48 protein-coding genes and 1 tRNA gene are annotated in these 46,257 nt (G+C 42.2%); 28 read left to right on the top strand and 21 right to left on the bottom strand.

Features of this window, described 5'->3' with window-relative positions:
• Positions 1-80 precede the first annotated feature (80 nt).
• Positions 81-1,526, top strand: coding sequence for an RtcB family protein (locus V7P40_RS06100; RefSeq protein WP_333785091.1), 1,446 nt, complete (start codon positions 81-83; stop codon positions 1,524-1,526).
• A gap of 1 nt (position 1,527) precedes the next feature.
• Positions 1,528-2,277, top strand: a complete 750-nt coding sequence (gene moaC, locus V7P40_RS06095; protein WP_333785090.1) for a cyclic pyranopterin monophosphate synthase MoaC — start codon at positions 1,528-1,530, stop codon at positions 2,275-2,277.
• Position 2,278: 1 nt separating this feature from the next.
• Here moaC and V7P40_RS06090 read toward each other — a convergent pair.
• Positions 2,279-2,351: transfer RNA gene (locus tag V7P40_RS06090), tRNA-Val, on the bottom strand.
• Between the two features lie 24 nt (positions 2,352-2,375).
• Here V7P40_RS06090 and lipA point away from each other — a divergent pair.
• From lipA to pheA, 3 genes are read left to right on the top strand one after another with little or no spacing between them, the layout of a single operon-like run.
• Positions 2,376-3,212 (top strand): lipoyl synthase, encoded by an 837-nt coding sequence (gene lipA, locus V7P40_RS06085; RefSeq protein WP_333785089.1) that lies wholly within the window; start codon positions 2,376-2,378, stop codon positions 3,210-3,212.
• Positions 3,209-3,646: a hypothetical protein gene (locus V7P40_RS06080; RefSeq protein WP_333785088.1), complete on the top strand. Its 438-nt coding sequence runs from the start codon at positions 3,209-3,211 to the stop codon at positions 3,644-3,646. The genes lipA and V7P40_RS06080 overlap by 4 nt, the downstream gene beginning before the upstream one ends.
• The gene (pheA, locus tag V7P40_RS06075) at positions 3,634-4,725 is read left to right on the top strand and encodes a prephenate dehydratase (RefSeq protein WP_333785087.1); all 1,092 of its coding nucleotides are present in this window, start codon (positions 3,634-3,636) and stop codon (positions 4,723-4,725) included. Before V7P40_RS06080 ends, pheA begins: the two co-directional genes overlap by 13 nt.
• Here the strand turns inward: pheA and V7P40_RS06070 are convergent.
• The 5 genes from V7P40_RS06070 to V7P40_RS06050 are packed head-to-tail and all read right to left on the bottom strand — an operon-like array spanning position 4,687 to position 10,117.
• Positions 4,687-5,574: a DUF58 domain-containing protein gene (locus V7P40_RS06070; RefSeq protein WP_333785086.1), complete on the bottom strand. Its 888-nt coding sequence runs from the start codon at positions 5,572-5,574 to the stop codon at positions 4,687-4,689. The two genes, pheA and V7P40_RS06070, sit on opposite strands and share 39 nt — an antisense overlap.
• On the bottom strand, positions 5,549-6,421 hold the full coding sequence (locus V7P40_RS06065; RefSeq protein ID WP_333785085.1) for a slipin family protein: 873 nt from the start codon (positions 6,419-6,421) through the stop codon (positions 5,549-5,551). The genes V7P40_RS06070 and V7P40_RS06065 overlap by 26 nt, the downstream gene beginning before the upstream one ends.
• Positions 6,422-6,423: 2 nt before the next feature.
• Complete coding sequence (locus V7P40_RS06060; RefSeq protein WP_333785084.1) at positions 6,424-7,809, bottom strand: TldD/PmbA family protein; 1,386 nt, start codon at positions 7,807-7,809, stop codon at positions 6,424-6,426.
• Positions 7,806-8,810 (bottom strand): tRNA (adenosine(37)-N6)-threonylcarbamoyltransferase complex transferase subunit TsaD, encoded by a 1,005-nt coding sequence (gene tsaD, locus V7P40_RS06055; RefSeq protein WP_333785083.1) that lies wholly within the window; start codon positions 8,808-8,810, stop codon positions 7,806-7,808. Before tsaD ends, V7P40_RS06060 begins: the two co-directional genes overlap by 4 nt.
• Complete coding sequence (locus tag V7P40_RS06050; RefSeq protein WP_333785082.1) at positions 8,807-10,117, bottom strand: S41 family peptidase; 1,311 nt, start codon at positions 10,115-10,117, stop codon at positions 8,807-8,809. Before V7P40_RS06050 ends, tsaD begins: the two co-directional genes overlap by 4 nt.
• Positions 10,118-10,294: 177 nt before the next feature.
• On the opposite strand from V7P40_RS06050, the gene V7P40_RS06045 reads away from it, so the two are divergent.
• The 5 genes from V7P40_RS06045 (at position 10,295) to V7P40_RS06025 (ending at position 14,950) form a co-directional block, all read left to right on the top strand.
• Positions 10,295-11,551, top strand: coding sequence for an NADP-dependent isocitrate dehydrogenase (locus V7P40_RS06045; RefSeq protein WP_333785081.1), 1,257 nt, complete (start codon positions 10,295-10,297; stop codon positions 11,549-11,551).
• Positions 11,548-12,456, top strand: a complete 909-nt coding sequence (gene era, locus V7P40_RS06040) for a GTPase Era (protein WP_333785080.1) — start codon at positions 11,548-11,550, stop codon at positions 12,454-12,456. Before V7P40_RS06045 ends, era begins: the two co-directional genes overlap by 4 nt.
• A 205-nt stretch (positions 12,457-12,661) precedes the next feature.
• A complete protein-coding gene (locus tag V7P40_RS06035; RefSeq protein ID WP_333785079.1) occupies positions 12,662-13,489 on the top strand; it encodes a metal ABC transporter substrate-binding protein in 828 nt (275 codons plus the stop codon).
• On the top strand, positions 13,477-14,148 hold the full coding sequence (locus V7P40_RS06030; protein ID WP_333785078.1) for an ATP-binding cassette domain-containing protein: 672 nt from the start codon (positions 13,477-13,479) through the stop codon (positions 14,146-14,148). The genes V7P40_RS06035 and V7P40_RS06030 overlap by 13 nt, the downstream gene beginning before the upstream one ends.
• Positions 14,135-14,950: a metal ABC transporter permease gene (locus tag V7P40_RS06025; protein WP_333785077.1), complete on the top strand. Its 816-nt coding sequence runs from the start codon at positions 14,135-14,137 to the stop codon at positions 14,948-14,950. The genes V7P40_RS06030 and V7P40_RS06025 overlap by 14 nt, the downstream gene beginning before the upstream one ends.
• Here V7P40_RS06025 and folK read toward each other — a convergent pair.
• Positions 14,906-15,406, bottom strand: coding sequence for a 2-amino-4-hydroxy-6-hydroxymethyldihydropteridine diphosphokinase (gene folK / locus V7P40_RS06020; RefSeq protein ID WP_333785076.1), 501 nt, complete (start codon positions 15,404-15,406; stop codon positions 14,906-14,908). The genes V7P40_RS06025 and folK overlap by 45 nt on opposite strands.
• A gap of 37 nt (positions 15,407-15,443) precedes the next feature.
• Here folK and V7P40_RS06015 point away from each other — a divergent pair, with 37 nt between their 5' ends.
• From V7P40_RS06015 to hemL, 5 genes are read left to right on the top strand one after another with little or no spacing between them, the layout of a single operon-like run.
• Positions 15,444-15,686, top strand: coding sequence for a hypothetical protein (locus V7P40_RS06015; RefSeq protein ID WP_333785075.1), 243 nt, complete (start codon positions 15,444-15,446; stop codon positions 15,684-15,686).
• Positions 15,679-16,890 carry a bifunctional 3,4-dihydroxy-2-butanone-4-phosphate synthase/GTP cyclohydrolase II gene (locus V7P40_RS06010; RefSeq protein WP_333785074.1) on the top strand — a complete coding sequence of 404 codons (1,212 nt, stop codon included), beginning with the start codon at positions 15,679-15,681 and terminating at the stop codon, positions 16,888-16,890. Before V7P40_RS06015 ends, V7P40_RS06010 begins: the two co-directional genes overlap by 8 nt.
• 3 nt (positions 16,891-16,893) lie before the next feature.
• Complete coding sequence (gene obgE, locus V7P40_RS06005) at positions 16,894-17,901, top strand: GTPase ObgE (protein ID WP_333785073.1); 1,008 nt, start codon at positions 16,894-16,896, stop codon at positions 17,899-17,901.
• Between the two features lie 10 nt (positions 17,902-17,911).
• Positions 17,912-18,601: an alpha/beta hydrolase gene (locus tag V7P40_RS06000; RefSeq protein WP_333785072.1), complete on the top strand. Its 690-nt coding sequence runs from the start codon at positions 17,912-17,914 to the stop codon at positions 18,599-18,601.
• Positions 18,598-19,872, top strand: a complete 1,275-nt coding sequence (gene hemL, locus V7P40_RS05995) for a glutamate-1-semialdehyde 2,1-aminomutase (RefSeq protein ID WP_333785071.1) — start codon at positions 18,598-18,600, stop codon at positions 19,870-19,872. The genes V7P40_RS06000 and hemL overlap by 4 nt, the downstream gene beginning before the upstream one ends.
• A gap of 65 nt (positions 19,873-19,937) precedes the next feature.
• Here the strand turns inward: hemL and V7P40_RS05990 are convergent, their stop codons facing one another.
• The 6 genes from V7P40_RS05990 to gmk all read right to left on the bottom strand — a co-directional run bounded on the left by V7P40_RS05990 (position 19,938) and on the right by gmk (position 25,684).
• A complete protein-coding gene (locus V7P40_RS05990; protein WP_333785070.1) occupies positions 19,938-21,257 on the bottom strand; it encodes a hypothetical protein in 1,320 nt (439 codons plus the stop codon).
• A 12-nt stretch (positions 21,258-21,269) separates the two neighbouring features.
• On the bottom strand, positions 21,270-22,691 hold the full coding sequence (locus tag V7P40_RS05985; RefSeq protein ID WP_333785069.1) for a cytochrome c: 1,422 nt from the start codon (positions 22,689-22,691) through the stop codon (positions 21,270-21,272).
• Between the two features lie 96 nt (positions 22,692-22,787).
• On the bottom strand, positions 22,788-24,437 hold the full coding sequence (locus tag V7P40_RS05980) for a transglycosylase SLT domain-containing protein (RefSeq protein ID WP_333785068.1): 1,650 nt from the start codon (positions 24,435-24,437) through the stop codon (positions 22,788-22,790).
• Positions 24,425-24,829 carry a hypothetical protein gene (locus V7P40_RS05975; protein WP_333785067.1) on the bottom strand — a complete coding sequence of 135 codons (405 nt, stop codon included), beginning with the start codon at positions 24,827-24,829 and terminating at the stop codon, positions 24,425-24,427. Before V7P40_RS05975 ends, V7P40_RS05980 begins: the two co-directional genes overlap by 13 nt.
• The gene (gene rpoZ, locus V7P40_RS05970) at positions 24,826-25,047 is read right to left on the bottom strand and encodes a DNA-directed RNA polymerase subunit omega (RefSeq protein WP_333785066.1); all 222 of its coding nucleotides are present in this window, start codon (positions 25,045-25,047) and stop codon (positions 24,826-24,828) included. Before rpoZ ends, V7P40_RS05975 begins: the two co-directional genes overlap by 4 nt.
• A 4-nt stretch (positions 25,048-25,051) precedes the next feature.
• Complete coding sequence (gene gmk / locus V7P40_RS05965; protein ID WP_333785065.1) at positions 25,052-25,684, bottom strand: guanylate kinase; 633 nt, start codon at positions 25,682-25,684, stop codon at positions 25,052-25,054.
• 56 nt (positions 25,685-25,740) lie between these two features.
• Here gmk and infB point away from each other — a divergent pair, with 56 nt between their 5' ends.
• Together infB and V7P40_RS05955 are read left to right on the top strand one after the other, a co-directional pair.
• Positions 25,741-28,005, top strand: a complete 2,265-nt coding sequence (infB, locus tag V7P40_RS05960; RefSeq protein WP_333785064.1) for a translation initiation factor IF-2 — start codon at positions 25,741-25,743, stop codon at positions 28,003-28,005.
• Entirely contained in the window at positions 27,969-28,628 is a 660-nt protein-coding gene (locus V7P40_RS05955) for a 7-carboxy-7-deazaguanine synthase QueE (protein WP_333785063.1), read from the top strand. Before infB ends, V7P40_RS05955 begins: the two co-directional genes overlap by 37 nt.
• Here V7P40_RS05955 and V7P40_RS05950 read toward each other — a convergent pair.
• From V7P40_RS05950 to V7P40_RS05920, 7 genes are all read right to left on the bottom strand, one after another.
• Positions 28,579-29,778, bottom strand: a complete 1,200-nt coding sequence (locus V7P40_RS05950) for an N-acetylmuramoyl-L-alanine amidase (protein ID WP_333785062.1) — start codon at positions 29,776-29,778, stop codon at positions 28,579-28,581. The genes V7P40_RS05955 and V7P40_RS05950 overlap by 50 nt on opposite strands.
• Entirely contained in the window at positions 29,750-31,396 is a 1,647-nt protein-coding gene (locus V7P40_RS05945) for an ATP-binding protein (protein ID WP_333785061.1), read from the bottom strand. The genes V7P40_RS05950 and V7P40_RS05945 overlap by 29 nt, the downstream gene beginning before the upstream one ends.
• The gene (locus V7P40_RS05940) at positions 31,393-31,971 is read right to left on the bottom strand and encodes a tRNA (adenosine(37)-N6)-threonylcarbamoyltransferase complex dimerization subunit type 1 TsaB (RefSeq protein WP_333785060.1); all 579 of its coding nucleotides are present in this window, start codon (positions 31,969-31,971) and stop codon (positions 31,393-31,395) included. Before V7P40_RS05940 ends, V7P40_RS05945 begins: the two co-directional genes overlap by 4 nt.
• Positions 31,968-33,407, bottom strand: coding sequence for an Asp-tRNA(Asn)/Glu-tRNA(Gln) amidotransferase subunit GatA (gene gatA, locus V7P40_RS05935; protein ID WP_333785059.1), 1,440 nt, complete (start codon positions 33,405-33,407; stop codon positions 31,968-31,970). The genes V7P40_RS05940 and gatA overlap by 4 nt, the downstream gene beginning before the upstream one ends.
• 17 nt (positions 33,408-33,424) lie before the next feature.
• A complete protein-coding gene (gene fabD, locus V7P40_RS05930) occupies positions 33,425-34,357 on the bottom strand; it encodes an ACP S-malonyltransferase (protein ID WP_333785058.1) in 933 nt (310 codons plus the stop codon).
• An 83-nt stretch (positions 34,358-34,440) separates the two neighbouring features.
• Positions 34,441-36,774 carry an ATP-binding protein gene (locus V7P40_RS05925; protein ID WP_333785057.1) on the bottom strand — a complete coding sequence of 778 codons (2,334 nt, stop codon included), beginning with the start codon at positions 36,772-36,774 and terminating at the stop codon, positions 34,441-34,443.
• Positions 36,771-37,088, bottom strand: a complete 318-nt coding sequence (locus V7P40_RS05920) for an MTH1187 family thiamine-binding protein (protein WP_333785056.1) — start codon at positions 37,086-37,088, stop codon at positions 36,771-36,773. The genes V7P40_RS05925 and V7P40_RS05920 overlap by 4 nt, the downstream gene beginning before the upstream one ends.
• A gap of 44 nt (positions 37,089-37,132) precedes the next feature.
• On the opposite strand from V7P40_RS05920, the gene atpD reads away from it, so the two are divergent.
• From atpD to V7P40_RS05895, 5 genes are all read left to right on the top strand, one after another.
• Positions 37,133-38,554, top strand: coding sequence for a F0F1 ATP synthase subunit beta (gene atpD, locus V7P40_RS05915; RefSeq protein WP_333785055.1), 1,422 nt, complete (start codon positions 37,133-37,135; stop codon positions 38,552-38,554).
• Positions 38,551-39,315 carry a ribonuclease PH gene (gene rph, locus V7P40_RS05910; RefSeq protein WP_333785054.1) on the top strand — a complete coding sequence of 255 codons (765 nt, stop codon included), beginning with the start codon at positions 38,551-38,553 and terminating at the stop codon, positions 39,313-39,315. Before atpD ends, rph begins: the two co-directional genes overlap by 4 nt.
• A gap of 67 nt (positions 39,316-39,382) precedes the next feature.
• Positions 39,383-39,526 carry a hypothetical protein gene (locus V7P40_RS05905; protein ID WP_333785053.1) on the top strand — a complete coding sequence of 48 codons (144 nt, stop codon included), beginning with the start codon at positions 39,383-39,385 and terminating at the stop codon, positions 39,524-39,526.
• Between the two features lie 94 nt (positions 39,527-39,620).
• Positions 39,621-40,370 carry a DsbC family protein gene (locus V7P40_RS05900; RefSeq protein WP_333785052.1) on the top strand — a complete coding sequence of 250 codons (750 nt, stop codon included), beginning with the start codon at positions 39,621-39,623 and terminating at the stop codon, positions 40,368-40,370.
• 3 nt (positions 40,371-40,373) lie between these two features.
• Positions 40,374-41,876, top strand: coding sequence for a sodium-dependent transporter (locus tag V7P40_RS05895; RefSeq protein WP_333785051.1), 1,503 nt, complete (start codon positions 40,374-40,376; stop codon positions 41,874-41,876).
• A 2-nt stretch (positions 41,877-41,878) separates the two neighbouring features.
• Here the strand turns inward: V7P40_RS05895 and thiS are convergent, their stop codons facing one another.
• A complete protein-coding gene (gene thiS / locus V7P40_RS05890; protein WP_333785050.1) occupies positions 41,879-42,085 on the bottom strand; it encodes a sulfur carrier protein ThiS in 207 nt (68 codons plus the stop codon).
• A 215-nt stretch (positions 42,086-42,300) separates the two neighbouring features.
• Between thiS and V7P40_RS05885 the strand changes: the two genes are divergently transcribed.
• The 6 genes from V7P40_RS05885 to atpH are packed head-to-tail and all read left to right on the top strand — an operon-like array spanning position 42,301 to position 46,245.
• On the top strand, positions 42,301-42,891 hold the full coding sequence (locus V7P40_RS05885; protein ID WP_333785049.1) for a hypothetical protein: 591 nt from the start codon (positions 42,301-42,303) through the stop codon (positions 42,889-42,891).
• 10 nt (positions 42,892-42,901) lie between these two features.
• Complete coding sequence (gene gatB, locus V7P40_RS05880) at positions 42,902-44,317, top strand: Asp-tRNA(Asn)/Glu-tRNA(Gln) amidotransferase subunit GatB (RefSeq protein WP_333785048.1); 1,416 nt, start codon at positions 42,902-42,904, stop codon at positions 44,315-44,317.
• On the top strand, positions 44,314-44,757 hold the full coding sequence (gene rpiB / locus V7P40_RS05875) for a ribose 5-phosphate isomerase B (RefSeq protein WP_333785047.1): 444 nt from the start codon (positions 44,314-44,316) through the stop codon (positions 44,755-44,757). Before gatB ends, rpiB begins: the two co-directional genes overlap by 4 nt.
• 24 nt (positions 44,758-44,781) lie before the next feature.
• Positions 44,782-45,222, top strand: coding sequence for an ATP synthase F0 subunit B (locus tag V7P40_RS05870; RefSeq protein ID WP_333785046.1), 441 nt, complete (start codon positions 44,782-44,784; stop codon positions 45,220-45,222).
• A gap of 1 nt (position 45,223) precedes the next feature.
• Positions 45,224-45,724, top strand: a complete 501-nt coding sequence (locus tag V7P40_RS05865; protein WP_333785045.1) for an ATP synthase F0 subunit B — start codon at positions 45,224-45,226, stop codon at positions 45,722-45,724.
• A complete protein-coding gene (gene atpH / locus V7P40_RS05860; RefSeq protein ID WP_333785044.1) occupies positions 45,721-46,245 on the top strand; it encodes an ATP synthase F1 subunit delta in 525 nt (174 codons plus the stop codon). Before V7P40_RS05865 ends, atpH begins: the two co-directional genes overlap by 4 nt.
• The last annotated feature ends 12 nt before the right edge of the window (positions 46,246-46,257 follow it).

Genomic DNA, 46,257 nt, shown 5'->3' with positions numbered 1-46,257 from the left:
TTCAGTTGCCAATTTAACAAGGGCTACATCAGAACCCTCAAGCTTTCCCAAAGGGGATTGAAGTATATTATATAGAAAGTATGGGACTCAAAGAGGAGTTAGTTAAAGTTGGACCTTACACCTACGAACTAAAAGAAAACACCATTCAAGGGCAAAGGGTGCCTGTGTATTTTTACCTGAGCGATAGGCTCTTTGAAATCTTAGAGGAGGATGCTATAAGGCAGGCGGCGAATGCCGCAACTTTGCCGGGAGTAAAGAAAGCTATATATGTTATGCCTGACGTTCATGTGGGCTATGGCTTTCCTGTGGGTGGTGTGATGGCAACGGATCCAGAAGAAGGAGGGATAATAAGCCCAGGGTCTGTGGGTTATGACATAAACTGCGGGGTAAGGCTTATAGCTACCAACCTCACGGCAGATAGGGTGTATCCCGAAAGAAAAAAGCTTATGGAAGAGATCCTAAAGGCAGTGCCCGCAGGGGTTGGTTCTACGGGAAAGATAAAGCTTACAAAGTCCCAAATGGAAGAGGTGGCTATAAAAGGAGCCAAGTGGGCTGTTGAGCAAGGTTTTGGCTTTAAAGAAGACCTTGAGCATATAGAAAGCTTTGGAGCTCTTCCGAATGCAGACCCGTCAAAAGTTTCAAAAGAAGCTTACGAAAGGGGTTCAGACGAGCTTGGCACGGTTGGCTCTGGCAATCACTTTGTAGAAGTTCAAACCATAGACGAGATTTATGATGAGGAAGTTGCAGAACAGCTTGGGCTTAGCCTTGGTCAAGTGTGCATTATGGTTCATTCTGGTTCAAGGGGTTTTGGCCATCAGGTGTGTGTAGATTACCTAAAGACGGCAAAGGATGCGCTGAAGAAATACGATATAGACATTCCGGACATGCAACTGGCGTGCATGCCCTTTAATTCTCCGGAAGGGCAGGCCTACTTTAAGGCTATGAACAGTGCAGCAAACTATGCCTTTGCAAACAGGCAGATCCTTGGGTTTTTAACAGCGGATACGATAAGGAGGTTTTTTGGACTATCTTGGGCTGAGTTGGGCTACAGGCTAATATACGATTTGGCCCACAACATAGCAAAAATAGAGGAGCATAGAATAGATGGAAAGGCCCAAAAAATATTGGTTCACAGAAAGGGTGCCACCAGAGCCTTTCCACCTTTAAACCCTGAAGTGCCTCCCGCCTACAGGAAAGTGGGTCAGCCAGTTATAATACCGGGGGACGTGGGAAGGTATTCTTTCCTTTTGGTTGGACAAAGCAAAAGCATGGACGTTAGCTTTGGGACCGCATGCCACGGTGCAGGTAGATTAATGTCCAGAACTAAAGCCAAGGAATTTGTAAAAAAAGAGGGATTGGAGAAGATTCTTGGAGACCTTGTAGTGGTAGCAAGGGGCAAAGGCACTGTTGCGGAAGAGATCCCTCAAGCTTACAAAGACGTATCGGAAGTAGTAAAGGTGGTGGATGCTTTAGGAATAGCAAAGCTTGTGCTAAGGCTCAGACCTTTAGGAACTCTAAAAGGCTAACATGCGAACCGTAGATGTATCTACAAAACCCATAACCCTTAGGTTTGCCAAGGCTTATGGCAAGATCTCCCTTAAAGAAGATACTGTGCAAAGGATCCTAAGTAGGCAAATTCCGAAAGGGGATGTGCTGTCTGCGTGCAGGTTAGCCGGCATAATGGCAAGCAAGAAAACTGCAGAACTCCTACCCTTCTGCCATCCCATTCCCTTAGAACACGTTGAAGTGGAAGTAAAAGTTGGGAAAAATTACTTGGAAATTTTTTCTACAGTCCTTGGAACGTCTAAAACGGGCTACGAAATGGAAGCTTTAACGGCGGTGTCTGTAGCTCTGCTAACGGTCTATGATATGTGTAAGGGCTTAGACAGTAGTATGTTTATCCAAGAGATAAAACTTTTGGAAAAATCGGGTGGAAAGTCCCAGTGGGGGAAGTCTTTGGAAGGTAAAAGAGTTTTTATAAGGACAGACGAACGCTTTAAAAAACTGATTGAGGAATACCTGAAAAACCTGCACGCTCAAGTTGCTCAAGACGGGAATTTTGACCTGCTTATAAGCACAGAAAAAGAGGAGTTTGAAGAGTATTTGGGTATAAGCTCAGTTATAAACAATCACCTTTTCTGTGTACTGCCAACAGAGTTAAAGAGCGGCGTAGTGGTGGGCAAAAGGGGTAATATAATAGTGGTTCAACTTGAACCTTCAGAGAAGCTAATAAAGGCTTTTTTTGAAAGCTTTGGAGAATGGTTAGGTAATCTTTAAATAGGCGCAGGCGGACTTGAACCGCCGACCTCTGGCGTGTCGGGCCAGCGCTCTGCCAGCTGAGCTATGCGCCTTTAGATTTAAAATTATAATCCAAAATGACCAAACCCGTGCTTATTCTCAGTAAAACCCACCAACTAAAAAAGCTCTTAAGAAATGCAAAACTTCACACTGTTTGCGAAGAGTCAAGATGTCCAAACATATCCGAATGCTTTAGTTCAGGAACTGCCACCTTTATGATTTTGGGAGATACTTGCACCAGAGGGTGTAGCTTTTGCAACCTCAAAAGGGGCAAAAGCCTTCCCGTAGATGAAGAGGAACCTTACAGGCTTTTGGAAACGGTTAAGCTTTTAAACCTAAAATACGTGGTCATTACTTCTCCTACAAGGGATGACCTAAAAGATGGTGGCGCTTCACACTTTGCCAAGTGCATAAGACTTTTGAAGGAAAACATAGAAGGCATTAAAGTTGAAGTGCTTATTCCAGACTTTGGAGGCTCTTACGATTCGCTAAAAGTTGTTTTGGATGCAAAACCGGACGTGTTAAATCACAACGTGGAAACCGTGCCAAGACTGTATGCCCAAGTAAGAAAAGGTGCGGATTACAAAAGGAGTTTAGAGATCCTCAAAAGTGCCAAAGAACTTAAAAGCGACATACACACCAAATCTGCGCTAATACTGGGCTTTGGTGAAAGAGAAGATGAAATAATCAAGGTTATGCAAGACCTGCGGAGCGTGGATTGTGATATTCTGACGATTGGACAGTATTACCAACCCTCTGTAAAGCATCATCCAGTGGTAAAGTATTACACTCCAGAAGAGTTTGAAAAACTAAAAGAGATTGCTTTAAGTTTAGGTTTTAAGTATGTGGTTAGTGGTCCAAACGTAAGAAGCTCTTACAAAGCTTACCACGTGGTATATAATTATTCATTATGATATTGATCAGGGATAACTTAGAAATTGACTACGTGTATTACGCTGAGTTGGAAATGTTGATGAATTATGGAGTGGGTTATCCAAATTTAATAATTACCCTTAGGGAAAGGATCCATCGGGAAGGTTTGGAGGAAAGCCCTTACGTGATAAAGGCAGATAGAAAGCTTTTCCAAAACGTGCACAGGTTTATAGAACTTATGGAGTCAAGCGACGAACCATTAGAAGATGACCAAAGCCAGCCCATAGAAAAGTGGTGGTGGCATCTGCACAAAGTAGCCAAAGGCAAGTATCCCAGCCTTAAGCTAAAGGAATACCTAAGAGAAATTTACAGAAAGAGGAGAAAACACTGGAAAGAGAAAAGCAAAGAAAACCACCTTTTGCTTGAAAGCTTAAAGGAAAAACCAAAGTATCTTTTACCATTATGGAAGAGCTGAGCAAACTAAGGAGAGAGATAGACCTTATAGACAAGGAAATCATAAAGCTTCTCAACAAAAGGGCTGAGGTAGCAAAGGCTATAGGGGAAATAAAGAAACAGCTAAAGCTGGAAATTTACTCTCCTGAGAGGGAGAGGGAAGTTATAGAAAAGGCTATAAAAATCAACAGGGAAGTTTATGGTGAGGTGTTCCCTTCGGAAGCCATAAGACACGTCTTTAGGGAAATAATGTCTGCCTGTCTCTCTTTAGAAAAGGAGCTAAAGGTTGCCTACCTTGGTCCAAAGGCTACCTTTACCCATCAGGCTTCCTTAGAGCACTTTGGTTTATCCGCATACTACATACCAGTTCCTACCATAAGGGATGTATTTTTGGAAGTTGAAACAGGAAGGGCAGACTACGGAGTGGTGCCTGTAGAAAACACCACAGAGGGGGTTGTAAATTATACCTTGGACATGTTCTTAGAGTTTGACGTGAGAATTGTGGGGGAGGTGGTAATACCCATAAAGCTCCATCTTCTTTCCAATGCATCAAGCTTGGAAGAAATAAGGGAAGTCTATTCCCACAGGCAAGCGTTAGCTCAGTGTAGAAACTGGTTGGAGAAAAACCTCAGTCATGCCAAGCTTTTTGAAACTGACAGCACTGCCAAGGCTTGCGAGATAGTTTTAGAAAAAGAAGGAGCAGCAGCCATTGCCAGTGAAGTGGCAGCTTACACCTACCACCTTAACATACTGGCGGAGAACATCCAGGATAACTTAAACAACTACACTCGTTTTTTGGTGCTTGGTAAAAGAGACGTTAAAAGAACAGGAAAAGATAAAACAAGTTTGATATTTGCGGTCAAAGATGAAGCAGGCGCACTATACAAAGCTTTGGAGAGCTTTTATAAATACGGAGTAAACCTAACAAAGATTGAATCAAGGCCATCGAAGAAAAAGGCTTGGGATTACGTGTTTTTTGTAGATTTAGAAGGGCACGCAGAGGATGAAAACGTAAAACTGGCTATGGAAAGTCTAAAGGAAAGGACCCAAATGGTAAAGGTTTTAGGTTCCTACCCCAGGGCTATTACCGAAGAGGGCTAATTCCCTTAAAAGCTTTCTTTTGTGTTCCTCTCCGATGAATGGTTCTAGGTAAATGTCTCCAAGTCTTAGACCCACTGGCAATCCTTTTTTTAAAAACTCTAAAGTAAGGTAAGTTAATTTTGAAATCCTCTCTTCTAAGTTTCCTTCTACGTTGTCTAAACTAAGGATAACAGGAGGGCTCTCTTCCGCAACAAAATCCTTTACAAGCAATTTATCGAGCTTTGCAGACAGCTTCCAGTGTATGAGTTTCATAGGCTCCCCGCCATACTCTTTAACACTCTGAAGTTGGTCATAACCTGACTTTTTGCTTATTTTCAATAACTCTCCTTTGTATATACCCTCTACCGTAGGCTTTTCCTGTGCTACCATTGGCTTTGGGAAAACCACTAACCTTAATGGAATTTCTTCATAGGAATATCTTTCAAAGAGGCCTACAGGAAAAGAAGAGGAGATTTTTAAGGTTATCTTATCATAAAAACCTCTTTTTGGAAATTTTAGAGTCAGACTTTCCTCTTGCTCCTTTTTCACCAATGTAAAGAATGCAAAGGAAGCTTTGTTCTGAACTTGCTCAACTTTTATAGCAAAAGATGGAACCCTTTTCTTGTTCTTCACAATTATTCTAAAACTTTCTGCTTTTTCTGCATACACTTCCTTCGGCGGTATTATCTCAATCTCCAAACCTTTGAGATTATACAAAGAAAGAAGACCGGAAAGGAGCATAAAGGATAATAAAAAAGACACCACTAAGTAAAGAAGATTGTTAGAAGTATTTACCGCCGATACACCCAAAAATATGCTTATACCTATGAAAAATACACCAGCTCTATTGACCTTTACCTTGTATTTCACTGGTAGCCTTTGTAATGTAAGATAGCATCTCTATAGGTAAGGGCACAAGCACCGTGTTGCCAGGTTTAGTTACTGTGTTCTGTATAGTTTCTAAGTATCTGAGCTGTAACGCCAATGGTTCTGAAGCTAAGATTTTTGCGGCGTCCGCCAGTTTCTGCGCTGCTTGGTATTCCGCCTCTGCGCTGATTATCTTTGCCCTTCTTTCCCTTTCTGCCTCAGCCTGCCTTGCCATGGCTTTTCTTAGCTCTTCCGGAAGGTCTATCTTCTTTAGCTCCACAGCTACCACTTTTACACCCCACGGGTCAGTCTGTCTGTCTATTATCTCCTGAAGCTGAATGTTTAGCTTTTCCCTCTCTGCCAAAAGCTCGTCCAACTCTACCGAACCGCACACGCTTCTAAGAGTGGTCTGAGCTATCTGAGAAGTAGCATACAGGTAGTTTTCTACTTCCACTATTGCTTTGACAGGATCCACCACCCTAAAATACACCACCGCATCCACACTAACGGAGACGTTGTCCTTTGTGATAATGTCTTGTGTGGGCACGTCTAAAGTGACCGTCCTTAAATCCACCTTTACCATCCTGTCTATGATGGGGATGAGTATGAACAGACCAGGACCTTTTGCTCCTATCACCCTCCCCAACCTGAAGATGACAGCCCTCTGATATTCAGGAACTATCTTTAAAGCTGCGGCTAAGAACACAACAACCAAAATAGCTATAACTATCAGTGGAGAAAAACCCATAACTATACCTCCCAAGATTTTTAATATATCTACCTCAAAAACAGATAGCAAAACTACCGCAAAGAAAAGTAAGAAAGGAAGTAAGTCAAGGATACCTTTCATAATTAAACCTCCGTGCCCCCTAAAATTAAGGACCTTATCCTTAAGGTTGGCTGGGCGTCAGACACTGGCACTCCCTGTCCGTCTTTACCACACGTGCCTATACTCCAACCAAGATCCCAACCTACCGCATCCACGTCCTGCAATACCTTTGGACCATTGCCTATGAGAGTGGCAGACCTGATAGGATAGGTTATTTGACCATTTTCTATCATATAGCCCTCCATTATTTCAAAGACAAAGTCTCCAGTTACTGTATTGACTTCTCCTCCTCCCATTTTAACAACAAACACTCCTTTTTTAGTATCTCTTATTATATCCTCTGGATTGTCCTTACCGCTGGCTATGAAAGTGTTGGTCATCCTAACCATTGGAATGTGAGCATAACTTTGCCTTCTTCCGTTTCCGGTGGATTGTTTTCCCTCTTTCATGGCAGACAGCCTATCGTACATATAGCCCACTAAATAACCATTCTCTATAAGCACTGTCCTTTGGGAAGGGACACCTTCGTCATCTACCACAAAGTAGCCGTTTTTACCCTGAAGGGACCCATCATCTATTACAGTTATGAGCTCGCTGGCAACCTTTTGTCCCAATTTACCCTTATAGACAGAAAGCCCTTTTTGGACCAAGTCCGCCTCAAACCCGTGTCCAACTGCTTCGTGTATCATAGTCCCTCCAGCTTCTCCAGAAAGGACCACCGTAAATTGTCCTGCAGGTGCTGGTTTTGCAGAAAGCATGAGCAGAGCTCGCTTTGCAGCCTTTTCCGCCACAAGCTCAGGAGGACTTTCCTCAAAGATCTCAAAGCCCTTAGCCCCACCCAAAGATTCGTAACCCCTCTGCAAGTTTATACCGTCGCTTGCCACCACTTCTGTGAAGAACACTACTCTCTTTTGCAGATCTTCCGCACTTTCCCCCAAAGAGTTTATCACCATAATATCCCTTGTTTTGTCCATGAGAACCACCAAAACCTGTTTTATTTTGTCCCCATAACTTCTGGCTTTTGCATTTGCCCTATGAAGTATTTCTGCCCTGTAATTTAAGTCCTTTTCTTCTGGGTCTATTATTACCTCAGTCCATCCTACAATGCGCTTTTTTCCAATTGCTACTGGACCATGACCGCTACCCTTAGCCAAAGTCCTCGCTATCTCAAGAAGGTTTTCGTAGGTTATATCGGTGATGTATCCATAATAGGTTTTTCCATCCTTTATTAGCCTTATGCCCACACCTTCATCAATTCCCCACTGAACTTTGTCTATTTTGTTGTCTTCCAACTGCATCCTGCTTGTGATGGATTTTTCGTAAAAGATCTCTCCGTATTCTCCTCCGTTGCAAAGCAGGTTGGAAAGTATGTATCCAGCCTTTTCTTTTATTAAATCTTTTGCATTCATGACCACAACCTCCCAAAGGTTTCAAGTAGCATGTTTGGCTCTGGATTTATATCATCGGGAGCGGTTATACCTTTTTTGAACCTCTCTAAACCTGCATAAGCTATCATGACTGCATTGTCAGTAGATAGCTTAGGATGGGGTATGTAAAGCTCTATGCCGAGTTTGTCCGCAAGCATGCTAAACCTCTGGCGAAGCCCACTGTTAGCAGATACCCCACCAACTACGATCAACCTTTTTATCCTAGTTAGTTCAATGGCTTTCAGTGTTTTAGCTTCCAACACGTCCAAAACCGCATTTTGAAACGAAGAAGCCAAATCTTCTTTTGAATACTCACAAGATTCTACAATGCGTCTTACTGCAGTCTTTAACCCACTAAAAGACATATTAAGCGTTGGCTCTTCTATCATAGGTCTGGGTAAATTGTAAGATGGTTTTCCTTCCTTTGCCAGCCTATCCAGTATGGGACCTCCGGGATAGCCAAACCCCATAAGCCTTGCGGTTTTATCATAGCTTTCTCCTACTGCGTCGTCTAAGGTTCCACCCAAAAACGTATATTTTCCAAAGCCTTCAACTAAGTATAGGTCCGTATGACCTCCAGAAACAATTAAAGCCAAAAAGGGATAAGAAATAGGTTTTTCTACAAAGACAGAATATATGTGTCCTTCTAAGTGATGCACGGGCACTAAGGGTTTCCTTAAGGCATAGGCAACGGATTTGGCAAAGGATGCACCAACCACTAAGGAAAGTATAAGACCGGGAGTTAAAGTAAAGGAAACGAAGTCAATCTTACTTAGGTCAAAATTTGTCTTTTTAAGAAGAAGATCAAGAAGGGGTAAAAGATTTTTGGTGTGCTCCCTTGCGGAAAGCTCGGGAACCACCCCGCCAAACTCTTGGTGAATTTTAGTCTGAGAAAGAAGCACATCCCCTATTAGTCCATGCTCCTGAGAATATAAAGCTAAAGCGGTTTCGTCGCAGGAGGTCTCAATGGCTAAGGTTATCATAGATTTGCCACTCTCTTCAGCCTCTGCCCCTTTATTATTTCTAAAGCTTTGCTAAGTTGAGGATCCATTTCTGGTATAACTATCAGGCTATTTTCACCTTGCAATCTCCTTTGCCTTATAGCCTCTTGCAAAGCCTCTTCTTGCTTTTCGCTCATAACAACCTCAACGTCTGGATTTATACCCCTTTTGTGTATGAGCTTGCCAAGGGGAGTGTAATAGTAGGCAACTGTCAGTTTTAAGGCGGAACCATCTTCCATAGGTATTATGTTCTGCACAGAGGCTTTACCGTAAGATTTCTCTCCCAAAATGATGGCTCTTTTGTGATCTTGCAGGGCACCGGCCACAATCTCTGACGCACTGGCAGAACCTTTGTTTATCAACACAACTAAAGGAGTATTATCAGGGATTATCGGCTTTCTTCTGGAAAAGTATCTTTGGGTTTCCCCATTCCTGCTTTTTGTGTAAACTATGAGTTTTCCTTCGGGCAAGAACAGGTCGCAGACATTCACAGCCTCACTCAAAAGTCCTCCCGGGTCGTTCCTCAAGTCAAGAATAAAGCCACTAACTCCCTTGGCAAGCAATTCTTTAACAGCCTTTTCTATTTGTACACTTACATTTTCGTTAAACTGAGAAAGCTTTATGTATCCCACATCCCCTATCTTCGTCCATTTTACGCTTTCTATCTTTATTAAAGCTCTTTCTAACTCTATCTTTATAGGTTTGTCCATACCCTTTCTGTATATAGAAAGCTCCACTTTTGTCCCTACTTTACCCCTGATCCTCTGCACCACGTCCATGAGGCTCATGTTTGATGTATCTTCCCCGTTTATTTCAATTATCACATCACCTGACCTAATTCCCGCTCTGTGGGCAGGCGTTCCTTCTATGGGAGATATAACTATGGGTCTTCCTTTTTCCATGCCTATTTCTATACCTATTCCCCCAAATTCACCTTCTGTTTCTTGCTTGAAGCTTTCGTACTGCTTAGGATCGAAAAAGCTGGAGAATGGATCCAGAGCTTTTGTCATACCGTTTAGAGCCCCGTAGATAAGGTCTTTTGTGCTAACTGGCTCTACGTAATTATCCTTTACTATCTTTAGAGCATCGGTGAAAATTCTTAAATACTTGTATTCGTCCTCTGTCTGCCTGCCTTGAGAAGCAAAACCCAATATAAAGCCCAAACTAAAAGTTATTATTACTATTCCAATACTTCCTAATCTATTCAACTTCCTCATGATGATAAGTATAATATAATGCACAGTGGGTTGTTTAGATAGGTATGCTTTTACCTTTACAAACTCACTCATTAAACTTAGTTTTTCTACCTTCTGTCTATTTTATTAGTGTTTTTGCTATGAAGTATACCGGCAACTAATTCCATTTCTATTCCCTCCTTATTTTCTAATTATAATCCTGTTCAGTCTTCAGTCATTTAGGGCTAACTTATTTATAATACTGTTTTAAAAAATTTAGGAGGCAATTTAATGGAAAGAGTTTATTATTGGTCTGGTAAAGCGGTCATACCCCAAGAGGGTCAGTTTATAAGACTTAAAGAAGACAAGAACTTGGAGGTCCCAAACAATCCTATCATTCCCTACATAGAGGGAGATGGAATAGGTCCAGAGATTGCTCCGGCGATGATAATGGTTGTAAATAAGGCAGTTGAAAAGGCTTACGGTGGTTCAAGGGCTATATATTGGGTGGAACTTTTAGCTGGAGACAAGGCAGAGGAAAAAACAGGTCAAAGAATGCCCCAAGAAACCCTTGAGGTTTTAAAAACCGCCATAGTGTCCATAAAAGGACCATTGGGCACCCCCGTAGGAAAGGGAGGAAAATCTTTAAACGCCATACTAAGGCAGTCTATGGATTTTTATTCCGCCATAAGACCGGTTTATTGGCTTGGACAGCCTTCACCCATACCAAACCCAGAGAGGGTAAATGTAGCTGTCTTTAGGGAAAACTCCGATGATGTTTATATGTCCATAGAATTCATGCCAAGGGATGAGAAAACTCAGAAGGTGAGGAAGTTTTTCATAGAAGAGATGGGAGTTTCCGAGTATGCGCTGCCAGAAGACTGTGGAATAACCGTAAAGCCCATGAGCGAGTGGAAGACCAAAAGGCACGTAAGAAAAGCCCTAAGGTATGCACTGCAGAACAACAAAAGAGTGGTGGCGGTTGTAGGAAAAGGAAACATCATGAAGGCAACAGAAGGTGCCTTTATGAACTGGGCCTTTGAGGTGGCAAAGGAGCCAGAGTTTGAAGGAAAGATTATAACAGAAGGAGAACCAAAGGAAGGGCAAGTGCTTATGGTAAAGGTGATCACAGACCAGATGCTCATGCAGTTGGTTTTAAAGCCAGAAGCTTACGATGTGATAATCACCCAAAATCTGAATGGTGATTACATATCTGACCTGGCTTCCGCCTTGGTAGGAGGACCCGGTTTTGTGCCAAGCGGAAACATAGGAGACGGTTATGCGTTGTTTGAAAGCACCCACGGAACTGCATACGACATAGCAGGAAAGGGTATAGCCAATCCACTTTCTTTGACACTTTCGGGAGCTATGATGCTTGAATACATAGGTTGGAAAGAAGCATCTGAACTTATATACACCGCAGTGAAGGAAACTATAAAGGATAGGTTAGGAACACCAGACATAGCCAATGGCTTTAAGAAGATGGGCATAGATGCTAAAGCCCTATCTACAGAAGAATTTGCAAAGGCTATAGCGGAAAGGATATGAAGGTTGGTTATGTTGCAATAGTTGGCAAGCCGAACGTGGGTAAATCTACTCTTTTAAACAATCTAATAGGAACAAAGTTATCCATAGTCTCTCCAAAGCCAGGTACCACAAGGATAAGGGTCCTTGGCGTTAAGAATATACCCGATAAAGCCCAGATAATATTCTTAGACACGCCCGGCATATACAAACCAAGGGATGCCTTAGGTGAAGCTATGGTGGGAATAGCCGGAGCTTCTCTGCAGGATGCGGATTTGATACTTTTTATCATAGACGCAGAGGACGGTTGGAAGGAAGACGATCAAACAGTTTTTGAAACCTACATAAAACCCTATTCGAAGGAAAAGCCCATCCTTTTGGTGATAAACAAGGTAGACAGGATCGGCCCGCTGGAAAATTTGCTGCCTTTTGTGGAAGAAATTTCCAAAAAGTATCCAGAGTTTAAAGAGATAATTCCCATAAGTGCCCTAAAAGGCTTTAACATAGACAGACTATTAAAGGTCATAGTTGATTACTTACCAGAAGGAGAGCCCCTTTTTCCTGAAGAGATGACCACAGACATTCCTTTTAGACTTTTGGTAGCAGAGATTATAAGGGAAAAAGTTTTGCTAAAGGTTCATCAAGAAATACCACAAGGAGTGGCTGTGGTGGTAAATGAGGTCTCAGATGGAAGGCACGATCCACGGGTTTTGGTTATAAAGGCGGACATAATAGTTGATAGGGACAACTACAAGCCTATAATTATAGGTAAGGACGGTCAGAGGTTGAAGAGTATAGGTAAGATGGCAAGGGAAGAATTGGAGGTTATAACTGGCAGAAAGGTTTATTTGGAATTATTTGTCAGAGTGAAGCCCGATTGGAGGAAGAGACCAGAACTTGTAAAGAGCTTTGGATATAGGATAGAATGAGCATTGATAAGATTGAGCAGTTGATAAGGGAATGAGAGTTTTACTCTGCACTTCCCGAAGTTTTGAAGCTGCTATGCATTGAAACGTCAGCCAACAGATGCAACTTCTGGCGGATAGAATAGTGTTAAATTCTCCGGACACACCTTTGAAGGAAGAAGAATTAGTTGGTAAATTTCTCAACCCTAAAGCTTAAAATGTATAAACTATGAGGTTTGTTTTGGCTTTCTTTATTTTGATAAGCTTGAGTTTTTCCAAGGAATCTCTGGTAGCCACCACCTACCCAATTTACTATCCTTTGGCATATATGGCTGGAGATATTTACAACGTCCGTATCTTGATATCTACGAAGGCAGATGTTCATCACTATGAGTTAAGACCAACTGATCGTAAGATCTTAAAAGATGCGAAAGCTGTGTTTACTCTTGGATTGGAAAGTTGGGAAAAAAAACTGCCCGTAGAGAAAAACAAACTCTATCTTTTACATCAAAACATAGACTTTATGATTATAGGCAAACACAAAGACCCCCATCTGTGGGTGTCCCCTAGGTCCTACCAAAAGCTTGTGGATAATATCTTCAAAGCACTGATGAATATGGACCCAAACAACAGAGAGCTTTATCAAAAAAGGTATGAGGAATTTTCTAAAAGACTTAAAGAGCTGGACAATGAATTTAGCAAAAGGCTTTCTACCTGCAAGAGCAGATGGCTTGTTTCCACGCACCATTCTTTAAACTACCTTGCCAAGGACTACGATCTTAAAGCGGTAGGCATCAAAGGGATCCATGCGGAAGAAGAACCCAAACCTTCCGAAATACTCAATCTCATCAAACTGATGAAAAAAGAATCTATAAAGGCAATCTTTGTAGAAGAGGGCTACAGCGATAAAGTGGCAAGAAAACTTTCCCAGGAGACTGGAGCGAAAATATACAGGATAAACACCTCCTTATATCTCACTAACCAAAATGATGACTACTTCTCTATAATGGATAGAAACCTACGGTCTTTGGCAGAGGGTTTAGATTGCAAGAGGTAATAAGGGTAGAGAAACTAAGGTTTAGATACAAAAAGGAAGAGCCTCTTATAGAAGACCTTAGCTTTTCTGTTTACAAAGGGGAATTTTTTTGTGTAGTTGGTCCCAATGGTTCTGGTAAAACTACCCTTCTTAAGCTTCTCTTGGGCTTTCTAAAGCCTCATCAGGGAAGGATTTACATCTTTGGAGAAGACCTCAAAAGCTTTAATCGTTGGGAGAAGGTAGGTTATGTGCCTCAGAGGTTTAGCGTGGAGAGGTTCTGGACTGGAACGGTGGAGGAGCTTTTTAGAAAAGTAGCAAAGAAGGAAAAGGTTGGTTGGATAATAGCCTTTTTGCACCTTGAGGGCCTGTTAAAGAAGCAGTTTGTTAAGCTTTCTGGCGGAGAACAGCAGAAAGTGCTTTTGGCTTTGGCTCTTACCAAAAACCCAGACCTTCTGATTTTGGATGAGCCTCTAACAGGTTTGGACATACACGCCCAAGAGCATATAGAGAGTACCCTTAGAGAGATTGCCAAAGATAGGACGGTTGTGGTGGTATCCCATGACATTGGGTTTGTTTTGCGAAACGCCACGCGGATGCTCTGCCTTGGTATGCAGGAGTGTAAAATAACTTACCCTGAGCAGTTTACCAAGCTTATAAGGGAGCTTTATGGACTTCATTGAAAACCTTTTACTTGTCTATCAAGGCGTCTTAGCGGGTATCTTTATAGCCCTGTCCTGCTCTGTATTAGGTGTGTATCTTCTTATGAGAAGACTCTCTATGCTCGGAGCTGGTATATCCCATTCGGCCTTTGGCGGTATAGCGTTGTCTTTTCTATTCGGAGTAGAACCCACTATCTTTACTCTGATTTACACCGCTTTCGTGTCTTTTTTCATTCAATTCTTGATGGAGAGGAAAAATCTGCCCTCAGACACTATTTTGTCCCTCTTCTTTTCCTTTGGCACAGCCCTCGCGGTAATAATCCTGTCCTTAAGCGGTAGTTTGGGTCAGGAGATATACTCTTACCTTTTTGGAAGTATCCTAACAGTTTCAGAAATGGAGTTATACCTAAGCTTTGCAATCTTTGTTCTGTCTTTGCTTATCTTTAAACTAAAGTACGATGACCTATTTTTGGTTCTATTTAATGAGGAGATAGCAAGGTTAAGGGGTATAAACACCAGCTTTTTGAACTATATGTTCGTATTGCTAGCGGGTATAAACATCGTCCTTTCAATAAAGGTAGCTGGGCTTTTACTCTCTGCATCTTTTGTAGCTCTTCCTTCTATGACCGCACTGCTGATAGCGAACTCCTTCTTTCAAACTTTTTTGCTTTCCGCTTTATTTGCAGTTTTGTCCGTAACCTTAGGCATTTTTCTTTCTTTGTTATACAACATACCCCCCAGTGGGTCCATAGTCCTGCTTATGGTTCTTCTTTTCCTGTTATCCTTTGCTATCTATACCGTAAAGGCACGCAAAGGGCTTTAAGGACACGCTAATTTGATTAGCGTATTGGGAAAGGGGCTTTTTGTAGAGTGGGTGAATCAGGGCAGGAGCTATTTCTAAGAGAGGTATTAAAACAAAATCCCTTTCTAAGATGTAAGGATGGGGAATTTTCAAAAAGCTAAGCATTATTATGTGGTCTTCGTAAAGCAGGATGTCTATGTCTATTTCCCGAGGTCCCCATCTTCCTCGATCTCTCCTTCCGATGAGCATTTCCGATTCTTTTACTCGGTATAGCAAATCTACGGGCCTTAGGTTTGTTTCTACCATTATCACGCTGTTTAAAAAGCTTGGTTGGTCTTTAACACCCCAAGGTGCGCTCTCATATACCGTGGAAGATTTGAGAATTTTTGCGTAGTTTTTTATGTGGTCCAGAGCTTTTAAAATGTAGCCCATCCTGTCTTCCACGTTGCTCCCCAATCCAAGAAAGCACAAAGCCAAGCTACAATTCCTCCTCCTGAGAATATATTATTCTTTTATGGTTAGGTGGATACTCTATCTTTTGGTAGGCTTTCTTATAATAGACCACCTTTGGATTCACTACGGAGGACCTTTTATAGAGAAAATGAGGGGTGAATATAGAGAAGGACTAAAGAAAGCTAGTTCTGATTGGCAAGTAGTACAGACACAACAGGCATACAAACAGAGTATATTGGATAAAATCTGGGAAAGAATTAAAAACTTAGCTAAAAAGGATGAAGGAGGTAAGAAGAATGAGTGAATTTGTTTTCTCTTCTATTGAAGAAGTTCTTGAAGACATAAGGCAAGGAAAGATGGTTATAGTGGTGGATGATCCAGACAGGGAGAACGAAGGGGATTTGGTTATGGCTGCAGAAAAGGTCACCCCAGAGGCCATAAACTTTATGGCAAAGTATGGAAGGGGGCTTATATGCCTTAGTCTTACTCCAGAAAGGTGTGAGGAGCTTGACCTATACCCTATGGCGGTTAGAAACACAGACCCTAAGGGAACCTACTTTTGCGTTTCTATAGACGCCCATCCAAAGTATGGAACTACCACCGGCATATCTGCCTTTGACAGAGCTATCACCATAAAGTTGGCGGTCAGTCCGGATGCAAAACCCTCTGACTTTATAAGACCAGGGCACGTTTTTCCTCTGAAGGCTAAACCCGGGGGGGTTTTGGAAAGGGCTGGGCATACAGAAGCTTCTGTAGATTTGGCAAGGCTGGCTGGACTTTACCCAGCGGGTGTAATATGTGAGATATTGAAAGAAGATGGAACTATGGCAAGGCTTCCCGATCTTGTGGAATTTGCCAAGCGGTTTAACCTCAAGATAATAACCATAGCAGACCTTATAAGATACAGACTTAAAAAAGAAAGACTTGTGGTAAGAGAAGCAACTGCAAACTTGCCTACCCGCTATGGATTCTTTAAGATCCACGCTTACAGGCATGTTCTTACCGGTGAAGAACAGGTAGCTCTTACTATGGGTGAGTGGAAAGAGGATGAACCTGTGCTTGTGAGAGTTCATTCTGAGTGCTTGACAGGAGACGTGTTTAAGTCTCTCAGATGTGACTGTAGAGATCAGCTTGAAGCAGCGCTGATGCAAATAGCAGAGGAAGGAAAGGGAGTTCTCGTGTATATAATGGGACACGAAGGCAGAGGCATTGGGATAGTAAATAAGATAAAGGCTTACGATCTGCAGGATAAGGGATATGATACGGTGGAAGCTAACGAAAAGCTTGGATACTCGGCGGACCTAAGAGATTACGGCGTAGGCGTGCAGATCCTTTTGGATCTTGGAGTTAGAAAGATGAGATTGCTAACCAACAATCCAAGAAAAATAGTAGCGCTGGAAGGTTATGGTTTAGAGGTAGTAGAAAGGGTCCCACTTAAGGTGCAAGCTTGCGAATACAACGAAAAATATCTAAACACTAAAAAACACAAGCTAGGACATATACTCTAAAGGATGTTTGTAGATCTGGCAAAGATCTATGTTAAAGCGGGGGATGGAGGAAACGGTGCGATAGCCTTTTTGAGGGAAAAGTACAGACCTTTTGGTGGTCCAGCGGGTGGGGACGGTGGTAAAGGTGGAGATGTAATTCTTGTAGCTACTTCTCGTAAGCATACTCTTTTGGACTTTGAATACAGGACCAAATTTAAAGCTCAGAACGGAGAGCATGGAAAAGGCAAAAATCAAGCTGGAAGGGACGGAGAGGACCTAATCATAGAGGTGCCCGTAGGAACTGTGGTAAAGGACGCCCAAACGGGGGAGGTCATCTGCGATCTGGTGGAGGATGGCCAAAGGTGTGTGGTAGCAAAGGGAGGAAAAGGTGGAAGGGGAAACGCAAGGTTCGCCTCACCAACTAACCAAGCACCAAAGTATGCGGAGAAAGGTCAAAAGGGCGAAGAAAGATGGCTGATCTTAGAGCTAAAGCTCATTGCGGACGTGGGACTTATTGGACTTCCCAACGCAGGAAAATCAACCCTTATATCAAAGCTGACTAAAGCTAAGCCGAAAATAGCGGACTATCCCTTTACCACTCTATCACCCGTGCTTGGAGTTCTGGAACTGAGCGAAGAGCACAGGCTTGTTTTGGCAGACATTCCAGGACTGATAGAAGGGGCAAGTCAAGGAAAGGGCTTAGGCCTTGACTTTTTAAGACACATAGAAAGAACAAAGCTTTTGTTGCACCTTTTGGACGTATCCGACGGAAGAGAAAAGGACCCTATTGAAGCGTTTCATACAGTAAATAAGGAGCTTGAACAGTACAGTCCAAGGCTTTTGGAAAAAGAGCATATAGTGGTTGCTACAAAGATTGACGCGCTGTCTGACAGGAGTTTTTTAGATTATCTGGAAAATTACTTCAAAGAAAGGGGATATGAATTTTGTAGCATATCAGCTATAACGGGCGAAGGCTTGGAAAACTTAAGAAAGCTTCTATTTGAAAGGTTTTTTCAACGCACTATGGTTTAAACTATAATTTATGTTCATCTACGAAAAGACCAACCAAGAGGTCTTGCTCATTCACCTTCATGGCTTTGCGTCCAGCGTCAAAAGTTCTAAGGTTTCAATCATAAGGGACTTTGCCATAACCACTGGCAAGTTTTCCTTCTTTGCTATGGATATGGACTATCAGAGCACCACCACCAGCAGAGTTTTGGAAGTGCTGGACGCCTTAGTTAAAGGTTTTTGTAAAAAATTTAAAAAACTCATACTTTCGGGAAGTTCTCATGGTGGATACGTAAGCTTGAATTATCTGAGATTCTATAGCCCTGAGTGTATAGAAAGAGTTCTTCTATTTGCTCCGTCTTACAGTAGTCTAAAACTTACCTTAGAAGAGGTAGAATACAAGGACGTGCAGGATTGGCTTGAGGGAAAGAGAGAGCTGAGCTTTGTGGAATGCGAAACCGGGCTTGAGATAACTATGCACAGGGAATTTGCGGTGGATATTCTGCAAAGGGGATACGAAATATTAGAAGAAGACAGAATAAACTTTCCGAAAACTCCGCCAGTGGATATCTACATTGCCCATGGAACAAAGGACGAAGTAGTTCCTGTAGAACACTCAAGAAAATTTGTTTCTAACGTGAAGGTAAAGCTCTACAAGGAGGTAGAAGACGACCATAGACTTACAAACACTTTTAAAAACCTGCTGGAGGAGTTTATTCTATGACAAACAGGGAGCTTTTTGAAAAGGCAAAAGAGCTGATGCCCGGGGGTGTAAGCTCTCCAGTTAGAGCCTTTAAGGCGGTTGGCGGAGAGCCCATAATAGTGAGCCACGCTCAAGGCTGTAGGTTGTGGGATGTAGAAGGAAAAGAATACATAGACTTTCTTATGTCCTGGGGACCGCTGATCTTAGGACACTGCCATCCCAAAGTCGTAAGAGCCCTTCAAGAGCAACTCCAAAAGGGACTATCTTACGGTATAACAAACGCTCACGAGATAACTCTATCCCAGATGATAGTATCCGCCATGCCTTCGGTGGAGATGGTAAGGTTTGTCTCTTCTGGCACAGAAGCCACAATGTCCGCCATAAGGCTGGCAAGAGGTTATACAGGAAGAAAATACGTGGTTAAGTTTGAAGGTTGTTATCATGGACACTACGATGGACTTTTAGTCAGCGCTGGTTCAGGAGTTGCTACTTTGGGAATCCCAGGAACTCCAGGTGTTCCAGAAGAAATAGCCAGTCTTACCATCGTTTTGCCCTACAACAACATACAAGCCCTGAAAGAAACTTTCGAAAAATACGGAGAAGACATAGCCTGTGTGATAGTGGAACCTATAGCAGGTAATATGGGCACTGTGCTACCAAAGGATGGATTCCTTCAAGCTTTGAGGGAGCTAACTAAAAAATACTCAGCTTTACTAATATTTGACGAGGTGATGACCAACTTCAGAGTTTCAAAAGGTGGAGCCCAGGAGCTATACTCCATAGATCCAGACATTACGTGTATGGGTAAGGTTATAGGCGGTGGTATGCCTCTTGGGGCTTACGGTGGAAAGAAAGAGATAATGAAAAAGGTTGCACCCGAGGGACCGATCTACCAAGCTGGCACCCTTTCTGGAAACCCGATGGCCATGGTCTCTGGCATTGCCACTCTTTCTGAGCTCTTTGAAACAAACCCCTATCCTTACTTAGAACAGATTAGCCAGCAACTTTGCGATGGCATAAGTCAGCTCCTTTCAAACAAGGGAATAGCCCATAGGATAAACAGGGTGGGTTCAATGTTTACTGTATTCTTCACAGAAAAAGAAGTCTTTGACTATTCTACAGCAAAAACTTCAAACCTTGAGCTTTTTGGCAAGTTCTTTAGAGCTCTGCTGAAGGAAGGGGTGCTCATACCGCCTTCTCAGTTTGAGGCTTGGTTTTTGAGCACAGCCCACACCAAAGAAGACATAGACGAAGCGCTAAATAGAATTGATAGGGCAGTTAAATCAATCTAAAAATATGTTAAAAAGGCACCCCGCAAGGGGTACAAAGACGGCGCATGAGGTGCGACCACCAAGTATCAGGTGTAGTTTCTTATGATCCAGATGATTCCAACTCCGATGAAAACTATAGCCCAGAGAATAACCACAAACACTGACAGAGTCCCTAGGTTATGCTCTGCTTCAGAAGCTTGATAGACTTTTCCTTGGGAAGTTCTTCCTGCTCTGTAGGCCATCCACCATGCATAAGCATAAAGAATAAGCCCAGTAAGTGTAGTGCCAAGGAATAACATTGGCGAGAGCCATTCCACGTTGAGCTTGTAGTCATAGATGGAATAACCAAACTGAGCGGTTGATGCAACTCTTAGATATTCTCTGTATATAGCCACTCCGAGAGTTCCTATTACTCCACCAAGTAAAGAAGGAACAGCCATCTTAATGGGATCTTTTTGGGCAAGCAAGATGATACCCGCACACACAAGAAGAGTTACTATGCTCAAAAGGGCTAAGGGGTTTGATATGCCCGCTTTCCAACTGGAGGGTGTAGAAAGGATGTAGAGTATGTGGGAGATTATCCACGGAACGCCGAAGACCAGGGCAGATTTAGCACCCACTTTGGAAGCCCATTCAAGATAACTCCTATTCATATCTTCCCTATCTTTGAAATACCATCCGTAGAGCATCAAGAAAACACCAGTAACCGCTCCAGCGGGAAATACAAGGAGAGACAGATATCTAAAGAGATTAAAGGCATATATACCAAATCCATCGTGTCTCATTGTGCTACCACCACCTGTATACCACTCAACCCACTTTTCCGGATAAAGAGACTGGTAATTGAATACGTGGATTAGAAAGCCAACAAACAGAAGGAAAACGACACCACCTATGGAAAACAGCATAGAAGCTTTTGAGTTGTTCTTTGTAAAGTATGCCCCCCATATTAGGTAATAACCTATCAGCAAGAACACGATAAAGAGCATATACCAGCTTCCAGAAAGGTTTGCAGAAGAATACCAAAGTGGGTCGTAGATTACCTGATAAAAAAGAAGAGGTGCAACACCTAAAACTATTGCCAAGGATACGCTAACTTTGGACAGCTCAAGGGTAGCCTTTGCAAGCCTTTGCCAGTTTTCATCAGATCTGGTAAAGCCGTAAATGGTAAAGTATAGACCTCCCACAGAGGTCCAGACAAAAAGTATGTGTAGAGCCCAAGTAAGCACCTGAAGGACTTGAAAAACCACAGGGTAAAAGGGAGCTCCCGCCGGATCTACCATAGCCTTCAGCATCGCTCCCACGTTTTCAGAGGCAAAAGCTTTCCCAAAACCAAGGAGGAGAGAGAAAACACTCAAAAGTATCCAACGAGTTAAGTTCTGCATCCTTTCATAGGTTTCTATCATGGCTATACCTCCTTATTTATTTACATTTGCACCCACGCTAACCGCGGGCACTTCTATCTTGGCAGAGACCTTACCACCCTTGGCTATCATATCTGCAATGTAAGCAGACAGAGCCCTCAGTTCTTCGTCCTTTCCTACAAAGTAAGGCATGTAAGGGGGATGGTTTTGCGGTGTTAGGTAGTTAGCTAAGAAGTTATAAACCGCTTCCTTATCGGTCATACCTTCAAATTTTTTCCCAAAGGGTCTGAGCCCTGTGGAACCGGTAACGTTGTGGCATCCAGAACACTGAAGTATTGCCACCGCCTTTCCTGCCATAACCTCATTCTCCGGTGTAATCTTCCTAAGACCTTCTGGAACAAAAGGATTGACAGCTAAAAAGCCCTTTTCGTTTATGGTTTTTATCCAAGAAGTTATACCTTTTGCAGGCACATCCTTTTCTATTATTTGATTAACCCACACAAACTCTCCAGCTACGTATGGCTTCCTTATAGTTTCCCTTATCTTCTCTTCAGGAAAGACACCTATCGCAAAAATTAGCACATACAAAGGCAACACTACATATGGTTTTACGGCGTTCTGATTTATTGCGGTAATGACAAAATGGGCTAAGATTGCAAGGATTATGAGAAGTATAGCTCCGTAATACCACAAGGGAACAATTCCACTCAGCATTTTTAATGCCCTTTCTGGAAGCGTAGAGTAATACCATCCAAACATAGTCATGCCAAAGACAATACCGCCTATGCCCCAATAGGACATTGTTTTTACTATGTCTTTATAGACCTTTTCCTCTATCTTTCCTTTCATCAGGCTTGCAATGATAAGACCAAGGGTGCCAGCCAAAGCAAACATAAATCCACTTCTCATCAGAAGGTGAGGGAAGTAATTCTTGTTGTAAAAGGCATCCAGTATGGAGCCTGTGGTAAACCACTTTTCGTGTCCAGGAGACAGCATAAAAGAAAGAATACCTACTATGATATACATCGTTGCCCAAGAACCTATGGCAAAGGTCCAAACAAGACGAAGCCAGCTTCTTTCGTCAATCTTTCCGAGGGTATAAAACAGAATATAAACGAGGGTAACTTCTGCGATGAACCATATCCACTCCGCAGCCCAAACCCAAACAAAGTTGTGAATCAAAGCAGATATCCCCTTTGGGTTTGCTACCGTAGCGGAGAACCATATACCAGGACCAGTTATAGATCCGGATACATAGGAGAACACCAACAATCCCAGCAGGTACTTCTTGATGTAATCGTAGATTTGAGGCTGTCGCTCCTTGTAAGCTTTGGTAGCCAAGTAGGCAAGCAGGATAGATCCGCCCACAGATGTGTGGGACGCAAGCACGTGAATGCTTGCTATCAGGCCTATTACCAGCGCACTGCCTATCACCGGCACATACCACATAGGATAAAAACCAAGCACCTCAGGCATGGCTCAGCACCTCCTTGTGTTAATTTAACGATAATTTAAATTTTATACAAAAACCGCACAGTGTCAAGTGGTAAAGATTTTTCAAAAGAAGCCCTATCAATCTAAGGCTTGGTAGATATAGTAGTTATTTAACACCTGCTTTACGTAATTCCTGGTTTCTGCTATGGGAATAGTTTCTATGAATACGTAGGGGTCTTTGTGCTGAATAAAACTTTTTACTCTGTTTGGTCCTGCGTTGTAGCTGGCTACAGCTCTTATCAAATCCCCATTCCAAAGGTCAAGCATCTCCCGCAAGTAGGCTGTGCCCATCAGTATATTCTCCTTTGGACTAAATACTTGATTAGGTATTCTGTACTTTAAAGAAACTTCCCTTGCGGTAAAGTCCATTAACTGCATAAGTCCCTTAGCGTTACTAGGAGAAATGGCTTCTGGGTCAAAGAGGCTTTCCTGTCGCATCACAGCCCATATGAGGTTTTTATCAATGTTGAATTTCTGAGATGCTTCCTCAACAAATTCTTTGTAGGGCTTTGGATATGCTACCAGACTGTATATTTCAGAGTTTGTACCAAACTTTCTAACAGCCAACCTAATGGCTAGAAAGTTGTCAAAATGTTGAATAGCCAGTATGTCCGATGGGGTTATCCTGTCTATTTTTTTGAAAGCTTCTAAGCGAGCATAGTATGGAAAGCCTGCTTGAAATATACTCCTTATAGTTCTTGCTGTTGATGTATCCTCCGCATCTACCAAAAAGACCTTCATAAACTTACTTACCACAGGCTCTCCCAATAGGACCTTTGACACGGTGGAGTAAAAGCCTGACCCTTTGGATGCCCGCAGCAGATGATAACTTGCTTTTGAAAAATCCTCTATTTCTTTGTAGCTTTTAAAAAGCCAAAAGTGGCTTTCCGAGGTTTCCATTTGGTTTGATGCCAACCTCAAAGCATTCTCAAAAGCCTCTATAGCATTTTTGTAATCACTAAGTACGAAGTAAGTTAAGCCCATCTGAAAGAACTTCTGGTATGAGTTTTCCATCATACCAAACCACTGCAAAGCTTCTTGGAAGTTGCCTTTGTAAAGGGACATCCTTCCTGCGTAAAAGAGGGCTTGATTGTATTCGAGGCTTCTTTCCAGTAGCCTTAGAGTTTCCATAAACTCGTCCTTAGATAGATTAAAGGTGATCTTTGCCCGAATTAAAAGAGCATCATCTATATAACAATCCTTTAATACACTCATAGCTTCACTATACATCCTCAATTTTTCATAGGTCTTGCCCAGCAGGTGACAGGCTTGTGGTATGAAAGATAAAACCTCTAATGCGTGTTTGTATTGTTTTCTCTTTATTAATTCTTCACCTACCTTGATCCTTTCTTCTTCTGTAAGCTCTACATCCTTCAGGTAATCCACAAAGAGATGGGGAAGGTTTAGCACTGCCGTTTTTTTGTCAAGGCCTAACTCCCTCCAAAGCTTTAAGTATCTGCTTAGGTAGTCAAGCTTTAAAGCCTTCGGATTTATGCTTTTTATAAGCTCGACAGACCTTTCCTTGTTTCCCATTTGATAGTATTTTTCTGCCATCAGAAGCTTTAGGTCGTGTATAAAAACTGCATCAGGATAGTTTCTTAAAATCTGCTCTCCCGCATATAGATCATCCTGGTTTTTGAACCTGAGCAATAGAACATATTCTTCAGGAAGCTGGGCATAGGAAAGATTAACGAGAATTAACAGTAAGGTAAATACTAAGCGATCCACGAGATTAGGATGTAAATAATCGTGGCTAATAAAAGGTTTATCGCTACTAGGCTTGGAATGGCAGATAGTCTATTCTTTCTGTATAAGAAAAAGTAGATATAAGCAAAGTTCAAAACCATTATGGCAAAAAGGAACAACTTTAGATGAAATAGAAAGTTTGTGGAGAAGTCCCTTCTGTAACCGTGCCAAAGGCCCATGCCAGTTAGAAAAAGAACGAGTATGGACAACCATACTGCTAAAAAGAACCTTCCATAAACATTCTTTACAAAATCAGACTTCTGACTTTCTGAGATTCTCTTTAAAGAAGGCCTAAGGAAGAATAGGGTATAAATCATTCCACCAACCCAAAGGGTAGCAAAGAAAAGGTGTAGAAAAAGCAAGCTTTTTATCATAGCTCTACGTTCAGTTTTTTAACTTTGACTTTTCCTTCAGCTAACTCTTCTATAGCATAGAAGGTTTTCTTGATTAATTCTTTTTTTATTTTATCCCTAACAAATATGTCCTCTCCTTCTTGGAGGAGTTGTTCCACACGCTTTGCAGCAGCATGCACCAATTCGTATCTACTGCTTACTTGCTTTAAAGCCTTTTCTATGTTAGGTCTTTTACTCATGCCTTTACCTCCAGTGGCATTCTCTACGAAGATAATCTATTATTTTATCATCCTTCACGCACCTTTCCAGGTCTTTAAGAAAGTTCTTAGTTGAGTATCTAGCTGATAGTATTATATTCTTCAGTGCTTGTACTGTTTCGTCCAAAAATTCATTAACCACTATGTAGTCAAAGTGTTTGGCACACGAAATCTCCCACTGCGCGGTTTTTATACGCTCTTCCAGGTTTGAATCTTTGTATCCCCTCGTTAAAAGCCTTCTGGTCAGCTCTTCCATAGATGGTGGGAGAAGAAAAACGAGCACGCTTTCTGGGTAGTTCTTTTTTATAGTCTTAGCCCCCTGCACATCAATAACAAGTATGGAATCAAACCCTTCTTTTTCGTTTTTTAATACCTGGTCCTTTGGTGTTCCGTAGTAGTTGCCATAAACCTTTGCATACTCTAAAAACTTTCCTTCTTTAATACCCCTTTCAAACTCCTCCACGCTTAGAAATATGTAATCCACACCTTCCACCTCTCCTTCCCTCTTTTGCCTTGTGGTTGCAGTCACTACCCGCCTCACGCTATCAACTTCTTTTAGGAGTATATTTACAACTGTTGTTTTTCCCGTCCCAGATGGAGCTGAGAAAACAAAAAGCATAGGAAAATTATAAAGCACTTCTCTTGTGCTCTATTTTGTCTTAGAATTATATAATCATGGGAAAAATTAGAGTGCAAGAGTTAGCTAAAGACTTAGGCTTAAAAGTAAAGGAAATACAGGAGGTTTTGAAGGAGTGGGGGATTAGTAAGGGAAATTTTGCTTACTTAGAAGAGGAAGAGGTGCAGATAATATTGGACCATTTTGAAAAGGAAAGATCGGTAGAGACAAAAAAACCGGAAAAGGTGGAATTAGAAAAGGAACTCAAAAAAGAGGAAAAACATGAACAGGCGTCTCAAAAGCTTTCTGTAAAGGAAAAGCAAAGGGCTCCGGCAAAAACAGAGATAAAGGAGAGGAAAAAGGCTACACCCGTAACCTTCAAAGTGGAAGACAGGCAGGAAAAACCTAAACAAACCTTCCAGCAAACAGTACCTCCACCTCCAGCGCCAAAAGTGGAAAAAATTGAGGAAAAGCCAAAGAGAGAGGAGAAGAAGGTTAGCAAAGAAGAACAGCAAGTTTTAAAGAAATTAGAACAGCAGATTGAAAAAAAGAAGAAGGAAGAGAAAGAAGAGGAGATAAAGATAGTGCAAATTCCAGAGGTGATCACAGTGAGGGAGCTTTCGGAGCTTTTAAAAACTCCCCCCAACATAATTATGGCGGAGCTACTAAAAAAGGGAGTGCTTGCTACGATAAATCAAACCGTCCCCCCAGAAGTTGCAATTCAAGTTGCTGAAGCTCTGGGCTTCTTGGCAGAGATAAAAAAAGAAGAGCAAGAAATTGTAGAGGAAGAAGAAATACTTGAAGAAGTGGAAAAACTTCCCAGACCGCCCATAGTAGTTGTAATGGGGCACGTGGACCACGGAAAGACCACACTACTTGACACAATAAGGAAGACAAACGTGGCTCAAAGGGAAAAGGGTGGAATAACTCAGCATATAGGTGCTTCTGTGGTAGAGTTGCCTGATGGGAGAAAAATAACCTTCCTTGATACTCCTGGACACGAGGCTTTTACCTCTCTAAGGGCAAGGGGTGCGCAGGTGACGGACATTGCAATATTGGTGGTTGCGGCTGATGATGGTGTTATGCCTCAGACCGTTGAGGCCATAAACCATGCCAAAGCTTTCAATGTGCCCATAATAGTGGCTGTAAATAAAATAGATAAGCCAGAGGCAGATCCTCAAAGGGTGCGTAGAGAGCTCTCCGAACTTGGGCTAATTCCAGAAGAATGGGGAGGTGATACTATCTTTGTAGATGTTTCCGCAAAAACTGGGCAAAATGTAGACACTCTTTTAGAATACGTACTTTTGTTGGCAGAGATCTTGGAGTTAAAGGCAAGGTACGAAGGACCCGCTAAAGGAACAGTCATAGAGTCTAAGCTGGACAAACAGAGGGGACCAGTGGCTACATTGTTAGTTCAGGAGGGGACTTTAAAGATAGGGGACGTTTTAGTAGCTGACACTACCTACGGTAAGGTAAGGGCTATGTTTGACGATAAGGGAAGGAGGCTAAAAGAAGCGGGCCCCTCTGTACCAGTGGAAGTGCTCGGCTTTGAAGAATTACCTATGGCTGGGGACACATTTAAAGTGGTAGAGGATGAAAGAAAGGCAAGACAGATAGTTGAAATCAGAAAAATTAGGAAAGAACAGCAGGAAAAATTATCCAAAGGCTTCATGCTTGAGGATGTATTTAAGAAAATACAAGAGGGGGAACTAAAAGAACTAAGGATAATCCTTAAAGCTGATACAGTGGGATCTTTGGAGGCATTGAAGAAGTCTCTAACAGAATTATCAACTCCTGAAGTAACCGTAAGGATAATACACGGTGCGGTTGGGGGAATAACGGAAAACGACGTTATGCTCGCAAAGGCAAGCCAAGCGGTGATAATAGGCTTTAATGTGCGTCCGGACGTGAAGGCTAAGGAAGTTGCGGAGAGAGAGAAAGTGGATATCAAGCTATACAGCATAATATACGAGGCTATAGAGGACGTTAAGAATGCTCTTAAAGGTATGCTAAAGCCTGTAGAGAAAGAGGTGGTTCTCGGCTCTGCAGAAGTTAGGGCTACTTTCAAAATAAAGGGAGTGGGGACTGTAGCAGGTTGTTATGTGCTTGAAGGCAAAGTTGTGCGCAATGCTAACGCAAGGCTTGTGAGAAACGGGGTTGTGATTTATACAGGTAAAGTGGAGAGCCTCAAAAGGTTCAAAGAGGATGTGCAAGAAGTGGCAAGGGGTTTTGAATGTGGAATAAAACTTAAAGATTATAACGATGTGAAGGTGGGTGATATAATAGAATGCTACGAAGTGAAGCTAGAAAGACAGTATATTTAAACATAAACGAAGTTTATGCATCCATACAGGGCGAAGGGCTTCTGGTAGGTCTGCCTGTCATATTCGTCAGATTCCAAGGGTGCAACTTAAGGTGTCCCTGGTGCGATCAACCTTCAGCTTTACCTTTTTTGAGGGACCATTCGGTGCCAATAGACAGCCTTCTGGCTCACCTGTCTGAATATCCGATCAAACATATAGTGCTTACAGGTGGAGAGCCTTTAGCACAAGAGGGAATAACTTTCTTGGTGGAAGAGCTGATGTCAAGGGGATACTCCGTGCAGATAGAGACAAATGGGACTTTGTGGCAGGAAGGCTTGGAGAAATTTGCAGAACGTCTCCATATAACATGTTCCCCCAAATGGACAGCAAACTGGTTTGTCCATCCAAAGATAATTCGTTACGCCAAAGAGCTTAAGTTTGTGGTTGATGACGTGCTAAGTCAGGATGTGCTATTGAAGAGTGAATTTAGAAGATTCTTAGAGGAAGGGAAGGTCGTACTTCAACCAGAAGGAAACAAGTTGGTCTTTTTTGAAAAGGCTCTGAACCTGCAAGCAGCCCTACTAAAACTAGGCTTTACTGTAAGAGTTCTGCCTCAGGTCCATAAGTTTTTTGGAGTTCCATAATCTTTTCAGCACCTGGAAAGAAATAATCTAAGATCGCATCATACATAGCTTTAGCGAATTTTTCTTGAAACTGTGGATCAGCCATCAAAAGGGCCTCTTGTGGATTGGTTATGAAACCTACTTCTACCAATACAGATGGTATGCCCGGAGTTTTAAGCACTGCAAAGCCTGCCCTTTGAATGCCCTTAAATTCAACCTCTCTACCCAACTGTACCCGAAGGTTTTTTGAGAGCATATTTCCAAACTGAACACTTTCGTAAAGTGTTACGTCCAAAGCCAGATCTGCCATAACTCTTTTAACATTGATGGGAACATCAGCAACGCCTATAGTAAGTTTGGCGTAGTTATCATTGTTAACAATTGCCTCCTTTTTTTTCTGTGCCGCTTCGGAAGATATGGCAAAGACCATCGTCCCTTTTGCATGCTCTGAAATTCCTTTTGGAGATGCATTAGCGTGTATGCTTACAAACAGGTCTGCCCTGTTGCGCAGAGCTATCTTTGCCCTTTCATCTAATGGAACAAAGGTATCGTCTTTTCTGGTTAGTATAACTTTAAACCTTCCATCCTTGTTTAAAAGCTGGGCAAGCTTTAAGGTAATTGCCAGGTTTATATCCTTTTCTCTTATGCCATTGTATCCTATAGCACCAGGATCGCGTCCACCGTGTCCTGCATCTAAAACTATCACTCTCCTTTGAGTAATTATCGCCCCTTTGGTCCTTTCAGAAATCAACCTTTCTCCGACGTTTTTAGTCTCTCTGTAAGAAATAACCTTAACAACAACCGGATCAAGTATGGCTATGAGTGGATCATCATCCAGAAGTTTGTTTTTGTAAACGTCTATGACTATTCTAAAGGGATTTTCCAAAGAAAAGGCTTTTACTTCATAATATTCTGTGTCAAAGACAAATCGTGTGCCCCAGGGGTGTTTTCCGATCCGCGCTTTTACATTTGTTGGTAGTCTTACGTCTTCCATAACATCTACCACAATCCTTTTGGGGTTTGCCAAGAGCAATACTCTATATTCTACTGCCCTTTCAAACTCCAAAACCAAGCGCCTTTTATCTGGATAATTACCTTCTCTGTAGATTACTTGTATTCCAAAAGATACACAAATCAGCAGGCTAAAAATTATTAAAATCTTCTGGAACATGGACCTCCTCCTCTACCTCCTGCTTCCTAGTGGCCCAAGGGGGTTTAGGGAATTTTAACATCAAAGGCGAGGGAATGTCTGGCTGATAGAGTATCATACTTCCTTTTTTGAGAATCAGAGCCCTTTGCCTGAAGTTATTTGTGAGAAATTCATACTCTTTGTTCAAAAGCTCACTGCTATCCATACGCCCTACCACCTTGATGGCAGAGTTAGCAAGAATTCTTTTTTCTATCTCACTGGCCGTTTGCTGAGCTCCTATAAGTATAACACCCAAGCTTCTACCTCTCTCCGCTATGTCCAAAACTACGTCCTTTATAGGACTCCACCCATCTTTTGGAGCATACTTATTTAATTCGTCCAAAACAACAAAAACTCTAGGAAATGGATTAGATCTACTTTCTTTTTCTTCAAAGAGCTTTTTCAGAACTGCACCCACTATAAACATCTGGGCTATGCTGTGAAGACTGCTTATGTCTATAACGGAGACTTTGTTTTCTTCCCATTTTATGGGACTGGATTGGGTGGGATGGATAAATCTTTTTATGTGGGATGCGGCCCTTGAAAACCTTCTAAGAAAAGCCCTGGCTGTTTGTATGGACGCATCACCGAACCACTCCTTGTATAAATCTTTAGAACCTGCCTCTGCTTGCTCTATTGCTTCTGTAAACCTATTTTCTAAGTCCTGAAAGGACTCAATGTCTCTGCCATAACTGTCTAAGAGTCTGCCTTCTGGACTATGTTTTGCCAAATAGTAAAGCTTGTTTGCAATTCTTTCTACAATGTATGGCACCTGGGACTTTGTTTCTTCCTCTTCCACGAACATAAACCTGATGAGTCCTTCCTGTGCAAACTCTCGCAAACTCCAATAAAATGGAACTACTTTTTCATCTTGACGTTCAGAGTCTGGGATAGAGTGGTTTCCAGGATAGGGTGACACGTAGAACTTCACGTCTTTGAAAGGCTCGGATCTCATTCCCATTTTTCTTAAAGCTTCTTCGTCCTCTCGTGAGAGGTTTTTATTCTTTTTGTCTATCCATAAAAGGTCTTTACCCTTTACGTTAAAGATGATGGCGTTTATTCTTCTCTCCTTGCTGTGATTTAGCAAAGAGTAGAGTAAAAACAGGGCGTAAGAAGTTTTAGTTGCCACTCCAGACATGCCAGAGATAGAAACGTGGGCGCCCTCCGTGCCGTCCAAGAAGTGATAATTGAGGTATATTACCTTCCCGGACCGAGAAAGTCCTGCGGGTATTTTTACCTTCATCTGATCGTAGTACAGGGCTTTTTCAAACTCTTCACCTTCGGCTGTATAAACGGGATCACCCGGTGTTGGTGGAATGAAGACCTCTGGCTCAACTCTGGTTAAAGATACCTTTGCCACGTAGGCTATGTTTATTGGGATCACCCCCTGCGTTGCAAGATGAGCATCATACACCCACTGAGCACCTTCCAAAAACTTTTGCACCTCCTGCACTATGCCGTAATATTTAACTTTCTGATTTCCAACCTCCGACTCTGCATAGAGCACATCGTCCAACTGAACAAGATTTCCTGTCTCTACCCCCACCCAAAATTCTAAGGGTGTTATAGGTTTTGTTCCTAATACTATCCCTACTTTCATAGGGGATTAGTATAATACGGCTCTAACTTAAAAACATCATCCCCTCCATCGCCGGACAAAAACCTTTCGTATGCCGTAAGAGCTCCGTAGGCTGAAAAAGAAAAAAAATCAAGCTGGTAGTTGGCAAAATCTACAGAGTGGGACTTTAAAGCTACAATACTTCCTTCCAAAGGCTCTCCCTTCCAAACTTTTACTGGGCTTAAAGAACTTCCATTACTTACTCTATAAAACAGGTTCCTGCTTACCTTCAGAAAAGCAGCCTTTGGTGGAGGAATTGAAGTATATCTAAGCATTAGATCTAAGTTTTCGTATGCGTATATGGGTTTTTGGTTTATGTATGCTAAGGTTTTTATGAAGGTTATTCCCACTCTAAGGGATGTTAGATAACCCACTCCGATGGATACACAAAAGGCATCAAAATCCTTTGGTTCTAAGCCCAATTTTCTAAGTACAGCGGGCAAAAGCTCTAAGGACTTTTTGTTGCTGTCCTCGTAATAAATTAAGGTTAGCTTTCCATCTTCTAACACTGAAAGGTTCAGGAAAGAAAAGGAGGTATCTAAGGAAAGGATTTTCATAGAGGTGTTTCTTCATAGTGTTTGTAGTGTTGTTCCCAGAGGTATGCGACCTTTAAAAGCGTGCTCTCGTCAAAGGCCTTTCCTATGAGCTGTCCCCCTACGGGCAGTCCGTTGGACTTGCCTATGGGAATGGATACAGCTGGCAGTCCTGCTAAATTTACGCTAACCGTGAATATGTCTGCCAAATACATCTTTATTGGGTCTGAAGTTCTCTCCCCAAACTTAAAGGCGGTGGTAGGTGAGGTGGGACAAGCTATAACATCAACCTTTTTGAAAGCTTCCTCAAAGTCCCTCTTTATTAGAGCTCTCACCTTCATTGCTTTTAGGTAATAGGCGTCGTAGTATCCGGTAGATAGTGCAAAGGTTCCCAAAAGTATCCTTCTTTTTACCTCTGGACCAAAGCCGTAATCTCTGGTTTCTGCATACATCTGGTTTATGTCCTTGGCTTTTGCCCTGTATCCAAATCGCACGCCGTCATACCTTGCCAAGTTGGAACTTGCCTCCGAAGGTGCGATTATGTAGTATGTGGGTATGGCGTACTTGCTGTGGGGGAGGGAAACTTCTTCCAATTCAAACCCTTGAGATTCCAGAAACTTCAAAAATACGTCAAAACAATCTTTGACTCCCTCTTCCACCTCAAATTCAAAGAACTCCTTTGGAACGCCTACCCTTAGCTTTTCTGGGACTTTCTCTATATCTTGACTGAATTTTGGCACTTCCACCTTTGTACTGGTGGAATCCTTCGGGTCAAAACCGCTTATAACCTCCATAATCAGTGCTACGTCCTTTGCCCACCTTCCAAAGGGTCCTATCTGATCAAGGGAGGAGGCAAAGGCCACAAGCCCGTAGCGGGAAACTCTTCCGTAGGTTGGCTTTAGTCCAATAACGCCGCAAAAACTTGCAGGCTGTCTTATGGACCCTCCCGTGTCTGAACCAAGGGAGAGGGGCACCGATTGAACTGCAACCGCCACCGCAGAGCCACCTGAAGAACCCCCTGGCACCCTCTCTAAGTCCCAAGGATTTTTTGTGGGAAAAAAGGCAGAGTATTCCGTAGATGAACCCATGGCAAACTCATCCATGTTGGTCTTCCCAACGATCAAAGCACCCGCAAGCTTAAGTTTTTCTACAACTGTGGCATCATAAGGTGATATGTAGTTTTCAAGTATCTTTGATGCGCACGTGGTGGGGTATCCTTCCACGTTTATGTTGTCCTTTACGGCTATCGGTATGCCGTAAAGGGGATAATCTTCTGGATTTTTGTCTTCTAAAGCCTTTGCTTGTTCTCTTGCCTCTTCGTAAAAAGCGGTTATGTATGCTTTAACCTTATCCTCTGTTTCCAAATACCTGCTGTAAAAAGCGTCCAGCACTTCTACAGGTTTTACTTCTTTTCTTTTCATCAAAGATAGAAGCTCGTAAGCGGATTTCTTCCAAAGCATGACCTTTGCTTATTTTATCATAAGGCTTTTCTGACCTTTTCTAAATCTTCCACCTTTTCTATGTTGAAAACTAAAACACCACTAACTGTTTGCTGGATTAGTTTAGAAAGCACGTTCTTTGGACCTATTTCTACAAACACACCCACTCCAAGCTTTTCTACCATGTACTGCACGCTTTGATACCACCTTACAGGTGAAAACAGCTGGCGGTATAGATTTTCTCTAACTTCGTGAGCCATCGTGTGCTCTCTTGCGGTGTAGTTTTGCACTAAGGGAATGGAAAGGTTTTTTATGGGAGTTTGGGCAAGTTTTAGTCTGAAGGCATCTGCCGGTCCTTTCATCAAAGAACAGTGGGATGGGACAGAAACCTTTAGAGGGATAGCTTTGCCTCCCATATGCTTGGCTATTTCCATAGCTTTTTCTACTGCGGATTTTTCTCCAGATATAACCGTCTGCTCTGGAGAGTTGTAATTGGCTGGTTCTACCACTCCATACTCGCTGGCTTGTCTGCAAACTTCTTCTACTTTTTCTGGGGAGAGTTTGAGTATTGCCGCCATGGCACCCTTTCCTTCTGGAACGCCCTCCTGCATGAGCTTTGCCCTTATGTGAGCCAGCCTTACCGCTTCAAATAGCTCAACTCCCCCCGCAACCACAAGGGCAGAGTATTCTCCCAAAGAGTGTCCAGCCACCACGTCTGGTTTTGGAAAGCCAAGCTCTACCATTACTTTATAAATAGCTATGGAAGTTGTCAGAATGGCTGGCTGAGTGTTTATAGTTTTGTTTAACTCCTCCTCGGGACCTTTGAATACTATACTGGGAAGGTCGTATCTGAGTGCTTTTTCTGCAGAGTGAAAAACGTCCCTTGCAGTTGGAAATTCTCTGTAAAAATCGTAGCCCATTCCAACGTACTGAGAACCCTGTCCAGGAAATACATAAGCTATTTTTCTCATGGCTTTTTACCCTGCAAGATCTTAAAAAAAAAACATTCAGTAGTATATCACAAAGCTTTATTAGCAAGGCTAACAAAAAGATTCTAAGCTCTACCCTTCTTAAGATTTATCCTCCTATAAAATTCCAAGAGTCTTTTATTCGCAAGTTTGTGAAACTTTTCAGCCTTCATCTCTGTCAATAACTCAATTGCGTCGTCTATGGTGTCTATAAGGTATACGTGAAACTCACCCTTTTCTGTGCTTTCCAAAACCTCATCCGACAGAACTAAGTTTTCCCAGTTTTTGGACGGCACTATTACTCCCTGCGTGCCTGTAAAGCCCAGCGCTTTGCAAATTTTGTAAAATCCCTCCACCTTCTCCTTAATAGCTCCTACCGGTTGAACGTTTCCAAATTGGTCTATTGAACCTGTGACCGCTATGTCTTGCCTTATTGGCACTTCTGCTATGGCAGAGAGAATGGCTAAAAGCTCAGCTACAGAAGCACTATCTCCCTCTACTTCTTCGTAAGATTGCTCAAAAGAAAGGGTGCAGGAAAGATAAAGAGGTTTGTCTTTACCGTATTTTCCGTATAAGTATCCGCTGAGTGTTAGAACAGCCTTTGAGTGGATTGGACCACTTAGTGCTACTTCTTTTTCAATACTTACCACACCCTTTTCGCCAGGATAAACAGAAGCGGTAATTCTTGTTGGTTTTCCAAAGCTGATGTCTCCAAGCTCATAAACGCTAAGCCCGTTTACCTGTCCCACACTTTTCCCTTTTACCGAACAGATTATCTTACCTTCTACAATGGCTTTCCTTATTTTTTCCTCTATTAAGTTTGACCTATAGAACTTTTCTTCTATCGCCCTCTTTATATGTTCTCTTCTTATCAGTTTATCCTCCTTGGTAAAGGCATTAGCCTCTCTCATAATATCCACTATGTCTCCCATAACTACGTTGATTTTTTTGGTGCTTCCTGAGAGTGTTACGGCGTGCTTGAACAGCTCGGATAGGGCCTCAGGTTCTAAATCTTTTATACCTTCATCTTGTATTATCTTTTTTACCAAGCGTGGGAATTTATCATAAACCTCTTGGTCTAAATCTACCACCGGGTCAAATTCTGCCTTGATCTTAAAAAGTCTTCTAAACTCAGGATCATAAAGGGAAAGTAGTTGGTAGGTTAGGTAATCTCCTATAAGAATTACCTTTAAACGAATGGGTATGGGCTCTGGGGTTATACCAACGTAAGAAAAAAAGAAATCTTCAACAGCGTAACCTGGGATATGCACCTTGGAGTGCATGATCGCCTTCTTGAATGCATCCCAAAGGAAATAGTTTTTCAGAAGGTCAGACACTCTGAGTAATAGGTACCCGCCTCTGGCTTTGTGTAAACTTCCAGCTTTTATGCTTGTGTGATCTGCATACAGCACACCCATTTCCATGCTGTAGGAAATGCTCCCAAAGAGACTTTGAAAGGATGGCACTTCTTCGTAGATTACAGGTGCGCCTTCTAAACCTGAGTTATCTACAATCAGGTTTATCTTGAATTTTCTAAAAGCTTTCTCTAAGTGAGTTAACATCGGAGTATTCCCAACAGCACCTTTCCATGCAAGGAAAAGGTCCACGCTCTTTACAATCTCCCTTTTTAACTTTTCCAAAAATTCAGCTATAGTGGGGTATTTACAGTACTTTTCCTCACACTTTGAGAACAACTTTTCAACTACAAAATTTGCTACCCTTTCCTTAAGCTCACTCAACCTCTCCACGAGTTGATGGTCTGTTTCCCTGAGTTCTCTCATGTAATCCCTAAATCGTTCTTCAAATTCTGATAGATTTCTTTCAAAGCTTTCCTGAATTCTTGGATTAGCAAACAATTCGGGCTCGTCCACTATCCGTTTACCGATTATAGGTAGAAGCTTTATACCCATTGGAGTAATCACAACTCCCAGGTTTTTTGCTTCTGCCTCCCTTGCCAATTTTGTTAATATTTCTTCTTTCTTTTTCTCTACCTCTTTCGTTATTTTTGCAACTTCTTCTTCGTATTCCTTGCTCTCAAAAGCCTTAGGCATCTCTGTTTTAAGCAATTCTATGATCCTCTCCACTTCTTCTACAAAACCCTTTCCAACTCCAGCAGGCAGAAGTAGATACTTTGGACGCAATGGGTCATCAAAGTTATACACGTAGCAAAGATCTTCGGGAACAGGCTCCTTTTTTGCTTTTTCTTTCAGCCTTCTCAATGCGTAGGTAGTCCTCCCTACGCTTTCTGGACCGGAAATAAAAATGTTATAACCTTCGCTGTTTGTGCTAAGAGCCAGATCAAAAGCTCTTTCCACTCTATCCTGCTTTAGAAACACTTCTTCTGGTTCTACTTCGGCTGTTGAAATTTTATAGACGTAACCGTACTCTAAGTCTTTTCTACTTAACTTTCTTACACTCACAATTTTTTAATCTCTCTACCCAGTTTTTCCTCCACAGATTTTACCTTGGAAACCAGCCTGCCCGACTTACCTTCTCTATAATCTATCTTCATAGTTATGGATATTCTGGGGCAATCCTTCCTTAGCTCGTCAAAACCCCTTTTTAAGACTTCCATTACCTCTTCCCAACTTTCACCTTCCACGATAGTTCCCATAGGTGTAAGCACGTAAGGTAGTCCTGATTTGTCTACTACATCCACTACCCTTGCTACATATTTACTCACACTCTCTTCTTTACCTAAAGGGGTCATGCTTACAAATACCAGAATACTCATGGCATTTAATATTTTATGGTAAAATAAACACTCAGGAGGAGAAAATGAAAGGAAAAATAGTTCAAGTAATAGGAGCAGTTGTGGACGTAGAATTTTCTGAAAAAGAACTGCCCCCAATAAGACACGGTTTAAAAACCATAAGGCGCTTTATAGACGACAGAGGTAATTGGGCTCAGGAGGAGTTATTCTTTGAGGTTGCGCAGCACATAGGGGAGAGTAGGGTTAGAACAGTGGCTATGGGCCCTACAGATGGTTTGGTAAGAGGACAAGAGGTGGAATACTTAGGAGGACCTATTAAGGTGCCTGTAGGAAGAGCTACCCTTGGAAGGATATTCAACGTGGTAGGTCAGCCTATAGATGAAGCGGGACCCGTGAATGCACAAGAGTATTGGCCAATGTTTAGAGAGCCACCACCTTTGGAGGAACAATCCACAAAGGTGGAGATATTAGAAACTGGTATAAAGGTCGTAGACCTTCTGGAGCCCTATGTAAAGGGTGGAAAGGTCGGACTCTTTGGTGGTGCTGGAGTTGGAAAGACAGTCCTAATGCAAGAGCTCATACACAACATTGCCAAGTTCCACAAGGGTTTTTCTGTGGTTATAGGCGTGGGCGAAAGGACGAGGGAAGGAAACGACCTTTGGCACGAAATGAAAGAGTCAGGAGTTCTTCCTTATACGGTGATGGTCTACGGTCAGATGAACGAGCCACCGGGTGTTAGGTTTAGAGTGGCCCAAACTGGCATAACCATGGCCGAATACTTCAGAGACGTAGAAGGTCAAGACGTGCTTGTTTTTATAGACAACATATTCCGCTTTGTGCAGGCTGGCTCTGAAGTTTCTACACTGCTTGGCAGGCTTCCATCTGCAGTTGGTTATCAACCTACACTAAACACGGACGTAGGTGAAGTGCAGGAGAGGATAACCTCTACAAAGAAAGGTTCTCTTACATCCATTCAGGCGGTTTATGTGCCAGCGGACGACATAACGGATCCAGCCCCTTACTCGGTCTTTGCTCACTTGGATGCAACTACAGTCCTTGCCAGAAGGCTAGCAGAGCTTGGTATATATCCAGCGGTTGATCCTCTTGAATCTACATCTAAATACTTAGCACCGGAGTTTGTGGGAACAGAGCATTACGAGACTGCTATGGAAGTTAAAAGGGTTCTTCAAAGATACAAAGAGCTTCAGGAAATAATAGCCATACTGGGAATGGAGGAGCTATCTGAGGAGGATAAAGCTATAGTTAACAGGGCAAGGAGAATTCAAAGGTTCTTGGCTCAGCCTTTCCACGTGGCGGAGCAGTTCACCGGCATGCCAGGAAAGTACGTAAAGCTTGAAGACAACATAAGGAGCTTTAAAGAGATCCTGACTGGCAAGTATGACCATCTTCCCGAGATGGCATTCTACATGGTTGGCACCATAGAGGAGGTGGTGGAAAAGGCTAAGGCTATGGGAGCCAAGGTTTGAGAAAGGACGGGAGAAAGCCCAACGAGCTAAGGCCTGTAAGAATCCAAAGAGATTATCTTAAATACCCCGAAGGGTCTGTTTTGGTAGAGTTTGGAAATACAAAGGTTATATGCACCGTCTCAGTTCAGGATGGTGTCCCTCCCTTTTTAAAGGGCAAGGGGCAAGGTTGGATAACCGCCGAATACTCCATGCTTCCCAGGGCTGGACAGACGAGAAACATAAGAGAATCGGTTTTGGGAAAGATTGGTGGTAGAACGCATGAGATACAGCGTATAATCGGAAGAGCTATGCGCACTGCTTTGGATCTTACAAAGGTTGGAGAAAGAACCTTCTGGATAGATTGCGATGTTTTACAAGCAGATGGAGGCACAAGGACTGCTGCAATAACTGGTGCCTTTGTTGCATTGGCGGATGCAGTGATAAAGCTATACAACGATGGAGTTTTGAACTCCACTCCCATAAAAGACTTCGTAGCTGCTGTGAGCGTGGGTATAGTGGGGGATGAAGTTCTTTTGGACCTTAACTTTGAGGAAGACTCAGAGGCTAAGGTTGATATGAACTTGGTAGCCACTGCGGACGGTAAAATATCGGAGATCCAAGCGTTGGGAGAAGAGCACACTTTTACTAAAGAACAGTTTGAAAAAATGTTCGCTTTAGCTATGGGTGGTATAAAACAGCTTATAGAGCTTCAAAAGAGCTTTTTTGAAATCAGGGGCAACCTTTGGCTTAGGAAAAATATAAAGGAAGCTAAGCTGGAATAATTTTATTTAGCGTGAATGGATTGGAGCACAGGGTTAAGAAGCTAAACCAAAACAGCCTCGGAGAGAGTTGAATTACAACTCCTACAAAGGCATTCCCCAATGGGCAAAGCAAAGCCTGCAGGAACACCAAAAGGATGAGAGGGAAGCAATATACTCCTTGGAAGAGCTGGAACAGGCAAGAACCCATTCAGGAACGGAAAGTTTTAGGTAAAATAAGACCTATGAGCCCTGCGGGATTGGAGAGAAAGTTTGACGTGAGATTATATGTTCAGAAGGTTAATAGCTTATAATTAAAGGAGGAGGTTATGATGAAGAAAAAAGTAGCTGCGTTGGGAATAATTTTGGGAGCTTTTGGTGGGATGGTAAGCTGTCAGCAAACTAAAGCTTGCCCTACTGAGGATAAAATAAAGGCTGGGGTAAAGGATCTTATTCCGCAGGAGTTCAAGGTAGAGTCAGTGCAAACACTGCAGGCCATACCAGGTCTGTGTGAGGTGGTGATTAAAGTAGGTCCCCAACCACTGGTCTTCTACACAGACAAAGAAATGAAGTATTTAATGGCTGGAAATTTGATAAGTCTGGCAGACAAAAAGAACATCACAAGGGAAAGACAGCAGGAGTTTATGAAAGTAAGCCAAGATCAGCTCAAAGAGCTTGAAAAGCACACAGACTTTACCTTTGGGCAGAAATCCTCAGGTAAGTTTATATACATGTTCACAGACCCAGACTGTCCTTTCTGCAAGAGATCTGAGCCTATAGTAGAAAAGTGGGCACAGGAGAAGGGTGTGGAGGTGAGGGTAGTCCTCTTTCCTCTGCCTATACATCCTGATGCCTTTCCGAAGTCTGTGTCCTTGATATGCGATAAAAAAGGTTGGGAAGAATACAAGAACGGCTATAAATCCAACAATCAATGCGAAGAAGGTAAAAGGAAGGTGGAAGGAAACTTAGCTCTCGCGGAAAGGTTTGGTATAAACGGCACACCTACTTTTATAGGTTCTAACGGCAGGATTCACTCTGGTTTACCCACGGATGAAGATTTAAACAAACTGATTAACTAAAAAATGAATAGGGAGACTTGGAAGACAAAAGTAGGTCTGATATTTGCTGCAGCAGGAAATGCAATAGGTCTAGGAAATCTGCTTAGATTCCCGTCTAAGGTAGCTTTATACGGCGGCGGAGCCTTTATGATTCCATACTTTGTGGCCCTCTTTCTCCTTGGAATACCTCTTATGCTCATAGAGTGGGTTGTAGGCAGGTACGCTGGCGCAAAGGGACACGGTTCTATGACTGGCATAATAGGTTCATTCTTTAACCACTCTTACGGTTCAAGAGTCCTAGGGTCCATAGGTGTATCCATACCCATACTAATTGTTAGTTATTACATATACATAGAGTCCTGGACTTTAGGCTTTGCCTTTATGTCCTTGTTTGGTCAAATGCCTGATCCTGTGGTTTCCACAGACCCAAAGGTAGCTATGGAGCCTTATGTGTCCTTCTTTAGAGAATACACCAAACCTTCGGTTATAGCTATAGTCTTTCTGTTGATAACCTTAATAATTAACTGGATAATACTTAAGAGGGGTGTGGTCAAGGGTATAGAGCTAACAGCCAAGTATGGTCTTCCCCTCCTCGTGACTATGGGCATTTTCCTTGGTGTAGTATCCTTAAGCATGAACGGCTGGAAGGGTTTAGAGGGGCTTTTGTTTATATACAAGCCCGATTTTTCAAGATTGGCAGACCCTCAGGTGTGGCTGGAAGCCTCGGGGCAAATATTCTTTACCCTTTCCTTGGGAATGGGTGCGATAGCTACCTATGCTAGCTACGTAAAGAAAAATGACGATGTGGTAAAAGCTGGGCTATATACCGCAGGTCTAAACGAGTTTGTGGAGGTTGTTATAGGTGCAAGCATAGCCATACCTGCAGCCTTTGCAGTTTTTGGAGCTACGAGCGTGCCAGAGCTGGCAAAGGAAGGAACCTTTAGGCTGGGTTTCATGACCATGCCTGCCATACTGATGTCTTTACCAATAGGTAGCTTACTTTCTACCGTGTGGTTCTTTCTTTTATTTATAGCAGCGCTTACCTCATCCCTTGCTTTGATTCAACCCTTGGTAGCTCTTTTGGAAGATGAGATGAGATGGAGCCATACTAAAGCGGTGAATGTGTCGATGATTATAGTAAGCTTTGGTGCCTTTCTCTCCGCTTTTGTGCCTGGCTTTATAGACGACGTGGATTTTTGGGCTGGTACTCTCATGCTTGTATTTTTTGGACTATTGGAAATTATCGTTTTTGTTTGGATTTTCGGAGTTCATAACTTTCACAGAGAACTAAACACAAACAGTTTTATAAAAATACCAAAAGGATTAGTTTATTTCTACGCTGTGGTTTCTCCTTTGTTTCTGGTACTTTTGCTTTACTTCTGGGGTGTAGTCCAACTACCTAAGGTCCTTTCTCAAACTGACCCAGGCATAGTCATATCACGAGCCTTTGTTATATTCATCATATTACTCATAGCCTTCTTCTCTGTGGAAAGCAGAAGGAGATACCTTTCAGGTCCACATATGTAGTTTCAGCCACCACCTACTATATGAACTATCTCCACCCTATCACCTTCTGAGAGTTTGTATTCGTTATACCTTGACTTTGGGATCACCTCTTCATTTACAGAAATAGCAAAACCTACTTCTCTGACCCTTATACCCTTAAGCTCAACCAATTGCGCAAGGGTAATACCCTCTGGAACATCTGTTTCTTCACCGTTTACATAAAGTTTCATGGTTAATTATTATAAGAAAAAGTTCTATACGTCGGGTGAGAAATTAACCAATAGCATAAGCATAAAGGTAAGTCAAAAGGGTTATTCCCTTTCTCCATCTGCTAATATAATGGCAATTATATTAACCTCAAGCCTATAAATACTTTGACATCCGGGCATACAATTTGATATCATTGATATCAGTGTGCTAGAAATACTGTAAAAGGAGGTGTCAAATGGATGCTGTCAAATTAAAGGCAAGTGAATATGCAAACCTGATAGGAGTGTCTTTAAACACCGTGAAAAACCGCATAAGGGCTGGCGTGGTCCCTGGAGAGAGGGGGGAGGACGGCATTTGGTATGTTTTAATTCCAAGAGAAGAGTACGAGTTTTTAACTCAAAAGAACGAAGAGCGAACAAAGACGGAGTTAAACATCTCCAGCAATCTGGAAAAGCTAAAGTCTGGGTTTGAGGGTAGTTTAATAGCCACCTATCTTGAGATGTTGATGCAAAAGGATCGACAGAAGGAAGAGCTTTTTCATGAACTTTCCAGCCTATATACCCTACTGGCCGTGAAAGAAAAAGAGATTGAACTCATCAAAAAGGCTGCGGAAGAAAGAGAAGAACAAAAGGTTTTAATAGAACAGCTGAAGAAGGAACTAAGGGAAAAAGAAAAAGAAATTAGTAAGTTAGAAAATAGGCTAAAGGAAAAAGAGCTTGAGCTAGCACAGAAGGACGTAGAAACTCAAAGACTTTTGTTGGAGAAGGAAAAGGAGATTTCTTCTTTAAAGTTGGAACTGGATTACTGTAGAAAGCAAAAGGATTAAAATAAAACGTATGGAGTTTGAACCAGTTATAGGACTTGAGATACACGTTCAGCTTGACACCAAAACTAAAATGTTCTGTTCTTGTCCTGTGGAGTTTGGAGCAGAGCCAAACACCTTAGTGTGTCCAGTGTGTCTTGGTCTGCCGGGAAGCCTGCCAGTGGTAAACAAAAAGGCTGTAGAGTACGCCATAAGAGCAGCATTAGCCCTTAATTGCAAAGTTCATGAGTTTTCTGTATTTGCAAGGAAAAATTACTTCTACCCAGACCTTCCAAAAGGTTACCAGATATCTCAGTATGAGCAGCCATTAGCTACAGATGGATGGGTGGAGGTAAACGGAAAAAGAGTTAGGATAAGAAGGTTGCATCTTGAGGAGGATGCTGGGAAAAACATCCATGAGGGAAGCAAGACTTACGTGGATTTAAACAGAGCTGGAACACCTCTAATAGAGATCGTCACCGAGCCAGACATAGACTCGCCAGAGATGGCAAGAGAGTTTTTAGAAACGCTCAGGAACACTCTCCGCTACGCTGGTGTGTCAAAGGCAGACATGGAAAAAGGTCAGCTAAGGTGCGATATAAACCTGTCTCTAAGACCAAAGGGCTCAAAAGATTTGGGCACTAAGGTGGAGATAAAGAACGTAAATTCCTTTAGGTTTGTGCAAAAAGCCATAGAGAGCGAGATAAAAAGACAAACTAAAATTCTTCTGTCCGGTGGAAAGATAGTGCAAGAGACCAGAACCTTTGATCCATCTACAGGGCTAACCCATCCCATGCGCACAAAAGAAGAGGCAGAAGATTACAGATACTTCCCAGACCCGGACCTTCTGCCTTTAGTTGTAAGCAAAGAATGGATAGAGGAGATAAAAAACAGTATGCCTGAGCTGCCTCATCAAAGGTTGGAAAGGTTTATAAGAGAATATGCATTAACGCCGTACGAGGCCAAGGTATTGACAGATATAAAGGAGGCGGGGGACTTTTTTGAGGCTTCTCTTTCTTTCTACGATAAGGATCCAAAGCTTACTTCCAACTGGCTACTGAACGATCTTTTTGGTCTTTTAAGGGAGAGAAATTTGAGTATAGAGCAATCACCCGTAAGCCCTGAGAGGCTGGCTCAGCTTGTAAAGCTGATTAAGGAAGGGGTTCTATCGTCAAAGCTTGGGAAAGAGGTGCTTTCAGAAATGTTTGTAAGTGGAGAGGACCCGCAGACCATAGTGGAAAAGAAAGGTTTGAAACAGGTAAGTGATGAAAATACCATTCGGGAAGTAGTTCAACAGGTGTTTAACGCCCATCCCAACGAATACCAAAGGCTAAAGTCTGGAGAGGATAAACTTATAGGCTTTTTTGTTGGTCAGGTCATGAAAGCCACAAAGGGCAAAGCTAACCCCCAGCTTGTGAATAAGCTCATATCTGAGGTGATATCCAAATGAGAATAGCTATAGGTTCAGACCATGCAGGTTTTAGATTGAAAGAAAAGATAAAGGAATTTATTCTTTCAAAAGGCTACGAGGTTTTAGATTTTGGCACAAACTCTACAGATTCTACCCATTATCCTATCTTTGCAAAGGAGGTAGCAAAAGCCGTTCAGGAAAAAAGGGCAGATTACGGAATTCTCATATGTGGAAGCGGAATAGGAATGTCTATCGCAGCAAATAAGTTTCCAGGCATACGAGCAGCCCTTTGTTTGAACGAATACATGGCTAGGATGAGTAGAATGCACAACGATGCTAATATATTGTGCTTAGGAGACAGAGTTGTGGGAGACGAGTTAGCTCTTTCCATAGTGGAAGCCTGGCTGAGCGCGAGCTTTGAAGGTGGAAGGCATCAAGAAAGAATAAAACTAATAGAGGAGATAGAAAAAGGCTTGTGATAAAATGTTAAAGAGGAGGAAGTTATGGATATCCAACAAGCTCTGTATCCCAACATAACCTTGTTTATACAAGCAGTCTTATTTTTGATCTTTTTATTCATCGTTAGGCAAATACTTACCAAGCCATACAGCGAAGTTATAGAGAGCAGAGAAAATCTCATCCGCAAAAACTACGAAGAAGCGAAAAAACTTCAAGAGGAAGCAAACCACTTCTTGGAATTGGCTAAACAGGAGATAGAAAGGGCAAGCTTAACTTCCAAAGAGATCCTGGAGAAGGCAAAGAGAGAAGTAGAAAGAATAAAAGCGGAAAAAATAGCTCAGGCTGAAGAAGAAGTTCAAAAAGAAATAGAGCGGAGCGTGAAAGAAATAAGGGAAGCATTGAACATAGAGAAAGCAAAGCTTGAGGAAAGGATAGAAGAAATAGCAAAAAGTATAGTCCAAAAAATAGAAGAGGAGGCAGCCTAATATGGCAATGGCAGAAGGGCATCACACCTTAGAGCTCGTATGGAAAGGTTTTAACATACTGCTTTTCCTAGCAATAGTCTATTACTTTGGGAAAAGACCTATAGGAGAGGCTTTTAGGTCTTTCTTTTTGAAGCTTACGGAAAATCTGGAAGGGTCAGAAAAAGAGCTAAAGCAGGCAAAGGAAGCTTTGGAGAAGGCAAAGCTTGAATACGAAGATGCAAAAAGGCGTCATGTAGAACAGATAAAGCTTGCAGAACAAACTGCACAACAGATAAAAGAAGAGGAGATAAACAAGGTGGATGAGATAGTAATTAGGATCAAAGAAAAAGCGCGAGAAAGCATAGAGCTGGAAACCAAAAAGGCAAAAGAAGAGCTGTTAAGGTATGGCATGCAGAAAGCTAAGGAGCTGGCAATCAAGAAGCTTGCTGAGGACTTTCAAAATCCAGACCTGCAAAGAAGGTACATAGAAAAGAGCATTAGGAAGATGGAGGCAAGACAATGAACAAAGAATTAGCAAAAAAGCTTGCAAAAGTCTTTATGAACAAGCTTTCAAAAGATAGAGTCCTTTTAGTTCAGGGCTCCAATTTTTTGGGTTTTGTGTACGATCTGTACAAAAAAGAAAAGCTGTTTAGGGACTTTGTTCTCAATCCAAAGGTACCCAATGAAAAGAAAATAGTATACCTAACCGAGCTTTCAAAAAAATTCTCCATGCCTTCTGAAGTAGGGGAATTTATCAACCACTTAGTGGAGCTAAACGCCATTCCAATGTTAGGTGAAATAAAGAGGGTATATGATTATGAAATGGAGAAATTTCTGAAGCTTTCAAAAGCGTTCCTGATAGTGGCAAAGAGGGTGGACGATGATACTCTTCAATCTGTAATGGCAAAGATAAAACAATCTCTCAACAGAGAGCTTGAGTTTGAGGTCTTAGAGGACCCATCCCTAATAGGTGGTTTTGTAGTTAAAACCTCTGGTATGGTTATAGACGCCTCTGTTAAACGCGTTTTAGAGAGGTTTGTATGATGGAATATCCAA

This window comes from Thermocrinis sp., assembly GCF_036781485.1.
Classification (GTDB): domain Bacteria; phylum Aquificota; class Aquificia; order Aquificales; family Aquificaceae; genus Thermocrinis.
This window is presented reverse-complemented; position numbering and strand designations above follow the sequence as displayed.

What these genes read in the sequence shown, in the direction of transcription:
- V7P40_RS05950 (WP_333785062.1), bottom strand. Translation starts at nt 29,778, where the DNA reads ATGTTCCAGAAGATTTTAATAATTTTTAGCCTGCTGATTTGTGTATCT.
- V7P40_RS05945 (WP_333785061.1), bottom strand. Translation starts at nt 31,396, where the DNA reads ATGAAAGTAGGGATAGTATTAGGAACAAAACCTATAACACCCTTAGAA.
- V7P40_RS06050 (WP_333785082.1), bottom strand. Translation starts at nt 10,117, where the DNA reads ATGAGTGAGTTTGTAAAGGTAAAAGCATACCTATCTAAACAACCCACT.
- V7P40_RS05955 (WP_333785063.1), top strand. Translation starts at nt 27,969, where the DNA reads ATGCTACGAAGTGAAGCTAGAAAGACAGTATATTTAAACATAAACGAA.
- era (WP_333785080.1), top strand. Translation starts at nt 11,548, where the DNA reads ATGAAGGTTGGTTATGTTGCAATAGTTGGCAAGCCGAACGTGGGTAAA.
- gmk (WP_333785065.1), bottom strand. Translation starts at nt 25,684, where the DNA reads ATGCTTTTTGTTTTCTCAGCTCCATCTGGGACGGGAAAAACAACAGTT.
- moaC (WP_333785090.1), top strand. Translation starts at nt 1,528, where the DNA reads ATGCGAACCGTAGATGTATCTACAAAACCCATAACCCTTAGGTTTGCC.
- V7P40_RS05920 (WP_333785056.1), bottom strand. Translation starts at nt 37,088, where the DNA reads ATGAGTATTCTGGTATTTGTAAGCATGACCCCTTTAGGTAAAGAAGAG.
- V7P40_RS05900 (WP_333785052.1), top strand. Translation starts at nt 39,621, where the DNA reads ATGATGAAGAAAAAAGTAGCTGCGTTGGGAATAATTTTGGGAGCTTTT.
- thiS (WP_333785050.1), bottom strand. Translation starts at nt 42,085, where the DNA reads ATGAAACTTTATGTAAACGGTGAAGAAACAGATGTTCCAGAGGGTATT.
- rpoZ (WP_333785066.1), bottom strand. Translation starts at nt 25,047, where the DNA reads ATGAGTAAAAGACCTAACATAGAAAAGGCTTTAAAGCAAGTAAGCAGT.
- V7P40_RS06045 (WP_333785081.1), top strand. Translation starts at nt 10,295, where the DNA reads ATGGAAAGAGTTTATTATTGGTCTGGTAAAGCGGTCATACCCCAAGAG.
- infB (WP_333785064.1), top strand. Translation starts at nt 25,741, where the DNA reads ATGGGAAAAATTAGAGTGCAAGAGTTAGCTAAAGACTTAGGCTTAAAA.
- V7P40_RS06100 (WP_333785091.1), top strand. Translation starts at nt 81, where the DNA reads ATGGGACTCAAAGAGGAGTTAGTTAAAGTTGGACCTTACACCTACGAA.
- obgE (WP_333785073.1), top strand. Translation starts at nt 16,894, where the DNA reads ATGTTTGTAGATCTGGCAAAGATCTATGTTAAAGCGGGGGATGGAGGA.
- atpD (WP_333785055.1), top strand. Translation starts at nt 37,133, where the DNA reads ATGAAAGGAAAAATAGTTCAAGTAATAGGAGCAGTTGTGGACGTAGAA.
- pheA (WP_333785087.1), top strand. Translation starts at nt 3,634, where the DNA reads ATGGAAGAGCTGAGCAAACTAAGGAGAGAGATAGACCTTATAGACAAG.
- rpiB (WP_333785047.1), top strand. Translation starts at nt 44,314, where the DNA reads ATGAGAATAGCTATAGGTTCAGACCATGCAGGTTTTAGATTGAAAGAA.
- lipA (WP_333785089.1), top strand. Translation starts at nt 2,376, where the DNA reads ATGACCAAACCCGTGCTTATTCTCAGTAAAACCCACCAACTAAAAAAG.
- atpH (WP_333785044.1), top strand. Translation starts at nt 45,721, where the DNA reads ATGAACAAAGAATTAGCAAAAAAGCTTGCAAAAGTCTTTATGAACAAG.
- tsaD (WP_333785083.1), bottom strand. Translation starts at nt 8,810, where the DNA reads ATGATAACCTTAGCCATTGAGACCTCCTGCGACGAAACCGCTTTAGCT.
- V7P40_RS06010 (WP_333785074.1), top strand. Translation starts at nt 15,679, where the DNA reads ATGAGTGAATTTGTTTTCTCTTCTATTGAAGAAGTTCTTGAAGACATA.
- V7P40_RS06065 (WP_333785085.1), bottom strand. Translation starts at nt 6,421, where the DNA reads ATGAAAGGTATCCTTGACTTACTTCCTTTCTTACTTTTCTTTGCGGTA.
- V7P40_RS06080 (WP_333785088.1), top strand. Translation starts at nt 3,209, where the DNA reads ATGATATTGATCAGGGATAACTTAGAAATTGACTACGTGTATTACGCT.
- V7P40_RS05975 (WP_333785067.1), bottom strand. Translation starts at nt 24,829, where the DNA reads ATGATAAAAAGCTTGCTTTTTCTACACCTTTTCTTTGCTACCCTTTGG.
- gatB (WP_333785048.1), top strand. Translation starts at nt 42,902, where the DNA reads ATGGAGTTTGAACCAGTTATAGGACTTGAGATACACGTTCAGCTTGAC.
- gatA (WP_333785059.1), bottom strand. Translation starts at nt 33,407, where the DNA reads ATGCTTTGGAAGAAATCCGCTTACGAGCTTCTATCTTTGATGAAAAGA.
- V7P40_RS06060 (WP_333785084.1), bottom strand. Translation starts at nt 7,809, where the DNA reads ATGAATGCAAAAGATTTAATAAAAGAAAAGGCTGGATACATACTTTCC.
- V7P40_RS06035 (WP_333785079.1), top strand. Translation starts at nt 12,662, where the DNA reads ATGAGGTTTGTTTTGGCTTTCTTTATTTTGATAAGCTTGAGTTTTTCC.
- V7P40_RS05895 (WP_333785051.1), top strand. Translation starts at nt 40,374, where the DNA reads ATGAATAGGGAGACTTGGAAGACAAAAGTAGGTCTGATATTTGCTGCA.
- V7P40_RS05985 (WP_333785069.1), bottom strand. Translation starts at nt 22,691, where the DNA reads ATGCCTGAGGTGCTTGGTTTTTATCCTATGTGGTATGTGCCGGTGATA.
- V7P40_RS05940 (WP_333785060.1), bottom strand. Translation starts at nt 31,971, where the DNA reads ATGAAAATCCTTTCCTTAGATACCTCCTTTTCTTTCCTGAACCTTTCA.
- V7P40_RS06000 (WP_333785072.1), top strand. Translation starts at nt 17,912, where the DNA reads ATGTTCATCTACGAAAAGACCAACCAAGAGGTCTTGCTCATTCACCTT.
- fabD (WP_333785058.1), bottom strand. Translation starts at nt 34,357, where the DNA reads ATGAGAAAAATAGCTTATGTATTTCCTGGACAGGGTTCTCAGTACGTT.
- hemL (WP_333785071.1), top strand. Translation starts at nt 18,598, where the DNA reads ATGACAAACAGGGAGCTTTTTGAAAAGGCAAAAGAGCTGATGCCCGGG.
- V7P40_RS05990 (WP_333785070.1), bottom strand. Translation starts at nt 21,257, where the DNA reads ATGATAGAAACCTATGAAAGGATGCAGAACTTAACTCGTTGGATACTT.
- V7P40_RS05865 (WP_333785045.1), top strand. Translation starts at nt 45,224, where the DNA reads ATGGCAATGGCAGAAGGGCATCACACCTTAGAGCTCGTATGGAAAGGT.
- V7P40_RS05885 (WP_333785049.1), top strand. Translation starts at nt 42,301, where the DNA reads ATGGATGCTGTCAAATTAAAGGCAAGTGAATATGCAAACCTGATAGGA.
- V7P40_RS06025 (WP_333785077.1), top strand. Translation starts at nt 14,135, where the DNA reads ATGGACTTCATTGAAAACCTTTTACTTGTCTATCAAGGCGTCTTAGCG.
- V7P40_RS05870 (WP_333785046.1), top strand. Translation starts at nt 44,782, where the DNA reads ATGGATATCCAACAAGCTCTGTATCCCAACATAACCTTGTTTATACAA.
- V7P40_RS06015 (WP_333785075.1), top strand. Translation starts at nt 15,444, where the DNA reads ATGGTTAGGTGGATACTCTATCTTTTGGTAGGCTTTCTTATAATAGAC.